This window comes from Paraburkholderia sp. SIMBA_030, assembly GCF_046535245.1.
In the GTDB taxonomy this organism is placed as follows: Bacteria; Pseudomonadota; Gammaproteobacteria; order Burkholderiales; family Burkholderiaceae; genus Paraburkholderia.
Map to the genome: position 1 here is coordinate 57,672 of NZ_JAWRXB010000019.1, position 57,671 is coordinate 115,342.

Sequence of the window (57,671 nt, forward strand, 5' to 3'; positions counted from 1 at the left end):
CCCCATCTTGAGAAGCGGTTGCGTCAGCAACCAGGACAGTCGCCGGGCATGTTCACACCAGACCTGTCTGCTACGTACTGCCTGGCTAAAAGATACCTCCTTCCTGCCAAACCTTGGGCTTATGTGGACTTCAGCTGTGCCCCGTCGGGGATCACGCCGTCCTTCAGATAGCGCCACAGCGCGATCGCGAGACGTCGCGCCACCGCGACGATCGCGATGCGTCGGGCGCGACGGTTCGGTCCCGTGCCCTGGGTGCGCTGGTTGAACCCCACTGTGTCAGTGCGCTGCCGGGCTGGTAACGCAGCCAGGTCCACGCCATCTCGACCAGCAGCGCGCACACCCGTCGGTTACCCTGCCTGCTGATGCCCTGATCGACCTGGCTCTCGCCGCTGTCGTACGGCTGTGGCACCAGTCCGACGCAGGCGCCCACCTGGCGCCGGTTGCTGAACTCCCTCCAGAACAGCTCGAGCGCGAGGCGCGACGCGCCCACTTCGCCGATCCCCTTCGGGCGCGCCAAGTCATTGCTTCGCTGGCGCGCGGGGGCCGGCACGCTCACCTGGCGCGTCTTCTCCAGCGCGGCGAACTGCTGCTGCGCCAGCGCGAGCCGTTCGCACTCGCGCAGCAGCCGCTCCCGCAACTCGCGCGGCAGCGGCGCGCCGTCGTGGCACCGCACCTCATCGCGGGCGAGCCGGCCGGCGAAGGCCTTGTGGTCGACCTCCTCCCAGCAGCCAAGCGTGGCCAGCAGCTTACGCATCCGGTCGCGATGCTGCAGCACTCACTATCCGTCTAACGGCGCTGAACCTTCGCCTTATCCGACTGCGCCAGCGTCTGCGCCGGCTTCACTTCGAGTTCATGCTCGACGCCGTCGGCACCCACCGGCGCGCGATGCAGCACCAGCGTGCGCTCGCGCTGCTGCATCGGCACATTGGGCGACTCCTGCCAGTCCGGCTCGGGAATCTCGCCGAACACCTGACGCAGCCGCTCGCCCCACGTGCGGTGAATCATCTCGAAGTACGCGTTGTCGTGATCGATCGAGACGAACCGCGTGACGCGCAGCGAATCCTTCTGGTACACCAGCAGATCGAGCGGCAAACCGACCGACAGATTCGAGCGCAGCGTCGAATCCATTGAAATCAGCGCGCACTTGGCGGCTTCGTCGAGCGGCGTGGACGGCGTCAGCACGCGATCGATGATCGGCTTGCCGTACTTGGCCTCGCCGATCTGGAAATACGGATTCACGGCCGACGCTTCGATGAAATTACCCGCCGAGTAGATCATGAACAGGTGCGGCCGGTTGCCCGCGATCTGGCCGCCCAGAATGAAGCTGCAATTGAAGTCGACGCCGAATTCCTGCAACGCCTCAGCCTCACGCTGGTGCACGCAACGCACCGCGCGCCCGATCACGCGCGCCGCGTCGGCCATGGTCGGCGCCGTCCAGAGCGTTGGCTGGGCAGCATCGGCCGGCTCGGTGAGTTCGTGCAGCACGGCTTGCGTCAGCGACAGATTGCCGGCGCCGAGCAGTACGAGCATGCGTTCGCCCGGCATCTCGAACACCGACATCTTGCGCGCCGTGCTGATGTGATCGACGCCCGCGTTGGTGCGGGTGTCCGAGAGGAACACGAGCCCTTCGTCGACGGACATCGCGACACAGTAGGTCATAAGAAAAAGTACCCGCGAAAAACGACAGAACGCCGCTATTGTAATGCGGCGCGTATGCGCCTTTATCACGTATTAGGGTCTTTGCGGGCCTTTTCTGTATGTCTGTGCGGGCTGACGCGCATTCGCGCCGCCCCTCCCAGACCTCCCGAGCCGCTCCTGGCCGCTACTGCGACTGCTGCGCGCTGACCGTCACGGACACCTTCAACTCCTCTTCCAGCCCGCCGATACGCCGGCCGCGCACCGGCGCGGCGGCTTCGTAATCGCGCGCGACGGCGAGCCGGCAGTAGCTTTCGCTGGCAAACGCGGCGTGCGTCACGTCGATGGAAATCCAGCCACGGCCGTCGAGCCACACGTCGACCCATGCATGGCTCGCCGCGTGCGGCACGTCGCCTGGTTCGATGTAGCCGCTCACGTAGCGCGCTGGAATGCCGCGCGCCCGGCAGCAGGCCAGCATCAGATGCGCGTGGTCCTGACACACGCCGTTGCCGAGCGCGAGCGCCTGCGCAGCAGTGCTGGTCACCTCGGTGATGCCCGAGCGGTATTTCACGCGCTGCATGATCTGTTCGGACAGTTCGATCAGGCCGCTCGAAGTCGTCAGGACCGGCACCGATTCGGCCAGTTCGCGGACTGCAGCGTCGGCCTCGGTGAGGCGCGTCGCGCAGGTGAAGTGTTCGAGCGGAATCGGCCCGACGCTGTCGGGCAGGTGACCGTCGATGAGCGCAATCGTGTCCACTTCTCCAGCCACATGCAGACGGATCTCGTTATGCGGCTTGTTGATGACCAGCGTGTGCAGCACGTTGCCGTAAGCGTCCAAGGTAGCGTCGAGCTTGCCGGGCGCATCGATGCTCCAGCGCCGCACCACCTGCGAGGCGCCGCTTGCCGGCGTCAGACGCAGTTGCTGGATCGAATAATGGACCGTCGCTTCGTAGCGATAGGCGGTGTCGTGGCGGATCGTCAGGTACATATAAAAAACTCCGTCAGGCGACTGGCAGCATCAGATAGGTGCGGGCGACCAGATTGCCGAGTTCGAACACGCGTGCAAGGAACTGCGTGAGATAAGCGTGCAGGCCGGTTTCGAAAATCTGCCGGATGTCGGAGTACACCAGTTCGGCGCGCAGCTTGCCGGCGAAGCGTTCGCACTGGTTCGAGCCCTGTGTGCGCAGCATCGCCAGATTCGCGCAGACGCCTTCGAGCGACGCCAGCAGCGAGCGCGGCATCTGCTGGTTCAGGATCATCAGTTCGACCACCCGCGCCGGCGTCACGACATCGCGATACACCTTCCGATAGATTTCGAGCGCCGACACCGAGCTGAGAATCGAGGTCCAATAGTAAAAATCTTCGAGCTGGCGCGCGGCGTCGCGTGAATTCGGTTCGACGTCGGCAAAGCGCACGTCGAGAATCCGCGCGGTGTTGTCGGCCCGTTCAAGGAAGGTGCCGAGCTGCGTGAAGAAGAACGCGTCGTCTTGCAACGCGGTGCCGATCGTCACGCCACGCGACAGATGCGAGCGGAATTTCACCCACTCGAACAGCGCGCCCGGGTTGCCCGCGGCCTGACCGGACGCGGTGCGCTCGTTGAATTCCAGCCAGGTGTCGTTGATGGTTTCCCACCATTCGGTCGTCAACGTGCCGCGCACCGCGCGGGCGTTTTCGCGCGCGGCCTGCAAACACGAATGAATGCTCGACGGATTGGTCGAATCGGCCACCATGAAATCGAGCACGTTTTCGCGGGTCGGTTCGTCGTAGCGCTGCGCGAATGCGGTTTCGAGCTCGGAGATGCGCAGCACCGAGCGTTGCGCGCGCGCTTCCTGCTCGGGCGTCTGCGGCAACAACTGCGCCTTCAGGTTGATGTCGAGCATGCGGGCGGTGTTCTCCGCGCGCTCCATGTAGCGGGCCATCCAGAAGAGGTGATCGGCGGTGCGGCTTAGCATGACGGCGTTCCGTATCTGATGACGCGAAGCCTTTGAAAAAGGCCCGCGCTGGTTATCCGTGTGCGCAGGCGGCGCATAGGGTGCGTCGCCGGCTTGTTGAGTCGCGGATGTGCTCGCATGAGCGAGCGCATCCGCAGGCCCGTCAGTCGACCATCCAGGTGTCCTTGGTGCCGCCCCCTTGCGACGAATTGACGACTAGCGAGCCTTCCTGCAACGCCACGCGCGTCAGCCCGCCCGCCACCATCGTGACGGTCTTGCCGGACAGCACGAAGGGCCGCAAGTCGATATGGCGCGGCGCGATGCCTGCTTCGACGAACGTCGGACACGCGGACAACGCCAGCGTCGGCTGCGCGATATAGCCAGCCGGGCGCGCGATCAGGCGCTCGCGGAACGATTCGATTTCGGCTTTCGTCGAGGCCGGTCCCACCAGCATCCCGTAGCCGCCGGCACCGTGCACTTCCTTCACGACGAGTTCGGGCAGATGCGCCAGCGTGTACGCGAGATCGTCGGGCTTGCGGCACTGATAGGTCGGCACGTTGTTGAGGATCGGCTTTTCGCCGAGGTAGAACTCGATCATCTCCGGCACGTACGGGTAGATCGATTTGTCGTCGGCGATGCCGGTGCCCATCGCATTCGCGAGCGCGACGCGCCCGGCGCGATACGCGGTCAACAGACCCGGCACGCCGAGCGCCGAATCGTTACGGAATGCGAGCGGATCGAGGAAGTCGTCATCGACGCGGCGGTAGATCACATCGACGCGCTTCGGACCCTGCGTGGTGCGCATGAACACGTAGTTGTCGTCGACGAACAGATCCTTGCCTTCCACCAGTTCGACGCCCATCTGCTGCGCGAGGAACGTGTGCTCGAAATACGCGGAGTTGTACATGCCCGGCGTGAGCACCACGACAACCGGATCGTCGACGCCTTCGGGCGCCACCGAACGCAGCGTGTCGAGCAGCAGATCGGGATAGTGCGCGACCGGCGCAATGCGGTTCTGCACGAACAGTTCCGGGAACAGCCGCATCATCATCTTGCGGTTTTCCAGCATGTAGGACACACCGGACGGCACCCGCAGGTTGTCTTCGAGCACGTAGAACGCGCCCTCGTCGCCGGCGCGCACCACGTCGACGCCGGCGATATGCGCGTAAACACCGAGCGGCACATTCACGCCCTGCATTTCGGGCCGGTACTGCGCGTTGGTATAGACCTGCTCGGCCGGCACGATCCCGGCGCGCACGATATTGCGCCCGTGATAAACGTCGTGGATGAACAGGTTGAGCGCCTGCACGCGCTGTCGCAAACCCGCTTCCAGCGTCTGCCATTCGCTGCGCGGAATGATGCGCGGAATCAGGTCGAAGGGAATCAACCGCTCGGTACCCGACAAATCGCCGTTTACCGCGAAGGTGATGCCGACCCGGCGGAATAGCAGGTCCGCTTCGGCGCGTTTGCGCGCGATCGCTTCATTACCCTGCTTCACCAGCCATCGTTCGAAGCGTGCGTAGTGTGGCCGCACGGCATCGTCGTGATGGCGCATCTCGTCATAGCATCGCATGTCACGCCCCGCTCTTGTTGTCGGATAGAAGGCGAATGCGCTGCGCATTCGGTGTTCGACAACCGTTGAAGCAAGCGCTATGCCATTGGGCTTTTTCGCGTGTAAAACGCCCCACATGCACACGAACAGCGCATCCCGGCCAGCATGGCCCCCGCCGCCATCGTACTGCGGCGGCCCATGATGCGCTAGTACGGTGCATGCCCGGCACCGCGGCGGCCACCTCGGAATCAGGCCTGAACCTGCGCCGCCTCGCCACCGAACTCGCACCGAACTCGCACCGAACTCGCACCAGGTTCGCGGCACGTTGACGGCGCGTGTCCAGGCAACTCGCAAAACCACCGGGCGCGCGCATAAAAAAATCCCCGCGGATTCGCACCCGCGGGGATTCAGACAACCTGCATTGCCGGTCGGCTCACGCGTTCGCCGCAGTTAAAAAAACCGCGGCAACGCATGAAGCGCGATCAGCCTGCTGCTGCGTCTTTCAGCTTCTTCAGCGGGCGTGCCTTGATGCGCACGCTAGCCGGCTTGGCCGGGAACCAACGCTCTTCGCCCGTGAACGGGTCTTTGCCGAAGCGCTTCTTCTTCGCCGGCACGGTTTGCGCGACGATCTTCAGAAGACCCGACAGCGTGAATTCGCCAGCGCCCTTCTTGTGCACGGCGCCGAGGATCGTGTCTTCGAGCGCGGCCAGCACGGCCTTGGCAGCCTTCAGTTCCACAGCGGCGCGTTCAGCGACGTGTGCAGCCAGCGAGGCCTTCGTGAAGGTGTCCTTGATCGGCGACGGTGCGCTGGACGCCTTCACGGCGACCTTCTTAGCTGCGACGGCCTTCTTCGCAGGAACTTTCTTTGCAGCAACCTTCTTGGTCGGTACCGGGGCAGCAGCCTTCTTGGCCACCTTTTTTGCGGAAGTCGGCATGTTTCTCCTACCTGTTGTGGTCAGTGAATTGCACGAAGCGCACACGGTATGTGCACGCTTCAACGCCGGATTCTACAAGCGCTAATACGATTTGCGCGACTCTTTTGTGCATAACGGCCAAGGTTTGTTGCGCGGCGCAGACTGCGCAACACATTTTGATGCTTGTTTTAGCGGGTATTTCGCGGGTAAGCGCGCTTCGAAGCGCGCTGCAATACCAACACGTAACGCACGTTACAGCGCGTTTCGATGCGTGGAAACAGGTACTTTCGTATCCATCGGCAGCGCGATCGCAGTCCGTGGCAGCCAATAGCCGATACCGTATTTAGCCGGCGAGGCGCGGCAACATGCCGGCAAGCGTGGTGAGTGCCGCGTCGATATGCTCGACGGCAATGCCGCCGTAGCCGAAGATCAAGCCGGGCTGCGGCTTCGCGCGCAGATGGAACGGCGCGAGTCCGTATAGACCGATCGATGCTTCACGCGCGGCGCTCACAATCGCTGCTTCGGTCAAAGGCGCTTTCAGACGCGCGGCCATATGGATGCCCGCGGTCGGCACGATCGGCTCGAACCACGGCGCGAGGTCGCCGTGCAAGTGGTCCAGCAGCATCGCGCGGCGCGCCGCGTAGATCTTGTGCATGCGCCGCAGATGCCTGGCGAAGTCGCCGTTGAGCATGAAGGTCGCGAGCGCGGTTTGCGTGAGCGTGCAGCCGTGCCAGTCGGCGATCTGGCGGGCCTTGAAAAGCGGCACGAAGAGCGACGCCGGCGGCACCGCATAGCCGACCCGCAGCTCCGGAAATATCGTCTTCGAGAAGGTGCCCACGTACGCAACCAGCCCGGCGCGGTCGAGACTCTTCAACGGCTCCATCGACCGGCCTTCGAAGCGGTACTCGCAGTCGTAATCGTCCTCGATGATCACGGCACCGCGTTTCTGCGCCCATTCGAGCAACTCGACGCGCCGCTCGAGACTCATCGGCATGCCGAGCGGAAACTGATGCGACGGCGTGACGTAGACGAGCCGCGCCTTGTCCGGCAGCTTACGCACGATCAGGCCTTCGCTATCCACCGGCACCGGCACGACGCGCGCGCCGGTGGCCGTGAAGCATGCATGGGCCGGCGGATAGCCGGGGTCCTCGATCGCCGCGACATCGCCTGGCCGCAGCGTGATGCGCGCCAGCAGATCGAGCGCGTGTTGCGCACCTTGCGTGACGATCACGTCTTCCCAATTGCTCGCCACCGCGCGGTTGAACGCGAGGTAGCGCGAGATCGCGAGGCGCAATTCCTGTTCGCCGGCCGCATCGTGATAAACGCCTTGGCCACGCGTTTGCACGCGCAATGCATGGTTCACGCAGCGGCGCCAGACGTCGAAGGGGAACAGCGATTTGTCGGTCGTGCCGCCGACAAAGTCTTGCGGTGACGGCACCGTGGGCCGCGGCAACGGCAAGGCGTCGGGCATCTGCTCCCATAGCGGCTGGGCGCGAGCGCGGGCGTTGCCTTTGGCTTTGGCTCTCGCCTGCTCGCGCGCGGAGACCGCTGCGCGCGCGTGCGACGAGCGCTCCACCGGCAAGCGCTCCAGGCCGTCGGCGACGAAGGTGCCTGAACCGGCGCGAGCGTTCAGATAGCCTTCGGCGAGGAGCCGCTCGAATACGTCGAGCGTGGTCTTGCGCGACACGCCCAGTTGCGTGGCGAGATCGCGCGTGGACGGCAGCCGCGTGCCGCCGGCGAGGCGCCCTTCGAGAATCCCGGCGCGCAGTTGCCGGTAGATCTGTCCGGATAGATCGTGACGCCCTTCGACCGCGATATGGATGTCCATCCGAGTGGTTACCTCAAATAATCCAGAAATGATCACTTCGAACGACCAATACCGATTGTAAGCTTACCTCCGTCGCCCGCTTGAAGCGGACACTTTCGATAAGGAGCAGGTCATGCAATCACATGATTGCGATCAACGATTTACTCCGTCACCGCGCCCAGCACAGCCGTTTGCCGCGCGTTCTCACGCGCTTCGTCGCCGCAACGCTGATGCTCGCGCGAAAGCTTGCGCATCAGCGGCAACAGCAGCACGGCGATCAGCGCGCCCACCGCCGCGAGCCAGCCCAAGCCGTTAAATAACCTGGTGTACAGCGGCAACGATTCGAGCGGATCCAGATTGGCCGCCGGCATCTGCGCAAAATTCGCGACCACGCTGCCGAGATACTGCGACACGCCGGTCGCGACAAAGTGAGCGCCCATCATGAAGCCGCTCATGCGCGCCGGCACGTAGCGCGCGATCATCGCGAGGCCCAGCCCGCTGACCAGCAACTCGCCCAGCGAGTACAAACCGTAGCCGCCCACCATGAACCACGACGACACGCGGCCATTCACCGCGTAGTTGCCGCTGGCCGCATACACGAAGAAGCCGGCCGCCACCGCCGCGAAGCCGATCGCGTACTTCACCGCCACCGGCACGTCCTTGCCGCGCTTCGCGAGCTTCGTATATAGCAGCGCGAGCACCGGGCTCAGCAGCATGATCCAGATCGGATTGAGCGCCTGGAATTGCGCGGCGCTCCACGTGAACAGCGTCACGCCGAACAGCGAAAAGTGCGGATCGACGTTGCGCAGCGCGAACAGCGTCAACGACGTCGACATTTGCACGTAGAACACGAAGAACAGAATCACCTGCGCGGTCAGAATCAGCGCGGCAAGCAGACCCGAGCGCTCCGAGCGTTCGCACTTGACCAGCATGTAGGCGAAGATCGCCAGAATCGCGACGCCCGCCGTGTACACGCAGGCCACCGCGATCGCCTTGTGTTGCAGCACGAACATTGTCGCCGTACCGAGCACGACGCCGCCCAGCGCGACCGCGCCGACGCGTTTCCAGCGGATCGGTCCGGCGTCCGGCGCGGAGCCGATATGCGCGAGGGTGCGGAACATGATGAAGTAGTTCAGCACAGCGACAGGGCCGGCGTGCGATGTGAACACGTGCGCCCTCCGCCAAGCGGGGGAGATTCTGTAAATAGAAGCATTCTTCGTCACTCAGGGAATTCACTGATCCCGCTCGATTACCTTCCCTTACATGCCATCCGGCGTTCGTTTCTCGATCTCGCCGTCGCGAAAAATAGCCTTTGGCGTCATGCCTTTAATGGCCTCTGATACTCAATCTGCATAGCAGAATGCGCGCTGCGCATATATTGAGCTACGGCCCGAATACCTTTCGAATTCCCATCACGCGCCAGCCAAATCGGCGGGCGCCCTTCTCGCTTCTGGCAACATAGAGCGTTGTCTCGAAAATGCGGCCCCTTGCTCGACCGGGCACTGAACGGCCCGCCACCCCGGCCTGGCGCGCAATCAAACCATATTTACTTATATCAAACAAATTTTGACGGGCTAATTTCCTCCTGCTATGGTCACGACAATTCAAAAGAACAATCCGGCTCTCGAACTCGGCAGCAAGATCCGCGCGTTGCGGCAACGGCTAAAGCGCACGCTCGACGACACAGCAACTGCGGCTGGTATTTCAAAGCCGTTTTTGTCGCAAGTCGAACGCGGCCTGGCGTCACCGTCCATCACTTCGCTGGCCGGGATTGCCAGCGCGCTCGGGGTGACGGTGCAGTATTTCGTCGACACACCCAGCGAAGAACGCTGCGTGAGTCGCGGCGATCAGTTGAAGTTTTTCGGTTTTGCGGATTCGGCCAATCTGTTTGCACGGCTGACCAACCTGACGGGCGGCCGTCAGCTCGAAGCGATCCTCGTGAGGATGCCGCCCGGGCAGAAGCGCTCCGAAGTGACCACGCACGCCGGTGAAGAGTTTGTTTATGTGATCGACGGCGAAGTGTCGTTGACGCTGGAAGGCAAGACGTTCGTGTTGCACGCGGGAGACAGCGCGCATTACGAATCGACGGTGCCCCATAGCTGGGTGAATACCGCTCGCGTGGAGTCAGTGGTCGTCTGGGTCGGCACACCGAGACTGTTTTAAGAAGCAGGCACCTTTTCCGGTTGGTCCGGCCAGGGATTGCCTGCATTACGAAATGTAAGGAATCCTGCATGTCGGACAAGCAACAAGGGCCGCCCCGGCCCGAGCAGCGCAGATAACCGGGCGCCCTGGCGTCAGCGCGTTCCTCTTTCGACCTTTCCTTGCGATCTCAATCGATGAAAACCCCGTTCGTCTACGCGACGGCGCTGACCGCGCTCGTCCTTACGCTTCAGCCTTCCGCCTTCGCCGTCACGGTGCCTGCTGGCGTCACGCTTGCCGCCAGCCAGGAGCTCACCCGCCAGGTGCCGTCCGAAACCGAATCGCTCGACCCGGCACACATCGAATCGTGGACCGGCGACACGATCGCGCTCGACCTGTTCGAAGGCCTGACGCGCATCGACGCAGCCGGCGCGATCGTGCCTGGCGTCGCGCAATCGTGGACGCGCACGGGGCCGGATACGTGGGTCTTCAAGCTGCGCCACGATGCGCGCTGGAGCAACGGCCAGCCCGTCACGGCCGCCGACTTCGTGTACGCGTGGCAACGCGTGCTCGATCCGAAGACGGGTTCGAAATACACCGTGCTGGTCGAGTTCGTGAAGAACGCCAAGGCGATCATCGCCGGCAAGGCGCCGCTGACGAGTCTCGCCGCGCGCGCCGTCGATCCGTACACGCTCGAGGTCACCACCGAGGTGCCCGCCGCCTTCTTCCCGCAACTGACTGCCATGCCCGCCATGGTGCCGGTCAATCGCGCGACCGTGACGAAGTTCGGCGGCGACTGGACCCGTCCGGGCAATTTCGTCGGCAACGGCCCGTATGCGCTGACCGATTGGCAGCCGGGCAACCGGCTGGTGGGCACTAAAAGCAGCACATACTGGAACGCCGGCAAGGTCGTGATCACGAAGGTCACGTATCTGCCGATCGAAAACGACGAAACGGCAATGCGCATGTATCAGGCCGGCCAGTTCGACTACACGTATTCGATTCCGTCGGGCATCTATTCGCAGGTGAGCAAGCAGTTCGGCGCCGAACTGAAAACCGGGGTGCAGATCGCCACCTACTATTACAGCCTGAACAACGAAGACCCCGCATTCAAGGACAAACGCGTGCGCCAGGCACTGTCGATGGTGCTGGACCGCGACCTGCTGACCTCGCGCCTGACCGAGGACGGCGAGTTGCCGATGTACGGCCTGATCTCCAAGGGCACGCAAGGCGCGGCCGTATTCAAGCCTGACTGGGCCAGCTGGCCGATGCCGAAGCGTGTCGAGTACGCGCGCAATCTGCTGAAGGAAGCCGGCTACTCCGACGCGAAGCCGCTCACTTTCACGCTCACTTACAACACCAACGATCTGCACAAGAAAGTCGCGCTCTTCGCGGTTTCGGAATGGCGCACCAAGCTCGGCGTGAGCGCCAGGCTGGAAAACGTCGAATACAAAGTGCTGCTCAAGCAGCGTCACGACGGCAAGGTGCAGGCATCGCGCGACGGCTGGTTCGTCGACTACAACGACGCCAACTCGTATTTCGATCTGATACGCTGCAACAGCGTGCAGAACGATCAACACTACTGCAATCCGCAAGTGGACAAACTGGTCGATGAAGGCAACCAGCAACTCGACGACGCCAGACGCACCGCCCTGCTCACGCAAGCGCACGATCTGGCGATGAACGACTACCCGATCGTGCCGCTCTTCCAGTACTCGGCGGACCGGCTGGTCAAACCGTACGTGGGCGGCTACACGTCGACCAATTACGTCGACCAGCGCGCCACGCAAGACATGTATCTGATCAAGCACTGAGCGCGGGAGCCCTGTCATGCTGGCCTATACGCTGCGCCGCACGCTCTGGGCGATCCCGACGATTCTCGCCGTGATCACCGCGTGCTATCTGCTGCTGCACCTCACCCCGGGCGGGCCGTTCGACACCGAGAAGCATCTGTCGGCGGCCGTGCTCGCGAACCTCAACGCCAAGTACCACCTCGACGAACCGTTGTGGCTGCAGTACCTCCATTACCTGGGCGCGTTGCTGCACGGCGACCTCGGTCCGTCGTTCCGCTACGCCGACTGGTCGGTCAACGATCTGGTGTGGAAGGCGTTGCCGGTGAGTCTCGGCGTGGGCGGCGTATCGGTGCCGATCGCGGTCGTGATCGGCGTCACGCTCGGCACGCTGGCTGCCGTGCGGCGCGACCGTTTCATCGATCACCTGGTGATGGTGCTCGGCAATATCGGCAACGTGGTGCCGCCGTTCGTGCTGGGCCCGGTGCTGGTGTGGATCTTCGCGATCCTGCTGAAGACCTCCGAAGGCCACGGCTGGCTGCCGGCCGGCGGCTGGGGCGAAGGCGAGTGGCGCTATCGCGTGCTGCCGATCGTGCTGCTCACCATCATCAACGTCGCCGCGATCGCTCGCGTGATGCGCGGCAGCATGATCGAAGTGCTGACGGGCAATTTCATCCGCACCGCCCGCGCCAAAGGGCTGCCGGGCCGCACGATCGTGTTGCGCCATGCGTTGAAGCCCGCGCTGATGCCGGTGGTGTCGCTGCTCGGCTCGATCTGCATCTCGTCGATCACCGCGGCGGTGGTCACCGAATCGGTGTTCGCGCTGCCCGGCCTCGGCCAACTGGTCGTCAACGGCGCGATCAACCGCGACTACACCCTCGTGCTCGGCCTCGTCGTGCTGACGACCGCCGTGGCCGTGCTGTTCAATCTGCTGGTCGATCTGGCGTACGCCTGGCTCGATCCGCGCATCCGGTACTGATCCATGCCCCGCTCAATTCAATCGACTGCCGCGGCGCTCGATCCGCTCGCGGCCATCGCGAAGGCGCCGCGTTCGCGCGGCCCGCTCGCCACCGCCGCCATGCGCTTCGTGCGCAATCGCGCGGCGTTTGCCGGGTTCGTCGTGTTGCTGCTGATCGTGATCGCTTGCGGCGCGGGTCCGTGGCTGTTGCCGAATAATCCGATCGACAGCGACTGGAGCGCGATCAGTCTGCCGCCGACATTGCTGAACATGCACTGGTTCGGCACCGACGAACTCGGCCGCGACCTGCTCGCGCGCACGCTGCAAGGCGGGCGCGTGTCGCTGGAAGTCGGTCTGCTCGGCACGCTGGTGTCGGGGCTGATCGGCGTCGCGTATGGCGCGAGCGCCGGTTATCTGGGCGGGCGCGTCGACGCGGTGATGATGCGCATCGTCGACATGATGTATGCGATCCCCTACATGCTGATCGCGATCCTGATGATGACGATGTTCGGCCGCGCGTTCTATCTGGTCGTGCTGACCATCAGCGCATTCTCGTGGCTCGACATGGCGCGCGTGGTGCGCGGCCAGACGCTGTCGCTGCGTTCGCGCGAATTCATCGACGCCGCCCGCGCGATCGGAGTGAGTTCACGCTCGATCATCGCGCGCCACATCGTGCCGAATCTGTTCGGCGTGGTGGTCGTGTACGCGAGCGTGACGGTGCCGAACATCGTGCTGACGGAATCGGTGCTGTCGTTTCTCGGCCTCGGCGTGCAGGAACCGATGACGAGCTGGGGCGTGCTGATTCAGGACGGCGCGCAGAAGCTCGAATCGATGCCGTGGCTGCTGCTGTGTCCGGCCGTGATGTTGTGCGTGACGCTGTATTGCGTGAATTTCGTCGGCGACGGTCTGCGCGACGCATTCGATCCGAAGGACCGCTGACATGCCGCTACTCGAAGTCAAAGACCTGAGCGTGCGCTTCACGCGCCGCGAAGGCGCGCCCGTCGACGCGGTGCAAGGCGTGTCGTTTTCGCTGGAAGCCGGCCGCACGCTCGGCATCGTCGGCGAATCGGGATCGGGCAAGAGCCAGACGGTGATGGCGTTGCTGGGCCTGCTGGCCGGCAACGGCAAGGTGTCAGGCGTTGCGCGCTATCGCGGCGAGAACCTGCTGACGATGAACGAAGCCGCGCTGAACGGGATTCGCGGCGACCGCATCGGCATGATCTTCCAGGACCCGATGACCTCGCTCAATCCGTTCCTGACGATCGAACGGCAGATGACCGAAACGCTGCAACTGCATCGCAAGATGTCGCGCCGCGAAGCGCGCCGCCGCGCGATCGAAACGCTCGATACGGTGCGCATTCCCGACGCCGCGCGGCGCATCGACATGTATCCGCACGAGTTTTCCGGCGGCATGCGCCAGCGCGTGATGATCGCGATGGCGCTGCTCTCCGAGCCGGAAATCCTGATCGCCGACGAGCCGACCACCGCGCTCGACGTGACCGTGCAGGCGCAAATCATCGAGTTGCTGCGCGAGCTGAATCGCGAACGCGGCACCGCGATCATTCTGATCACGCACGACATGGGCGTGGTAGCCGGTTTATGCGACGACGTGATGGTGATGTACGCCGGCCAGACCGTCGAGCAGGCGAGCGCCGCCGCGCTGTTCGCCGCACCGACCCATCCGTACACGATCGGCCTGCTGAACGCCCTGCCGCGCCTGACCGACGACGACGACCGCCCGCTGCAAACCATTCCCGGCAATCCGCCGCTGCCCGGCGAAGTCGGCGCGGGTTGCGCGTTCGCACCGCGCTGCGCGTATTGCAGCGACCGGTGCCGCGAATCGCGCCCGGCGCTCACGGCATCGCAGACAGACGCCGGCGCGCTACGCGCGTGCCATCGGCCCGCGCTGGAAATCATTGAGGCACAACACGCATGAGCGCCACATCAACTGCAAGCCAGGATCCGGCAACGTTGCTGTCGGTCGACACTCTCAAGGTGCAATTCGGCGTGCCGCGCGGCGGCTTTCCGTGGTCCGGCAAAGCGACGCTGCGCGCGGTGGACGGCGTGTCGTTCAACGTGCGGCGCGGCGAAACCGTGGGCCTCGTCGGCGAATCGGGTTGCGGCAAGTCCACGCTGGCGCGCGCGATCATCGGACTCGCGCCGGTGGCGAGCGGCAGCGTGCGCTGGCTCGGTAACGAAACCGTCCTGCCGGATGCGTGCCGCGACACCTCGCGTTTGCGCCGCGACGTACAGATGATTTTCCAGGACCCGCTCGCCTCGCTCGATCCGCGCATGACGATCGAACAGATCGTCGCCGAGCCGCTCACCACGTACGGGCAGGACGTCTCCCGCACCGACGTGCAGCGGCGCGTGCTGACGATGCTCGAACGTGTCGGCCTCAACGCGCAGCATCTGCGCCGCTATCCGCATGAATTTTCCGGTGGCCAGTGTCAGCGCGTCGGCATTGCGCGCGCGTTGATCGGCGAGCCGCAACTGGTGATCTGCGACGAGCCGGTGTCGGCGCTCGACGTGTCGATTCAGGCGCAGATCGTCAACCTGCTGCGCGATCTGCAACGCGAGTTGTCGCTGTCGCTGCTGTTCGTCGCGCACGATCTCGCGGTCGTCAAGGCAATCAGCCATCGCGTGCTGGTCATGTATCTGGGACGTGTGATGGAGTTCGGCGACAAGCGCGAGGTGTACGGCACGCCGCGCCATCCGTATACGCGCGCGTTGTTGTCGGCGGTGCCGGTGCCCGATCCGGCCGTCGAACGTGCGCGCCGTCATCTGCTGCTGCGCGGCGAGATTGCGTCGCCGCTCAGCCCGCCCTCCGGTTGCGCGTTTCGCACGCGTTGCCCGGATGCGATCGAGGCCTGCGCGCAGGAGATTCCGCAGCCTGTCACGCACGCAGCGAGCGCGACGCGCGTCGCGTGCATTCGCGTGGGGGACGCCCGGGAGGAAGCACCCTTGGGGGGCCGCTAGCTTGCCAGAATCGGCTCGCTTCCACGGGTTCCGACCGCCCTTTCAGAGTAGGTCGACCGCGCTGGGCCGAAGCACATCCTCTAGCGTCGATCTCAAACTATCGACGCGCACGGGCTTCATCAGGTAGTGACGGAAACTCTCAGCATCTGAGAGCGTAGTCGTCTCCCGTGGCATAGCGCTGATCCACACGATCGGTGTGTGCTGATTGGGACCCGGCGTCGTTTGAAGTTTACGTGCAAGCTCGGGGCCGTCCATGCCGGGCATCTGGATATCAAACAGAAGAACGTCCTGGCGGATAGTCGCAAGATTGATCATTGCCTCGAAACCATCGGAGGCAACAGTGCATTCGTAATTCAGCGCTACCAGCAAATCACGAATGGCTTCACGCGCGAATTCCTGATCGTCGACGACCAAGGCGCGGCGCGGCTTTCCTGTTGCACTCATCGGGCGCATGCGAACTGGCGTAGTAGCGGCTTGGTGCTCGACATGCGCGACTGGGAGCGATGCGGTAAATACGGTTCCGCGCCCGAATTCGCTGGTCACGCTGATCTCTCCACCCATCAGGTCAATGAGACCCTTGACGATGGTGAGACCCATGCCTACACCGTCCTGACGGGCGGCGCCTTCAGGCCTGATCTGTGTAAAGGCTTTGAATACGTCATCAATGCGATCAGCTGGGATGCCTACACCGCTATCGCTCACACTGACATGCAGGACGGAGTGGTCCCGTTTAGAACTCGATGTCATAGCAACATCGACTGTTCCTTCGTGTGTGTATTTGATTGCGTTCGAAATGAGATTAACAATGATCTGACGCAGGCGCGCCGCATCCGCCATGTACTCGTCCGCCTCTACGTCGACACCGACTGTGAGTTCCAGACCCTTGCCCGTAGCCAGCGGCAACATATCGTCACAGACACTGTAGAGAACCTCGGCCGCATCGAAACGCGCCGGACGGAGCGTCAGTTTTCCCGAATCAAGCCGAGCGTAGTCGGTCAGATCACGCATCTGTGATTCCAGCTGTCTCGCAGCGCGGTCAAGACGGCTCATTACCCGTGCATTCGCCTCATCGGGGTTGCTGGCGACCAGCAACTCGATGGATGACGTGATGGACTGGAGCGGAGTCCGCAACTCATGCCCTACCGCGCCGAGAAAAGCGTTCTTTGCGCTGATGGCTTCGGCTGCCGCATGGTTCGCTCGCTGCTCCGCCGCAAGAGCCGCGGATTGCTGTGCGACAAACGCGCGGCGTCTCCTGTCATAGACGAAGGCGAGCACGCCCATTATCGATGCCAGCACGGCAACACCAACGCTGGCGATAAAGATGTTTTTGCGTTTGCGGACGAAGTCTTCGTAGACGCTATCGCGGTGCGCGACTTCGAGATCGCCGATTTCGTATGCCAGCTGCCCACTATCCGCCTTCAGTTTTTCGAACAACGGTATCAGCTCATCTGCCGGGCGGCGATCGGTATGCAACTGCTGCAGAAGTGGCTCCATCTGTCTCAACGCGGTGCCGAGTCGTTCCATGGTCGGTCGGAACGAAGGCAGCCCGGCGAGCATATCTGCGGCTTCGGAGCGATGCGCCATTAGCGCATAGCGGGAGCGCAGTACATTGAATTTCGCTGTGACCGCATCGAAGTCCGGTGCGGTGCCCCGCTCGTAAAGGAGCACCTGCTGTTCGCTGTTGAGTGCCGCGATCTGGAACCGTGCAACCGTCCAGTAATGATTCTCCTGCGGGCCTAGCGTAGAGATGATGCTGCCAGGCGAGAGCAACAGGTCGTACAACGCGTATGTCCATCCAGCAGCCGCGACCAGAACGCAAGGCAACAGCAACGCGAGGACACGATTGGCCCTTCGAACACCGGGCGCCGCGTTCATTTGACGGTTATCCGGGTGACTTGCCAGACGAAGCGTGCATCGTAGGTTGCAGTGTTGAGTTCGCCAGGGTATTTGTCGCGAGGATAGATGAGCCAAGCCGGTCCAAAGGTCGAAAGAGGCAGCGGCTTGCCATCCGCGGTCAGCGCGAGGATAACCCCGTATTTCTCGGCATCTGCTACGGGCACATCGTGACAGTAATCGTCAGCCGCACATACCGACAACGTTGAACCTGCCGCCCCGACGCGCTTCAAAAGCGCGGAGAGCAGAGGGCCGGAAAATGATTCCCTCTTCGTCCAGTTTGTCGAAGTAACGATGGTCGCGGAAGCCGTCGACATCAATTCCGCTTGCGAAAAGCGGTAGCCGTGCGTTGCCGGATCGTTGATGTTGGAAACTTTGCCGTTAATGATCAGCGGCATGAATTGATCCGCTTGCACGGCGCCCACAGACAGGAGGCTGCAGGTGAGGACGATCGAGAAATACTTCATAAGGGAGTGTTCAGCGTGAGCCTGCCGCTGGTAGCGGTTATTGAATGTTCTGATCGGATCATAGCAAAGCTGGCGCTTGCCTGTATGTCAACTGTTAGATGCCTGCAGAAGACGGCATCTATGTGGTCCGGAAAGTTCGGGGCTTTCCAGGATTGGATCAGAATATCCCTATAATCGGGTGGGCGCCTTTTCAAGTGTTGCTGAAAATGAAGGCGTTGCCAGACTACTATTCACACAACTGCTAGTAAAGCCTGTACGCAATGCAGTTCTGCACGACGCATTATTGCAGGCCTTCGCGCATCAGTCGTACAAGACTGAAGGACCCAGCAATGACGTATCTTGACCCACTCTCCGCGCTCGCAAACGCGGGCTCGCTCCTATCGGCGAATGATGAAATCGTCGCTTCATACGATCTCGAGGTTGAAGGGGCGTCCGTCGACGGCTATCGAAGTCTTGCCACTGTGTCAGCGATCAGAAATGCAAATGTCGAGGCGTTCGAAATCGATTACTCTCGTGTCTCCCGCCTGCATGTGATTAACGGAATGGGCGTGACGCTAGGGGATTCCATCATCGGAATCTCAGCGCTCGCCGCTATCAGGCGTGCGAACCCGGGAATTTCCATCTGCATCTACCGGCCGCGTAGGGACCCGGAGTATGTAAGACAATTGTACAAACTGGCAGAACCGGTCGTCGGTGAGATTATCGACTTGCCGGTGCATGTCGGATCGATGTCTCGCGACGACTTACTGCTCGATATCGGCAATCACCTGTTCTGGCCAAATTTTGCGTCGATGCCGATGATCGACTTCTTCCTCTGGTCGCTGGGCGTTTCGCCCGATGCGGTGACTGCTACTGACAAGGCCAATGAGTGGTTGAGGCAGGTCAAGCTACCGGCATTCAACCGGGATCCATTACCGGAGAAATACGTTCTCTTCTGTCCCGTTGCGAGTACGCCGGTTCGCAGTATTCCGGAGCCTTTTCGCGTTGAACTCGTTGAACGCATGTGGCAGAAATTCAACCTTCCCGTTTTGGGATTCGGCAAGATTGACCATGCCCACTACACGGACATCACTAACCGTTCCCTCGATACTGCCGCGTTCCTGTCCTGGGTGAAGGGCGCGCGGTTTATCCTGACCTCGGATACAGCCGCTGTTCACATCGCAGCGGGGTTTGACGTACCCACGGTCGCATTCTTCACGACAATCGCTGCTGAATTGCGTGTGCGAGACTATCCTGACTGCACTGCCGTGGATCTGCCGCTTCCAGACCTCGCCGGTATCCAGGCCAGCGGCCGGGCAGCGGATCTTCAGCTTGTTGAGCGTGCATATCGCTGGTTGCTCGATGGCCACTGGACGCTCTAGCTGAAAACGTGAAGCATTGGGCCGGCAAGCAAAGCGCCTACCCCGTGATCCGCTCGGCGGTCATGGCGCGCGACAAACCGTGCATCGGCCGGCGCAATGCGACGTCGAACGGATTGGTTTGCGGGCCGATCGCCTCCGCCTGGCGCCGCAGCAATTCGACCACCATCGGCAGACGATCGTCGCCCAGACGCGCGGCGAGCGTGCCGACGCTCAGCGCCGCCACCGCGACGCCGGTGCGGTCCAGAATCGGTACCGCCACGCCCGCCATGCCGTCGAGCACGCCGCTATTGCGCCCCGCGTAACCCAGCTGGCGCACGCGTTCGATCTCGGTGCGCAAATACACTTCGTCGAGCACGCCGTAGCCGCGAATACGCGGCACGTTGAAACGAATGATCTCTTCGCGCTCCGCTTCCGGCAGGAACGCGAGAATCGCCAGACTCCCCTGCCCGACACCCAACGCCACGCGCCCACCGATATCGCCGGTGAACGAGCGAATCGGAAACGGCCCTTCGCAGATGTCGAGACACACCGCGTCGAAACTGCTTTTCACCAACAGGAAAATCGTGTCGCCCAGGCTCGCGCAGAGCCGCAGCAAGGCGGGACGGCACAGCGTGCGCATGCCGCTCGGATTGCCGGCCTGCGCGGCGAGCGCGAAGAAATCGACACTTAGCCGATAGAGCTTCGAGCTTTCGTCCTGTTCGACGATGCCTTCGGCGATCAACGCGTGAAGGATGCGATGCACGGTGCCTTGCGTGAGACCCACCGCTTTCGCCAGACGCGTGACGCGGCCGCCGTCGGGCTGCGCTTCGGATAACGCGCGGATGACCGCGAACGCGCGCTCCAGCATGCCGGGGCCGGGCGCGCCGCTAGTTTGAGCCGACGCGGCATCCGCATCTCGCGCGATTCGCGCATCCCGTTTAGCGGCAGGATCCATCTCAATTGCTCCAATTTATTTCATTGACCGGAACACTATAGAGAGTTTTATCTTTGAATGGAATATTCGCCGCGCCCCTTAACCGCTGCGCGCCTTGCATTCCTCATAGGGATTTTCCGGACATCATGCAGCGGAACAGATAACACGCATCATAGCGATTACATTCCGTTCATTGGAATTTTTTCAAATTTTATACCACCAAACGGAATTTGAAATTGACGCGATGTAATTTGGCTAGCTAGAGTCGGCTCAATCGGAACAGTTGTCGATTCAACCAGTGTCGAACCATCGAAAGGCCAGATCATGTCGTTCCTCACGCTCACGGACGTAGCGAAATCGTTCGGCGATTTGCAGGCAGTCGCCGACGTGAACCTGTCGGTGGAAAAAGGCGAGTTCGTGTCGCTGCTCGGGCCCTCCGGCTGCGGCAAGACCACCACGCTGCAGATGATCGCGGGCTTCGTCGAGACGACGCGCGGCCGGATCACGCTCGACGGCCGCGATATCACGCACATGAAGCCGAACAGGCGCGGCCTGGGCATCGTGTTCCAGAGCTACGCGCTGTTTCCGCACATGAGCGTCGCCGATAACGTCGGCTTCGGCCTGGAGATGCGCAACATCGACAAGGCCGAGCGCAAGGAACGCGTGCGCGAGGCACTGGCGCTGGTGCGGCTCGACACGCTCGCGCATCGCTTTCCGCGCGAACTGTCCGGCGGCCAGCGGCAGCGCGTGGCGATTGCCCGCGCAATCGTGATCGCCCCGCCGGTGCTGCTGCTCGACGAGCCGATGTCGAATCTCGACGCCAAGCTGCGCGAAGACATGCAGTTCGAACTGCGCTCGATTCAACGCAAGATCGGCACCACCACCATCATGGTCACGCACGACCAGTCGGAAGCGCTGTCGATCAGCGATCGTGTCGTGGTGATGGAAGCTGGCCGCATCACGCAGATCGACACGCCGTACGAGGCCTACGAGCGTCCCGAGAACAAGTTCGTTTCGCAGTTCATCGGCAAGGCCAATATGTTGCCGGGCACGGTGGTGGCGCGCGACGGCGACGCGATCCGCATCGACCTGGGACACGACCTCGCCGAGACCGGCCACACCGCGCAACTGCCGGTCCGCGAGCGCGTCGTCGATGTTGGCGACGCGGTGATGTTGTGTATCCGCCCGGAAAAGCTGCGGCTATGCGCGCCGAACGCGGGACGCATGCCGGCCACCGTGACGAGCCGCTTCTTCCTCGGCAGCCAGTGGCTGTATCGCGTGGATAGCCGGCTCGGCGAAGTGCTGGTGTGCTGCCAGAACGAAGGCAACGATCCGCTGCCGGAAGGCGCGGCGGTCGGCGTCGACTGGAACAGCGAGGCGATCCGCTTCATTCAACGGGACGCGCATCATGGCTAGTACGTTGCCCGCTTCGAACAACAGCAGCGCGAAGCCCGGCAACGCGCGCCGCGCGCCGTGGCAAGCTTTTCTGCCGTTGTGGCTGATGTGCGCGCCCGCTTTCCTGCTGTTCGCGGCACTCGTGTTGGTGCCGCTCGTGATGACGCTGGTATTGACCTTCTACCGCTTCGATCCGGCCAGCGGCCCGCTTGCGGCGTTCCAGTTCGGCAATTACGCGGAAGTGCTGAGCTCGCCGTATTTCCACACGATCTTCGCGCGCACCTTCGGCATCGCCTTCCTGACCACCTTGTTGTGCGTCGTGATCGGCACGCCCGAAGCGTACGTGCTGTCGCGCATGCGCGATCCGTATCGCTCGACGTTTCTGCTGGTGATTCTCGCCCCGCTGCTGGTGTCGGTCGTGGTGCGCGCGTTCGGCTGGAGCATGTTGCTCAATACTAACGGCCTCGTGAATCAGGCGTTCGGTCTCGTCGGACTCGGGCCGTATAAGCTCGAGTACACCACCTTCGCGATCGTCATCGCACTGGTGCACGTAATGCTGCCGTTCATGGTGATTCCGGTGTGGACGGCATTGCAGAAGCTCGATCCGCAAACCGAAAACGCTGCGCTTTCGTTAATGGCCTCGCCCGCCACCACCTTGCGCCGCATCGTGCTGCCGCAACTCACGCCGGGCATTCTGTCGGGCAGCTTGATGGTATTCGGCCTGTCGGCGAGCGCATTCGCCATCCCCGGCCTGCTCGGCGGACGACGTCTGAAAGTTGCCGCCACCGCCGTCTACGACGAATTCCTCGGCTCGCTGAACTGGCCGCTCGGCGCGACCATCGCGCTCCTGTTGCTGGTCGCGAATCTGATCGTGATGCTCACTTACTACCGGGTTCTGGAACGCAGGTACGCCAGAAGCATGGGATAACCCCGCGAGATCATCATGAGAAAAAATGGCCCTATCGCGCTGATTTTCCACACGCTCGTCATTGCGTTCGTGCTCGCGCCGCTCGTGATCGTCGTGCTGGTCGCTTTCACGCCCGACGAAACACTCACGCTACCCACGCACGGTGTATCGCTGCGCTGGTTTCGCGCGATCCTCGATTACCCCGATTTCATCTCGGCGTTCTTCAACAGTTTGAAGCTGGCGTTCGCATCGGCGACGCTGTCGCTGATCGTCGCGTTGCCCGCGGCGCTTGCGATCGGACGCGCGCGCTTTCCGGGCCGCGCTTTCCTGAACGGCCTGCTGCTGTCGCCGCTGGTGATTCCCGGCCTCGTGCTCGGCATCGCACTGCTGCGCTTCTTTGCGCTGATCGGCGCAACCGGTTCGTTTGCATGGCTGGTGCTCGCGCACATGATCATCATCACGCCGTTCGTGATGCGGCTGGTGCTGGCCTCGGTCGGCGGTCTGGACCGCAGCGTCGAACATGCGGCGCACTCGCTCGGCGCCGATGCATGGACCACGTTTCGCCGCGTCACGTTCCCGATGATTCTGCCGGGCATTACCGGCGGCTGGCTGCTCGCGTTCATCAACAGCTTCGACGAACTGACGATGTCGATCTTCGTCACGTCGCCGCAAACCGTCACGCTGCCGGTCCGCATGTACATGTACGCGACCGAATCGATCGATCCGATGATGGCCTCGGTGTCCGCGCTAGTGATCTTCATCACCGCCGGCGCGATGCTGCTGCTCGATCGCGTGTATGGACTCAACCGGATTCTGATCGGCCAGCACTGATGTCTTCTACCGCCCTCTCTCTCATGCCGTCGAACTTGCCGTTTCCCGATGCCGCCGCGCCTAGGCGCGATGCGCAATTCGTTCGCCTCGCCGAGACGCAGCGTGAACCGCTGAGCTTCTTTATCGACGGCCACGAAGTCACCGCGCTGCAAGGCGATACGGTGCTGACCGCCGTGTTGATGCAACAACGGCGCGTACGCGAAAGCGAATTCAGCGGCGCGCCGCGCGCGGGTTTCTGCCTGATCGGCGCGTGCCAGGACTGCTGGATGCGCAGCGAAGACGGCACGCGTTTGCGCGCCTGCTCCACGCTGGTTAGCGCGGGCATGCGCGTCGTCACGCGGCTTGCCGAGATTGCCACGGCCGTTGCCACCACACCTACCGCCGCAAACGGAGAGCCGCAATGAGCGATGAACGCCGCGTGGTGATCGTCGGCGCGGGACCGGCAGGCGTGCGCGCCGCCGAAACGCTCGTTGCGGCCGGCGTGAAGCCGATCGTGCTCGACGAAAACGCGCGCTGGGGCGGACAGATCTATCGCCAACCGCCATTGCACGGCGGCTTCAAGCGTTCGAAGAAAACCCTCTACGGTTTCGAAGCGCACAAAGCCGACGCATTGCACACGACGATGGCCGCGCTATTGCCGCATCTCGACTATCGCCCCGACACGCTGGCCTGGGCGTGCGAACCGGGCCGCCTGGATACATTGCACGCGGGACGCGAGGTCAGTGTGCCGTTCTCGCATCTGATCATCGCGAGCGGCGCGACCGATCGCGTGTTGCCGGTGCCGGGCTGGACGCTGCCCGGCGTCTACACGCTCGGCGCGGCGCAGGTCGCGTTGAAGACACAGGGCTGTGCGATCGGTCAGCGCGTCGTGCTCGCGGGCACGGGCCCGCTGTTGTATCTGGTGGCGTGTCAGTACGTGAAAGCGAGCGCGCAGGTGGAGGCCGTGCTCGATACGAGCCCGCTGTCGCAGCAGATCGCCGTGGCGCCGAAACTCGTGCGGCAACCGTCGACGTTCGCCAAAGGCCTGTATTACGTCGGCTGGCTGACCATGCGCGGCGTGCGGATCGAACGCGATGTGGCGTTGGTGGGCATTCACGGCGAGCAAGGCGTGAGCGCGATCGAATGGCGCTCGACAGGTGGTCGCGCAAAAACCGAAACCATCGCGTGCGACGCGGTCGGCATCAGCTTCGGCCTGAAGCCTGAAACGCAGCTCGCCGACCTGGCCGGTTGCCGCTTCCGCTTCGACGCGCAGAACCGTTGCTGGCTGCCCGACCTCGACGCTGCCGGCCGCAGTTCCGTGCGCGGCATCTATCTCGCCGGCGACGGCGCGGGTATTGCGGGCGCCGACGCCGCCGAACTCGCCGGCCGCCGTACCGCGCTGGCTTTGCTCGACGACCTCGGCATCGCGCATCCACGCGGCCTTGGCATGCGAGATGCAGCGTCGCTCGATCGCGGCCTGCAACGCATCGCCGTGTTTCGCACGGGCATCGAAGCCGCGTTCGCGCCGCCCGCGGATTGCGCCTCGCAATGGCCGGACGACATGACCGTGTGCCGCTGCGAAGAAGTCGATGCGGGCACGTTGCGGCGCTGCATCCGCGCTGGCGATGCGAATGAGATCAACCGGCTCAAAGCGCTCACGCGCGTCGGCATGGGCCGCTGCCAGGGACGCATGTGCGGTGAAGCGGCGTTGACGCTTCTGAGCGATGAAACCGGCCGCCCGCTCGACGCCGTCGGCCGCTTGCGCAGCCAGCCGCCGGTCAAACCGATTCCGCTGTCGCCCGCGCTGTATGCCGATGACGTCGCCGAGATTCCCGAGGAGGCGCGCGATGAGTGACGCCCTGCATTACGACGTCGCGATTGCGGGCGGCGGTCTGGTCGGCGCATCGGCGGCACTGACGCTGGCGCGGCGCGGGTTGCGCGTCGGCCTGTTCGAGCGGCGCTATTGCGGCGCGCAAGCGAGCGGGGTGAACTACGGCGGCGTGCGCTGCCAGGGACGTCCGGTCGAGCAGATGCCGCTCGCGATGCGTGCGCGGCGCGTCTGGGACCGCTTGCCGGAACTGATCGGCATCGACGGCGAATTTGTCGTGTCGGGACATTTGCGGCTCGCACGCAGCGAGTCCGATCTTGCCGCGCTCGAAGCGTGGGCCGACATGGCACGCGATCACGGACTGCAAGCGCAGTTGATCGGCGGCGCGGCGTTCCGCCAACGCTATCCGTGGCTGGGCGCAGCAGCGATCGGTGGCTCGTTATGTGCAAGCGACGGCCATGCGAATCCGCGTCTCGTGTCGCCCGCATTTGCGCGTGCCGCACGAGCTGCGGGCACCGATGTGCGCGAGCAAACCGAGTTGACCGACATCCAGCACGACGGCACGCGCTTTCAATTGCGCGCCGGCGATGCGCGCATCAGCGCCGACTGGCTGATCAACTCGGCCGGCGCATGGGCCAACACGGTGGCGGGTTACTTCGGCGAAACAGTGCCGATGAGACCGATCTATCCGAACATGTGGGTCACCGAGCCGTTGCCGCTCTTCATCACGCACAACCTCGGCGTGTATGGCGGCGGTGTCTACGCACGGCAAGTGGCGCGCGGCAATTGCGTGATCGGCGGCGGACGCGGACATGGCGACGGCGAATACGGCCAGCCGTCGACGGAAACGACCCGCGCCGTGATGCGCGACGCGTGCGCATTGCTGCCCGCACTGCGCGATGCGCTGCTGATCCGCACGTGGAGCGGTGTCGAAGGCAATACGCCCGACAGTCATCCGATCATCGGCGCGAGCCGCACGGTGCCGCGTCTGTTGCATGCGTTCGGATTTTCGGGCGGCGGCTTTCTGCTCGCGCCGGGCGTCGGCGAAATACTCGCCGATCTCGTCATCGACGGTTCGACCGCCACCCCGCTCGACGCGTTCTCGATCGACCGCTTTGCTGCTGTTTCTACCTCATCTGCCGCTTAGTCATCCTTTAGTGAAACTCAGGAGCCCCACCATGAAACTGTTCAGAACGATCGCGGCGCTAGCCGCATTGTGCGCGTTCGGCGCGGCCGCGCCGGCGTGGTCGGAGACCAAAACGATTTACATCGGCATGAATGGCGGCCTGATGGAAAAGGCTTACACAAGCCAGGTGCTGCCCGACTTCGAGAAAGCCAACAACGTGAAAGTGGTCGTGGTGCCGGGCACTTCATCGGACATTCTCGCCAAGCTGCTCGCCAATAAAGCCAATCCGCAGATTCACGTGGTGTTTCTCGACGACGGCGTGATGGCGCGCGCGGTCAGCATGGGCGTATGCAAGAAGCTCGACGATTCGCCGGTGCTCAAAGAACTTTATCCGTTCGCGCGCATGAAGGACGACATGGGCGCGGGCGTGCAACTCGGCATGACCGGCATCGCGTACAACAAGAAACTGTTCGCTGAAAAAGGCTGGGCGCCGCCGACCTCGTGGATGGATTTTGCCGATCCGAAGTACAAGGGGAAAGTGGTGTTTCAGTCCGCGTCGAGCAGCACCTTCGGCCTGCATGGCTTTCTCGCGATCAACCGCCTGATGGGGGGCAGCGAGCAGAACGTCGAGCCCGGCTTCACGAAATGGGCGAGCACGGTCGGCCCGAACGTCGTCGAGTACGTGCCGAATTCGGCGAAGATTTCCGAAATGGTTCAGACCGGCGAAGCCGGCCTCTTCCCGCTGACGCCGACCGCCGTCGGCGATTTGCAGGACAAGGGCATTCCGGTCGGGTATGTGAATCCGAAGGAAGGTCCGGTGTTATTGCTGGTCGACCTGTGCGTGGTGAACAACAACCCGGACCCGCAACTGGCGCAAAAGCTCGCGCAGTTCCTGCTCTCCGCGCCGGCTCAGACAAAAGCCGCCGAGGCGGGCAGGCAGATTCCGACCAACCGTCTCGCGAAGATGACGCCGCCGATGCAGCAAAGCCTCGGCAACGTCGAGGATCTGGTGCACAAGGTGACCGTGGTGGATTGGGACACGATCAATGCGCATCGCGCGCAGTGGGATACGCGCTGGAACCGGCAGATCGAGCACTAAGCCCTTCTACGACGTGTGAGTCTGGCGCGCCTCATAAGTCTTTAGATGGCTATACGCGATGCGCAACAGCGACAACCCGTGCTCGCCCTTTTGCGCATCGCCGCCGCGCGCGATCAGATCGCCGAGAATATGATCCGCCTCGGTATGCGAATGGTTTTCGACGTCGCGCAGCATCGAAGCCGTCAGCGACGAAGGCGTGAAGAGCGTCTGGGTCGCACGCCCGTCGAAGTCCGGCCCCATCGTGAAGCCGTTCTGTTCGGCGACTGCCCGGCACTCGCCGAGCAGATTTTCGATGATGCGCTTGCCGTCCGGCGCGGCCAGAATATCGCCGACCGAGCCGCGCATCAGGCACGTGCCGGCCGCCAGGGTCGCGAGGAACACCCACTTTTCCCACATGCGCAGCAGGATGTTATCGCTGACCGACACATCGAAATTCGCATCGGCCATCGCGTCGACGATCTCCTGTACGCGAGCCGACACGCCGCCTTCCAGTTCGCCCAAGGTAACTGCGTGCATCTCGTTCAGATGCACGACCTGCTGCTCGGCGTTGAGCGTGGCGGCAATCACGCATTGACCGCCCAGCACCTGCGACGCGTCGAATTTTTCCGTGAGCACGTCGATATGGCGCATGCCGTTGAGCATCGGCAAAATCAGTGTCGACTCGCCGACCAGCGGCGCGAATGAATCGATCGCGTCGTCGAGACTGTACGCTTTGCAGCTCAGCAGAACCAGATCGAACGGCTCCGCGCTGACGCCGGCGAGGATCGTTTTGGGCTCGCGCAGCGTGAGATCGCCGCGCGGGCTATGGATGACGAGACCGTCACGCTGGAGTTTTTCCGCACGGCCGGGACGCACCAGGAAGGTCACGTCCTGCCCGGCTGCGGCGAGCCGTCCGCCGAAGTAGCCGCCCACGGCGCCCGCGCCCACTACTAGAATTCGCATCTTTCGCCTCTCGATGGATTGGGTCACACGTCCTGCGCCGATAGGCGCGCCTCGCGCGCCGCGTACGCAATACGTGTGCAGAATGTAGCAAAGTTTGCCGATCCGCACCGGCGCGCATGCATGACCGGCGCGCGGCCATGCATCGAGCCCTACTTCGGATCAATTCCGGCGCCCGTGCGATGTCTCGCCTTACGCAAAGAACGATCCAGGCGCCGGCTGTGCAGAACTCGCATTGGGCGTGCCGCAGACAGTGTCTTCGTAAAGCGCAAGCATTCCGGGCACGTCCACGGCCACACAGACCTTGCACGCGGGCCGGCTGTCCCAGGCGGGCGCGGCCACCGGCATCGTCGACGGCTTCTGGATGGTTTGGCCCACCGCGATGCCGTCCGTCAGCACGCGCACGGGACCGCTGCGTGTCGTATAAAGATGCGGCGCAAGCACATAGGCGACGGCCGACGAATCGTGCACGTAACTACCCGCGAGTTGCGCGCTTTGCTCGTGAAAGGCCTCGTAGTGCCGCGACACATCCCACACGAAACGCCCCGCCTCGCCACCGCGATCGCGGATCGACGCGAGATAGTCGTGGCTCATGATGGTCCGCTGCGTGACGTCGAGCCCGACGATCGCAACCGGCCATGGCGCACCGAACACGATGTCGGCGGCGTCGGGGTCGCCGAGAATATTCGCCTCCGCTGCGGGCGTCACGTTGCCGAGTACACCGTCCGTGCCGAACGCGCCGCCCATGATGACCACCTGCTTGACGAGCGGCGCGATTTGCGGATCGTCGCCGAGCGCCAGAGCGAGGTTCGTCAGCGGGCCGACCGCAATCAGCGTGACTTCGCCGGGATGCGCGCGCACCGTGTCGATGATGAAACGGTGCGCGGGGCGCGCATCGACAGCGGCCAGCTCAGGCGTGTCGAGCGCGATGTTGCCGAGCCCGTTGTCGCCGTGAATCCAGGCCAGCGGCTCGGGCGCCGCTCGCTTGAGCGGCGCCGCGGCGCCCTGCGCGACCGGCACGTGCGGCGCAAAACGCGCGGTCAGAAACCGCGCATTGCGCGTCGTGGTCTCGATCGTGGCGTTGCCGAATACGCTCGTGAGACCTAGCAGTTCGATGTCCGGATGCAGCGCCTGAAACACCAGCGCCATCGCGTCGTCCACACCGGGATCGGTGTCGTAGATAACCTTGTGCTTGCTCATAGCTCGCTCATAGATAGAACGCGTCCGGCAGTTGTTCGCGCGCAGTGGTGTCGCGCATCGCGCCGTGCAGATTGCCGAGCCGGATCGGCAATTCGGGGCCGCCCAGTTCGATGATCACCTGGCGGCACGCGCCGCAAGGTGCGATGGGTCCATCCGTATCGCCGATTACCGCGAGCGCGGCGAACTGGTCGCGCTGATAGCCCGCGGCGATGGCGCTGAAAAACGCCGTGCGTTCCGCGCAATTGCACAGTCCGTACGATGCATTCTCGACGTTGCAGCCGTCGAATACGCGGCCGTCTTTGGTCAGGAGCGCCGCGCCGACCCTGAATTTCGAATACGGCGCGTAGGCCTTTTCTCGCGCGACACCCGCGCGTTCCAGCAATTGTTCCATGTTCATGCAGCGGTCCCCGATTCAATTGAGCGTCACGAACATGCCCGCAATCGTGGCGCTCATCAGATTCGAGAGCGTCGCGGCGAGCACCACACGCAGGCCGTAGCGCGCGACTTCCGAACGGCGCTCCGGCGCGACGGCGCTAAAGCCGCCCGTCAGCACCGCGATCGACGCGAAGTTCGCAAAGCCGCACAACGCAAACAACAGAATTGCAATGGTACGCGGATCGAGCGCCTGGAGGCCGGCTGCGCTCACGCTCGCGGCGTCTTTCAGATACGGCGACAGCGACGCATAGGCGACGAACTCATTGAGAATGATCTTCTGGCCGAGAAAATTGCCCGCCAGTGCGGCCTCGTTCCATGGCACGCCGATCAGATAGGCGAGCGGCGCGAACACGGTGCCGAGAACCGATTGCGTCGACAGGTGCGGGTGGCCGAACCAGCCGCCGACCCCGCTCACGATGCCGTTCAGCAAGGCGATCAGCCCCACGAATGCGATCAGCATCGCGCCGACCATCACCGCGATTTTCAGACCGACCGTCGCGCCGGAACTCGCCGCTTCGATGACATTGGCGGGACGCTTCTCGTCGAAGTTGAGGTTCTCGAGTTGCACGCGGCTCGGTTCGGTCGACGGGTGGATGATCTTGGCGAACAGCAATCCGCCCGGCACGGCCATGAACGACGCGGCAAGCAGATAGTCGACGCGCACGCCGAGGCCGGCATAGCCCGCGAGCACCGAACCGGCAATGGCCGCCATGCCGCTCGACATCACGGCGAACAATTCGGCGCCGGTCATGTCGCGCGTGAACGGCTTGACCACCGCGGGCATTTCGCTTTGGCCAAGAAAGATCGTGGTGACCGCCGAGAACGATTCGAGCTTCGACACGCCGAGCAACTTCTGGAACAGCGTGCCGAGCACGATCACGATCCAGCGCATCACGCCGATGTAGTACAGCACGGAGATCAGCGCAGTCACGAAGATGATGGCCGGCAACACGCGCACGGCAAACACGAATCCGCCGTCGCCGAACACCTGGAACATTTTCGATTGCACCAGGCCGCCGAACAGGAATTCGATGCCCGCATTGCCGTATCCGAGCACGTGATTGACGCCCGACGAAGAGGGCGGCGGATACGTGCTACAGTCCGCGCGCCGCCCGACAAAGCCTGTAGGGCGGCGACGAAGACGACGCCCGCGCTGGGGGCCGGAAATACCGGCGCATCCATAGCGCGAACCGACAGCCGGAAAGACGACATGAAAACCGACCTCGCAAGGGTCGGTTTTTTCGTTGATCCACGCGGGCCGACAGACCAGTCTTTTGCCCCCCAAAAAAAGCGGCGAATATCCCAAAAACATAGGCGTCCACCAATCTGGTAGGTTTACGCCATCGCAATCAACAACCTGCGAAATCAAAACAGGAAGATTTTTTCGTACTTATGCCGGTCTCTGACGAAGTGCTTTGGCAACGCTGCAAAATGGTTATTTCTGCGATTATCGGGATTGGTTTCCTTGTATGCGCAATCATTTCGGTTTCATCCACGATAGATTTTCTACGATCCTCCATCGTCGTCCAGGGGCATGTAGTCGGACTTAATTTTGGTGGACATCATGCGCAAATCGAGTTTGTTACTCAAAAAGGTGAGCACATTTCTACGCCGAAATCGGCGTTCACCGCCGTTGGTGCTGGTGATCAAGTGCCCGTGCGCTATAGGCCTGATGCGCCGTTACAAACGGCGAGGCTTGATGTTTTTAGCTCCATTTGGGGTGATGCGGTAGTTTTATCTTTGACGGGGCTGGCCTTAATGGTTGGCTCATTGTTGAAATTTTCCTCTGCAAAAAAATTTTCAATGAGAAGGTAAGGACGAATGCTATCAATAAGGGAGAGTAAATGGAATTACAACACAAGCGCAACTGCGGGTCTTGGCGTCGAATTATTATCCATGTCAGGCGGAAGAATCGTCATTGACGACCCCGAAAAACAGGCGCAGGGCTTTTCGTATTCTGGGTTTCGATTTGGGCTTGTAAATATTCCAATTCCAAAAATTCATCTCCCGCCACTACCCGCATTAAACAGGGAGATATCTGGAACCGGATCGGTTGAGGATTTTTATAGTAATGGTTATCTATATATGACGGATTCATTTCATGGGAAAGAGCTAACTAAATCAGATATCCAGAGTGGCACAGTCTATCTTGATGCTGGCACTGGGTTTCTGGCCGGCTATGGGCTTTCGGTTATGCTGCTAGGTATTAATGCGGCTTTGCTAATGCCGTGGCTTGTCAATCCTGGACTTTTCTCGAATCTCGCATCAAATGCCATTAAGAGCGCTCCAGCGCTCCTGTTTATGCATGGTGAATCGGAGGGATTGATTGCGAGCATTGGTGGCGTCAGTGCGATGATCGGATACCTTCACTAGCAAATTAAAAGGCTGCGCAATTTTTATGGCACAGGATATTTTCCTCAAGATAAATGGCATCGACGGTGAATCTCAAGACGCCACGCATTTGAATGAAATTGATGTAATGTCGTGGACATGGCAGGTTTCCCAAAATTCAACCATGATGTCCGGCTCCGGCGGCGGTGCGGGTAAGGCGACAGTATCAGACCTTGCATTTGTTCATGCATTTGACCGGGCCAGTCCGAACTTGGCCAAATATTGTTTTAGCGGCAAGCATATTGATAATGTAGTACTGACGATGCGCAAGGCTGGTGGCATACCTCACGAATTCTCACGAATTCTCACGAATCACAATGTATGACGTTGTGATTACGCACGTTTCCCCGCACGCTAACGGCGTGCTCTGTCAAGAAAATGTACGACTATCCTTTGCGTCCATGAAGAATGAATACATTCTTCAGAATACTCTTGGCGGTAGCGCTGGAGTCGTAACGGCGATGATGTACATCAAAGAAAACAGCACTGTCAAATAGGCTGTTGGCTGGTGGCGAGAGCCAGACGCGTTCATTTGGCTCAAGGCGCCGTGACCGAAGCGAAAAACGGCCCGCAACATTGTGTGGGCCGTTTTCGCATTTGGCCGTCAGGGTGCGCAAATGTGCATTGCCCATGCTTCCATGAGTGACCGCCGCTGTTCCAGTAAATCGGTACGGTGATAGGCCGCTTCGACCTTGTTGGCGACGGTATGCGCGAGCGCACGGCCTGAGTGCCTTAGCCTGTTTGTCTGTCAGTGCCAATTTTCAGCCCATCATTCGGCCCATCGGCGGATGCCGGATAGCGCCGGAATATTTCAGACTGACGCGGACTGAATTTGCGCGTAAGACATTGATATTAAATGACATGAGAGGATGCCGCGGGATTGGGGTGGATTGATATTTGGCGGACTCCGCGCAAGACGAGGCGACGCGACGCGCGCCGCCAGATTCAGATCAGTTCTAACGCCAGCGCAATCCCCTGCCCCCCGCCGATACACAACGTGACGATGCCGCGTTTCAGGCCGTCGCGACGCATCGAATGCAGCAGCCGGGTCGTCAGTACCGCACCGGTCGCGCCGATCGGATGACCGTGCGCGATCGCGCCGCCTTGTACGTTGACCAGTTCCTCGGCGATACCGAGTTTGCGCACCACAGCAATCGGCACGGCGGCGAAGGCTTCGTTGATCTCGAAGCGCTCGACATCCTGCAACTGCCAGCCGGCGCGCGCCAGCGCCATCTGCACCGCCGGCACGGGACCGAGGCCGAACATGCCCGGCTCGACTGCCGCCACGCCATATGCCACCAGCCGCGCGAACGGTTCGATGCCGCGCGCTTCGGCGAAGCCGCGCTCGGCGACCAGCATCGCCGCCGCACCGCTATTCACCCCCGGTGCATTGCCCGCGGTGATCGTGCCATCGGGACGAAATGCGGGACGCAGTTTGGCCAGCGTTTCGACGGTCGTGTCCGGGCGCGGTTGTTCGTCGCTTGTAAAACGCTGAGGGCCTTTGCGTCCCTGCGTTTCCACCGCGACCAGTTCGGCATCGAAATCGCCGCGCGCCTGCGCCGCGGCAAAGCGCTGTTGCGAGCGCGCGGCCCAGCGATCCTGTGCTTCGCGCGTGAGGTCGAATTGCGTGACGAGGTCTTCGGTATGCCAGCCGGAATGTTCGCCGGAAAACGCGTCGTTCAGACCGTCGCGCAGCAGGCTGTCATGGATTTGCGCATTGCCCATCCGGTAGCCCCAGCGGCTGCCGTCGAGCAGATACGGCGCGCGATCCATGTTCTCCATGCCGCCGGCCACGGCCGCTTCGCCGAAGCCTAGCCAGATTTCCTGTGCAGCCGATGCGATCGCCTGCGCGCCCGAGCCGCACACGCGGTTGACCGTCAGTGCCGGCACGGCCACCGGCACGCCGCCGCCGATCGACGCCTGGCGCGCCGGATTCATTTTATTGCCGGCCTGAATCACGTTGCCCAGCACGACCGACGCCAATGCAGCCGCATCGAGACCGCTGCGATGCAGCGTCTCGCGCACCGCGATCGCGCCGAGTTCGGTTGCAGGCACATCCTTCAGCGATCCGCCGAACGCGCCGATCGGCGTTCTCACCGGATTGCAGATCACCACTTCTCGCGTACTCATCGTTTCTCTCCAGTTGGACTACGACAGCATTTGCCACATCCGCGCATCAGTTCGCCGATGCGGCCGTGACCGTGTCAGGCACATCCCAGCCGCCACCCAGCGACCGGTACAACGCGACCGCCGCAAGTGCATGCTCGCGTTTGGCCTGATTCAGCGATTCCGCGTCGCGCAGATACGCTTCCTGCGCGTCCAGCACATCGAGGAAACTCGACGCACCGCCCTTGTACAGTTCGCTCGACAGCCGCAGCGCATGATCCGATGCATCGAGCGCGCCGCCCAGGCGTTCCACCTGCACCGCCCCATTCACCAGATCGCTGCGGTTGTCTTCGATCTCCTTGAGCGCTTGCAGCATGGTTTGCTGCAAGCCGAGTTGCGATTCGCGCATCCGGCTCTCACTCGCGTCGATGTTCGCGGTGATGCGGCCGGCGTTGAAGATCGGGCTCGTCGCGCTCAATGCGGCGCTGAACAGGTTGTCGGTGAGCGTCGGCAAGCCCAGATACGACGACGCCAGCAAGCCGTCTGCGAGATTGAGCTTGAACTGCGGATAGCGCTGCGCTTTCGACACGCCCACTTCCGCCGCACGCTGTTCGACCGTCGCATACGCATTGCGGACGTCGGGACGCTGAAGCAGCGCTACGGACGGCAGCGTCTGCGGCACGCTTTGCGCGGGCACCGGAATCTCGCGTGCGTTGTGTGCATCAGCCAGCAGCAAGCCGTCGACGCTTTCGGGCGTGCGCCCCGAATACACCGCGATCAAACTCAGCTGATGCTGCACGATCGACTGCATGCGCGGAATCTGCGCCTGCAAATCCTGCAACTGGTTCTGCGCGCGGGCGACGTCGAGTTGCGTCGACAACCCGTAATGCAGACGCTCCTGCGTGAGTTTCAACGCGCGGGCGCGGATCTGCTCGTTGTCGCTGAGAATCTGCAATTGCGACTGAGCCCAGCGCAGATCGATATAAGCCGCCGCGGTGTTCGCCGCGAGCGCGAGACGCAGTTGATTCAATGCCGCCTGACGTCCCGACACTTGCGCCTGCGCCGCGAGCACCGCGAGACGTTCGCCGCCGAATGCGTCGGGCGTCCAGCTCGCAGTCAAGCCGACGCCCGCCTGACGCACATAACCGAGCGGCGGCGGCGTGTTCTGACGCGAGTCGGACACATTCGCGCCGGCGTTCAGTTCCGGCAGCAGTGCGGCGCGATTTTGCGTCACCAGATCTTGTGCCTGCTTGACGCGCTCCGCCGCGGCCTGCACGTCGAGGTTGCCGGTCAGCACCGATTCGACCAGTTGATGCATGACTGGGTCGCCGAATTGCGTCCACCATGTGTCGGCGTTCACGCTGTCTTGCGGCGCGTCGACATTCCACGCAGCCGGCGCGATGGTCTTGACGGTCTGCGGCAAATCGGCGTGAGTAGCCGGCTGCACCGCGCACGCCGCGAGCATCAGCAGCGCCGCGCTCGCCAGTACTTTGATAACGATCGGTTTCATGCTGAACTCCTCAATGGGCATCGGGCGGCGGAGCGGTATTGCCGAACGGGCGCGAGAACAGCACGCTCAGCAAACCGACCACGAAACAGAGTGACAAGGCGAAAAACGTGTCGGAGAACGTGAGTACGAGTGCTTCGCGCATCAGCAGCGCGTGCAGTTCACCGAGCCCGGCGTTGGCCGCGTTCAGCATGTTGCCGCCCACTGCCGCGAAATGCGCGCTTTGCTGCTGCAGGATCGATTCGACCACCGGACGTCCTGTGTTCAGGTGTTCATCGAGCCGCTCGTAGTGCAGGTTCAAGCGGTCGTTGAGCATCGTGCTGCTCACCGCAATGCCGATGGCGCCGCCGAGGTTGCGCATCAGGTTGAAGAGGCCGCTTGCGGAACGAAGCCTCGACATCGGCAACGAGCCGAGCGCCATCGTGACGATGGGCGGAATGCAGAACTGCTGGCCGATGCCGCGCAACGCCTGCGGGATCAGCAACTCCTGCCAGCCCCATTGATTAGTCAGCGGCACATACAGATAACAGCCGATGCCGAACAGCACCAGGCCGAACACCAGCAGCACCCGCATGTCGACAAAACGCGCGACCACCGAATACACAACCATCGCGACCAATTGAAAACACCCGACCGACAGCAACGCCACGCCGATCTGCAGCGAATCAAAGCCCCGCACACGCGATAAAAACACCGGCGTCAGGAACACCGCGCAGAAAATCCCGATCCCGGTGATGAACGACAGCAGGCTGCCAATACCGAAGTTGCGGATCGCCAGTGCTCGCAAATCGACGATCGGCTCTTTCGCGGTGAACGCGTGCACGACGAACAGGAATCCGCAGATCGCCGCCACCCACGTGCACGTCAGGATCACGTCGTCGCCGAACCAGTTCTTGCGTGGCCCTTCCTCCAGCACGTATTCGAGGCATCCGAGAAAACCGGACATCAGAAGGATGCCCAGGTAATCGCCCTTTTTCAGCAGCGACAGATCGACGTTGTCGAAGTGCACGTACTTCGGCACCATCAGCGTGACGGCCAGACCCGGCACCAGGTTCAGATAGAACAGCCAGTGCCACGACCATTGCGACGTAATCCAGCCGCCGATCACCGGACCGACCGTCGGTGCGAGCGTGGCGAGCGCGCTGATGGTGGTGGACGCAATCAGGCGCTGCTTGCCGGGGAACAGCACGAATGCCGTCGTGAACACGGTCGGAATCATCGCGGCACCGAGCGCGCCCTGCAAACCACGGAACAGGATCATCGAATTGATGTCCCACGCGAGACCGCACAACATGCTGGTGACCGTGAATCCGAGGGCGGAAAACGCGAACACCCAGCGGGTCGAGAACACGCGGGTAAGCCAGCCGGACATCGGGATCACGAGAATCTCCGCGATCAGATACGAGGTCTGCACCCACGAGAGCTCGTCCTGACTCGCGGACAAGCCGCCGCCGATATCCTTGAGTGAAGACGCCACGATCTGGATATCGAGCGTCGCCATGAAAAAACCGACGCACATCAGCACGAACGCGAAAACTTTGGTTCGCGTCGGCAGGTCGGCAGGGTTGGCGAGAACTTGGGTCATGATCGTCCTTAACCGTGAGCAGCGTCGACATGGACCTTCACCGTCGCCGACAAGCCGGGACGCAGCACGCCTTGCATGTCCTTCGGTACCTCGAGACGCACCCGCACCGGCACGCGCTGCACGATCTTCGTGAAGTTGCCGGTGGCGTTTTCCGCCGGCAGCACGCTGAAGGTCGCGCCGGTCGCGGGCGCGAGACTCTCGACCACACCGTGGATCCGTTTGCTCGATGCATCGAGATCGACGTCGACACCGTCGCCGACACGCATCTTCTTCAACTGGTCTTCCTTGAAGTTGGCGTCGATCCACAATCCGTTCGACGGCACCACGGTGAGCAGCGAAACACCGGTATTCGCCAGCAGGCCGACGCGCGCGGTGCGATTGCCGACATAGCCGTCGATCGGCGAGCGGATCGTCGTGTACTCGACGTTCAATGCCGCGACCCGCTGCGCCGCTTGCGCGGTTGCGATGCGCGCCTCGGCGTCGCCGATCTGCGCGTCGAGCACGGCGATCTGGCGTTGCGCCGCGCTCAGCGCCGCGCTGCTGCGGTCGACCGCGGCGTGCGCCTTGCTCAGATCGGCCTCGGCGCGTTCGACGACCTGGTTCGATACCGCATCGTCCTTCACCAGTTCGCGATAGCGCGTCTGATCGGCCGCGCTGCGCGTCAACTCGGCGCTCGAGGCGCGGACCTCGGCGGCCTGCTCGTTGATGGTCGCGAGCTGCAAGGATTTCTTCGCCTGCAATTCGGTGACCGCGGCCTGCGCGCTCTGCACTTCGGCGGTGGCCTGCGCGAGGCGGGCGTCGTAATCGCGCGCGTCGAGCCGGATCAGCACCTGGTTCGCATGCACGAGCTGGTTGTCGCGCACCAGCACGTCGGTCACGAAACCGTTCACCTTCGGCGCCATCACAGTGACGTCGCCGCCGACATACGCATCGTCGGTCGTTTCCACAAAGCGGCCGGCGATAAACCAGTACGAGGCGGCGATCGCCAGCACGACAAGAACCGAGATAATCGCGAGCAGCATCCACGGAATCCGCCGTGCGGCTTTGGCGGCGTTCGTTGCGCTGGGCGGTGCAAGAGTCGAAGGTGTAGTGGACATGGTTAAATGTGCGTATGCACTGGTTGGACTGAAAAAAAAGCGCGTTTTCACTGCGCCGGCCTTGCTCCGCTGGCAGCGGGCTTCAGATGGAATCTCGCGTCATCGCGAACAGTTCGCCGCGCAATGCCGCCGCGCGTTGTTCGCCGAAACGGTGCTCGAATTCGGCTTGTGCCGCGTGCCAATGCTCACGCCCTGCCTTGAGCCGCTCGTCACCGGCAGCGGTCAGTGCGATCGACAAAACCCGCGGGTCCGCGCCGAGCGCCTCGCTCGACACCAGCCCGTCGCGACGCAGTGGCTGGATCGTGCGGACCAGCGTGGTGCGCTGCATGCGCATGGCTTCGGCCAGTTGCTTCATCGTCATCGGGCCCACGCGCCTTAAGCGCCCCATTAGAGAAAACTGCGTGATGGTGAGGCCGACATGCGCCAGATGGCGGTCGTAAAGCTGCGATACGTAGCGCGCGGCCTGGCGGATCGCAAAGCAGTCGTCGTCGAGTAGTCCTTCCATCGCTGCGCCTCCTTTCCTGTAAGTGCGTATGCACACAATCAGACGTACTGAAGCCCGCCGGAACGGGCTTGTGCTGTGCGCCTGCTAGTCTGTGATGCCGAACAACTCGGCGCGCAGCGCTTTCGCGCGCGCGTGACCGAACTTTTCTTCGAACTCGTCCTGCGCGGCCCGCCAGGCGATGGCGGCCTGGTCGAAGGTCGTTTCGCCCTTTGCCGTGAGACTGAACAGATACGTGCGGCCATCATGCTCAGACGATTCCGCGCTCACCAGGCCGTCGCGCTGCAAGGGTTTCATCGCGCGAACCAGCGTGGTGCGTTCCATCACCATCGCGTCGGCGAGGTCCGCCATCGGCGTATTGGGCGTGCGCGCCAGCTTGGCGAGGATCGTGAACTGCGCGGCGGTCAGGCCGACCTGGCCGAGATGGCGTTCGTAAATCTGCGTGACGTGCCGCGCCGCCTGGCGCAGCGCGAAACAGTTGCATTCGTCGTAAGAGAGAGGGCGGTTCATGCTGCGCAGTCTATATGTGCATACGCACACTGTCAAGTTTTTGTGGATTCGGGCGTATTGGTGACGAAGTGTTGAAAGGTCGCCGGTCGGCGGATCGGAACACGCGCCTGCTGGAGGATCAAAGCGCCAACACCGTGACCCCCACCTCCACCCGATGTGCCCCACCCCCGAGAATCGTCCCGCGCAGCAACGACACATCGCTGTAATCGCGCCCGATCGCGAGCGTCACGTGATCCATATCGGCGAGCACGTCATTGGTCGGATCGAGATCGATCCAGCCGCTGCCCGGGCAATACACCGACACCCACGCATGCGACGCATCCGCGCCGATCAGACGCGGATGCCCCGGCGGCGGATCGTTACGCAGATAACCGCTCACATAACGCGCCGGCAAACCCAGCGAGCGCAAGCAGCCGATCATCACTTGCGCGAAGTCCTGGCACACGCCGCTCTTCAACTCGAACGCGCGTTCGGCGGGCGTATCGAACATCGTCGCGGACGGTTTGTACTCGAAGTCTTCGTGAATCCGGTGCATCAGATCGATCGCGCCCGCCGCGATCGGCGTGCCCGGTGGAAAGCTGGGCAATGCATAGTCGCGCAGCGACGGCCGCGGCACGATATTCGGCGACGCGAAACAGAATTCGGCCTCGCGCCGGAACTGGCCGCCGACGCGAAAACGCAGCGCGTGGGCCACCTCCTCCCATTCGGGCGTCGCGTCGTGGTCGAGATCGGTCCAGCGCGGCGTGAGCGCCACCGTCGTTTCGCTGATCATTTGCAGGCGCTCGTGCGGTGCGTCCAACGCGAAGTACAGCACGTCGTTGCCGAATGCATCGATACGGCTATGCAGATACGACGGTTCCGGCTCGATACGCTCGCTATGCGATACCACGCGTTGCCACGAGCACACGATCGGCCGGATCGTCGCGAGATGCTGCGCGGTCTCGACGTACGTCGAGTAGTGATAGGTGGTGCGATGCGATACGGACAACACGGTTTGCGGACTCTTCATGACCATACCTGCGATGCAACCGTACTCGCGTGACTGAAATAGCGCGCGCTGATCTCGTGCGCCGCCGCGCCGACGAAGCCGCCAATCTGATCGCATACCGCAATCAGCTCGACGTAGGCGCCGTCTTCATCGGTCGCGCACAGGCGTTCGAGCGTCGGCAACGACGCAGCGGGCGGCATCAACTCCGCGAACGGACGATGCCGCATGCTGCCCGCCGCCGCGGCAATCTCGTCGAGCTTATTGCGCAGCCGCTCATAGACGCCATACAGGCCGCGCGGATTGGTCGGCTCGATGACCAGCAGATCGAGCAAGGCAGGTACTTCGAAGCGGCCCGGATAGAGCGAGCGATACGTCAGCGTGCTGTCGAACAGTTGCAGCAGCAGATCGAAGCCGGCGGGCGTCGCAAGCTGGCCCTTGTCGGCGACCACGCGCAAAATCGAGGTCATCGCCGACACACGTTCGATATGCCGCCCCACGAACAACAGACGCCAGGCTTCGTCGCGCGTCATGCGGTCGCCTTGCGCGCCGCTGATCGCCGACAACTGCACCGACAGGTGTTCAAGCGCGTCCATCAGCGTCACGCGGTCATAACGATCGATGCGTTCGATGCGCTCACCGCGGCCGTTGCCTTGCGATGCCCCGCCGTTCGAGCCGACAGCCGGCATCAGCGTTTGCAACGCATCGCGGAAATCGTTACGCGCCGCGAGAATCGTGCGCCAATGATCGTTCGACAAACGCCCACGCACTTCACCGTTCGAACGCGCCTGGCTGGTGAGGTTCTGGCCGATGCTCGCCGCGCCGGTGGTCTCGCTCAGATTCGCGACCAGCGCGCGCTCGAACGCTTGCGGCGAATGCGGCGAAAACATGTCGCCGGCCTGCACGAGACCGCAGTGCACGGCGAGCTCGACGAGCGTGGGAAACATCGCGTCGGCATCGTTGCCTTCGAGCGAGTCGAGAATCAGCCGCAACAGCCGCACGTTGTTTTCCGAGCGTTCGCCGTAGCGTCCGGCCCAGTAGAGATTTTCCGCCGCGCGGCTCGACACGGTCCGATGCTTGCGCGCGAGGTCGGCGGGTTGCATCGGCGAAGGCAGCAGCGTGAAGGTCGAAGTCGGCTGGCTCGACAGCACCCACGTATCGACGCTGCTGCCGCCGAACTGCATCGAGACGGTCGACTGGCGTTCAGCGGCCATCCGCGTGAAGCCGCCTGGCATCACATGCCAGCCGCCGTTGAAATCCGCAATCGCATAGACGCGCAGCACCGAGGGGCGGCGGCCAAGCGTGCCGTCTTCGTAACGCGGCGTGCACGAATAACGCAGCGGCTGCTGGATCGTGAAGGTGTCGGGCATGGCTTCGATGCGTTCGCGCCATGATGCGAGCCGCTGCCTGCCCTGCTGGATGCCGGGTGGCGCGTCACGCGGCGCGACCGGCCACGTCGGCACGATGAACGCTTCGTCCAGACGCCTGAAGGCGTGCGCGCGCGCCGCCTCTTCGCCGCACCACCAGGTCGGCACGCTCGGCAACATGAGATCTTCGTCGAGCAGGACTTCGGCGATGCCCGGCAGAAAACCGTGCAATGCCGGCGACTCGACGAAACCCGAACCCGGCACGTTCGAAACGATCACGTTGCCCGCGCGCATCACCTGCAACAGACCGGGCACGCCGATGGTCGAGTCGGCGCGCAGTTCGACCGGATCGCAGAATGCATCGTCCAGACGGCGCAGCACGACGTGCACGCGCTCGAGACCGGCAAGCGTCTTCAGATACAGCATGTCGTCGCGCACCGTCAGGTCTTTGCCTTCGACCAGCGTGACGCCCAGATAACGCGCGAGAAACACGTGCTCGAAGTAGGTTTCGCTAAACGGTCCGGGTGTGAGCAACGCGATGTGCGGCGAGTGGTCTGCTGCGGCCGCGTCGTGGCGCATGGTTGCCTGCGCCGCTTGCACGAGCGTCGCGATCAGCTGCGAATAGGTCGGCGCGAGCCGGCTCACGCGCATCGTGCGAAACGGATCGGCAAACAGGCTCGACACGATCAGCCGGTTTTCCAACGCGTAGCCGAGGCCGGACGGCGCCTCGGTGCGGTGCGCCATCACGGTCCAATCGCCGCTCGGCGGGCGCGCCAGATCGAGCGCGACCACTTGCAGATACTGGCCGCCCGGCGGCGTGAAGCCCCTCACCGAGCGCAGATAACCCGGATGCCCGTACACCAGCGCGGGCGGTAACTGCCCGCGCTGAAGCAGGGTCTGCGGGCCGTAGATATCGGCGACGATCGCATTGAGCAGATGCGCGCGCTGCGTCACGCCCCGCTCGATATGCGCCCACTCGGCCTCGCTGATCAGGAACGGCAGCAGGTCGAGCGCCCATGGCCGCGGCTCGCCGTTGTCCGCGTAGACGTTGTAGCTGATGTCGTTATCGCGGATCTGCTGCGCAACCGACTCGCAGTTGTGCTCCAGCCGCGCAATGCCGTCTTCGCCGAGCCGCTCGAAGAATTGCCGCCATGGTTCGCGCAGTGCGCCCGACGCGTCGCGCAACTCGTCCCAATGTCCTTCGTAGGCCGGCAACAGCCGCAGCAGGGAAGAAGCGTCCGCGCGAGCCGCGGACGTTTCGAAGGGAAAAGTCGATTGAAAGGCCAAGGTCGTGTCGTTTTAAAGATGTGCTGCGTTTTACCAGTAGCGCAGGTCCAGCGTGAACGGAAACTCCAGACTACGCTGCGGCGCATCCACCGCGAGCGGCCCCGGCGTATGCCCGGACGCGAAGAAGCGCGCGCGCCGCCGGCTTTCCGCCTCGTAGGCGTTGACCGGGAAGGTGTCGTAACTGCGTCCACCCGGATGAGCGACATGATACTGGCATCCGCCCACCGAGCGGCCACTCCATGTATCGACCAGGTCGAAAGTGAGCGGCGCGTCCACGCCGATGGTCGGATGCAGCGCCGATGGCTGCGACCACGCGCGAAAACGCACGCCGGCCACATATTCGCTGACGCGGCCGGTCGGCTGCAACGGCACTGGCACGCCGTTGACGGTCAGCACATGACGGTTGCCGTTCAAGCCGAGCACGTGCACTTCGAGCCTTTCCACCGACGAATCCACGTACCGCACCGTGCCGCCCGGCGAACCCTCTTCGCCCATCACGTGCCACGGTTCGAGCGCGTTGCGGATGGTCAGCGAGACGCCGTTCACCGTGGCCTCGCCGACCAGCGGGAAGCGGAACTCGAAGTGCGGCGCGAACCAGTTGCTGTCGAACGCAAAACCTGCCTCGTTCAGTTCGCCCAGCACGTCGTCGAAATCCATCTTCACGAAAGTGCCGAGCATGAAGCGGTCGTGCAGTTCGGTGCCCCAGCGCGTGAGCCGCTGCGTGTACGGCGTGTGCCAGAAACGCGCCACCAGCGCGCGCAGCAACAACTGCTGCACCAGGCTCATGCGCGCGTGCGGCGGCATTTCGAAGCCGCGCAATTCCAGCAGGCCGAGCCGGCCGGTCGGGCCATCGGGTGAATAGAGTTTGTCGATGCAGAACTCGGCGCGGTGCGTGTTGCCGGTCACATCGATCAGGATGTTGCGCAGCGACCGGTCGATCATCCACGCCGGCAACGCCGCGCTCTCACGTCCGCCGAGCAGGTCGATCTGCCGCTGCAATTCGCGGAACGCCACCTCCAGTTCATACACCTGATCGTTGCGCGCTTCATCGACGCGCGGCGCCTGGCTGGTCGGCCCGATAAAGAGCCCGGAGAACAGATAAGACAGCGACGGATGGTTGTGCCAGTACGCGATCAAACTGGCCAGCAGATCGGGACGGCGCAGGAACGGACTGTCGGCGGGTGTCGCGCCGCCGAGCACGAAGTGATTGCCGCCGCCAGTGCCGGTATGCCGGCCATCGGTCATGAACTTCTCGGTGCTCAGATAGGTTTCGTGCGCCGATTGATACAGATACTCGGTGTGACTGACCAACTGGTCCCAGTTCGACGCCGGGTGAATGTTCACCTCGATCACGCCCGGGTCCGGCGTCACCTGCAACATTTTCAGGCGGGCGTCGCGCGGCGGCGGATAGCCTTCGACGACCACCTTCACCTGCAACTCGGCGGCCGTCGCTTCGACCGCGGCAAGCAGGTCGAGAAAGTCGTCGAGCTCCGTGAGCGGCGGCATGAACACATGCAACAGCTTGTGGCCGCTGCCGAACGCCTCGGTCTCGGCCTTCGGACCGGCCGCGCGCTTCGGGTCGCGCGCTTCGACGCAAATCGCCGTGCGGATCGTTTCCTTCGACGATTCGCCGCGCGCGGGCGCCCGTTGCTGGTCTGGCGCATAGGCCAATGCGCCGCTGCCCGGCATGCCGCTCAGCAAATCCGCCGCCGACGAAGACAACGCCGCCACGCTGCGCGCATCGCCGGCGGTCATGTTGCGGGACTCGCCTTCGTACTGCATCCGCAATTGCGCGGCCGGGCGCAATGGCACCGGCGGCGCAAACGGATCGTGGGCGTGCTGATACGGATAGTCGGTCTTCGACACCCACGGCAGCGAGTCGAGCGGCAAGCGATAACCCATCGGCGAGTCGCCGGGGATCAGGTACATGCGTTCGTCGCGCAGGAACCAGCGGCCCGTGACCCACGCCGGCGGCTGATGCGGCACGTCACGTTCGCGCGCGAGCGGCAGCACGTAGCCGGTGGCGGCAACCAGGCCTGCGTCGAACACGCGCCGCAGACGCACGCGCTCCAGTTCGTCGTCGAGGCGCGCATCGAATGGATCCACGTTGACCGGCAGACGGCGCTCGCGCCACAGGTAGTACCAGACGTCCTCGAAACCGGCGTGGATGCATTCCTTGTCGACCGACAGCTTGCCCGCCAGATGCGCGAGGAAACGCTGCGCGTCCTCGGCGGTGTAGCTGCCCGGCTCCCGTTCGTCGGCAAACAGCGCCGGGTCTTGCCAGCACGGCTCGCCGTCGGCGCGCCAGTAAAGCGACATGGCCCAGCGCGGCAACTGCTCGCCCGGATACCACTTGCCCTGGCCGATATGCAAAAAGCCGTTCGCGCCGTAACGCGCGCGCAGCTTGGCCATCAGCGCGACCGCATAGCCGCGCTTGGTGGGTCCGAGCGCGTCGGTGTTCCATTCGGCGGCGTCGCGATCGCGCACCGACACGAAGGTCGGCTCGCCGCCCATGGTCAGGCGCACGTCCATGTCGGTCAGGCGCTCGTCGACCTGCGCGCCCATCTGCAGCACGTCGCTCCACACGGCTTCGCTGTATGGCTTGGTGACGCGCGGTGTTTCCAGCACGCGTTCAATCGACATCGTGTGCTCGAACTCGACTTCGGATTCGTCGACCGCGCCGGAGATCGGTGCCGCGCTGCCGGGTTCCGGCGTGCAGGCAACCGGAATGTGTCCCTCGCCCGCGAACAGGCCGGAGGTCGGATCGAGGCCGATCCAGCCGGCGCCCGGCAAGTACACTTCGCACCAGGCGTGCAGATCGGTGAAGTCGACTTCGGTGCCGCTCGGGCCGTCGATGGACTTGGTATCGGGCGCGAGCTGCAACAGATAACCGGACACGAAACGCGCCGCCAGACCCAGTTGCCGCAAAGTCTCGACCAGCAGCCAGCCCGAATCGCGGCACGAACCCGACGCATTGGTCAGCGTTTCCTCGGGCGTCTGCACGCCCGGCTCCATGCGGATCAGATAGCGGATGTCATGCTGCAGGCGTTGATTCAGTTCGACGAGAAAGTCGGCGGTGCGTTTGGGCGTCCGGTCGATGCTCGCGACAAATTCGGCGAAGCGCGGCGTCGGCGCGCGTTTGACGAGATACGGCGCGAGTTCCTGCGCGAGGCCCGGTGCATACTCGAAGGGAAATGCCTCGGCGGACGGTTCGAGAAAGAAATCGAACGGGTTATAGACGGCCATCTCGGCGACCAGATCCACGGTCACCTTGAATTCGCGCGTCTTCTCGGGGAACACCAGACGCGCCTGATAGTTGGCGAACGCGTCCTGCTGCCAGTTGATGAAATGCCCAGCCGGCTCGACCCGCATCGAATACGACAGAATCGGGGTCCGGCAGTGAGGTGCCGGCCTGAGACGCACGACCTGAGGCGACAGTTCAACCAGCCTGTCGTAGCGATAATGTGTGACATGATTCAACGCGACGCGTATGGACACACTGGACTCCTGGACAAGGGATGGCAGCCCGCCAAAAAGCAAGCTTCATGCCGTGGATCGAAAAACCGCGTGAATTGTCTGTACTGCCCGGATCACAGCCTGCTTCGAAGTCTGCCGCGTCTGCCGACCGTCCGGTCGATCGAACAGCGCGTCTTTCCACTGCCTTTTCTGACCCGGCGCACCAAAGCGGCGCAGCGCCGATGCACGATCATGCACGTAATGTGCGTTAAACCAGTGACGTCTGGCAAATACGGCATAAAGATTGCGGAGTCTACGATCGATGAAAACCTTCTACTGCAATCGCTGCTCGCACCTCGTGTTCTATGAGAACGTTCGTTGCGAACGTTGCGAAGCGTCGCTCGGCTATGTGCCGGAACTGGCAGAAATCAGTGCCTTCGAAGAAGCTGGCGAAGCGCGCTGGCGCAGCCTGCATCCGCGTGCCGGGGGCGCGCTGTTCCGGCAGTGCCACAACTATGCCGTCGAAAACGTCTGCAACTGGATGATCCCCGCCGAGTCGCCCGACACGCTGTGCCGCGCCTGCCAGCTGACCCGCACGATTCCGAATCTGGGCGCGCCGGACAACCGGCTCTACTGGTACCGGCTGGAAGTGGCGAAACGGCGCCTGCTGTACACGCTGGCCGCCCTCGGCCTCGAGGCTCAATCGCGCCATGACGACCCGGAGCATGGCCTTGTCTTCGAATTCCTCGAAGACGGCAACGACGGCGAACCGGTGATGACCGGCCACGACAACGGCCTGATTACGCTGAACATCGCCGAAGCCGACGACGCCTACCGCGAACGGGTCCGCACCGCGATGGGCGAGCCGTATCGCACCCTGCTCGGCCACTTCCGCCATGAGACGGGCCACTACTACTTCAGCCAGCTGGTCGCGCACAACCCGCGCTGGCTCAAACCGTTTCGCAAGCTGTTCGGCAACGAACGCGCCGACTACGGCAAGGCGCTGACGGCCTACTATCGCGACGGCGCGCCAGCCGACTGGCAAGCGTCCTTCATCAGCGCCTATGCCACGATGCATCCCTGGGAAGATTGGGCCGAGACGTGGGCGCACTATCTGCTGATCGTCGACGTACTGGATACGGCGACCTCGTACGGCGTCGCGCTGTTGCCCGACGACCCGGGCGCGCCAACGCTGACCGACCGCACGCCGGTCGAAGACGCCAGCTTCGAGAATCTGATGAAGCGCTGGTTTCCGCTTACGTACGCGCTGAACAGTTTGAACCGCAGCCTCGGGATGCCCGATGGCTATCCGTTCACGCTGGCCTCGCCGGTGGTGGACAAGCTGCACTTCGTGCATCGGGTGATTACGGCGGCAGGCGATAAGTCGCAGACGCGGGAAGTGGAAGCGCCGGCGGCCGCCGGCACTGGTGCAGTGAAAAAGGTCAGGCGGACCGCGCGGGCAGTCGCGCCGCCGGTGGCGCCGTTACAAGCCGAACCCATCGCAGCGACGGCGCCGCACAAGCGCGCTGCGCGGCGCCGATAGCGCTCAATACGCGACGTAAGGACCGGTGCCGCCCGGCGTCGTCTGCTGCTCGACGGCGGCGTACACGGAATCGGATTGGCCACCTGCAGCGCTTCGACCAGCGCAATCCCCGTGCACGCCGAGCCGTTACAGCCGTAGTAAGTGGCGGGCACCGCCTGCAGCACACAGTTCGCGCTGCAGTCGTGCTTGAACACGCCGATGCCGAGCACGCCGTTGGCCTGCAAGGCAGCCGGCGTATTGCGCGGCGAGCCGACGCCCGAGCAGTCGCCCGGCACCGAAGCGTAGCTCGGGTCGATCACCTGGATCGGCAACGAGGCCGCTTTTTCGCCGGCGATCTGCAAGTCGGCAAGTTTCACCGGCCCCCACGTGTAGCCGTCGAAGAACTGCATGCATTCGGCGACCAGCTTGCCCGAGCCGTCCTTCTGCTGCGGCAGTGTCATCGATGCAGGCAATTGCGCCGCGAACACGCGCAAGCCCCACGAGCCGGTATCCACCAGCACGTGATCGATGGTTTGGCACTGGCTGGTGCCGGGCGCACAAATCGTCACGCTGACGAACGGCATGTTCGGCACGCCGCTCACGCCGGAATCGACACTGACCTGCACCGCGTTGGCCGCCACCACTTGCGGCGAAGGCGACGTATTGGCGGCCGGGCCAGCCGACGTGCTGGTCGAGGTGGAGGAACCGGCCTGTTTGAACCCGCGTGACTTAGACAAAAAAATGCCGCGGATGACCCGATGGTCGACCCGCGGCATCGATACTTCGTCAGGCCACGTCGTGCTCACATCGAACCATGCGATGCGTCCTTACTTCTTCTGTTGCTGCAAAAGCGATTTAAGCTCCTGCACGTTTTCTTCCACACGTTTTGCGATCACCGCATACGACTCGGCTTGCGTCTGATACGCGGCCTGCGCAAGCTGCTGCATATCGGCAAGCGACTTATGCAAACTTTGCTGGATCAGTTCGGCGGTTTTCGCTGAAGGCGCAGCGCCGCCGCTCGATAACTGCCCCGTCAGCGATTGCAATTCGCCTAGCGTCGAGCGCAGCATCTCCGCCTGCTTCTGCGCGAGCGACTGCATGCCTTGAAAAGCGGTTTGATTGGCTTGAACCAGCGCTTCGACGTCCTTGCGTCGCGCTTCCATGATGGCGGGCACGTCGAAGCCGGGGAGCTTGAACTGTTCCAGCATTTTGGTGAAATCGCCAAACGGATTGGCGGCGTCAGGTCGGTCCATGCGAAATCCTCCTTAACGTATTGGATACACGCCGACCGGACATCGCCGCGCTGCACTTCTCTCGACATATGACCGGTGGCCTCGCGTGTGCCGCGCGTCCCGCGAACGCTTGCTGCTTGTGGGGTCGGACGGCACATCGTCCCAATCATGCGCTATCCGGCGTTATTGCGCCAGCGGGCACACCCTGGCGACGGCTGTGCCGTGCCGGTCTCGTTTGACCGGTTCGGCCAGGCGGCCTGCAAGGCTTGGTAAGTTACAACGCAGCGTCAGTAACCCTGCGAAACGCCGTGTCGACTATTGTTGCTGATGCGCCGGCGCACTGTAGCGCCGGTGTTGTCTCAATGGGAGCGACATCATGAATAAAGGATGGGTGAGCGCGGCGTTGGCCGCCGTATTGACCGTTGCCGCGAGCGCCGCGCTTGCGCAGGAAGCGCCACCGCCGCCCGCAGCGGACCATGGGCGCGGCGAGCCGCATCGCGGCGACGCGCTGCCGCCTCACGGGCCGATGGGTCCGGGCTTCGCGGTGGTCAACGATCTGGAGCAGTTGCGCCGTCTGTATGCGATGACCGGACGCGAAGGCGACATCGTCGCGGTCTATCACGAGGTGTTGAACAAGACACAGGACCCGATGCTGCGCCATTACGTGTACGACTCGCTCGCGCGTGAGCAGTTGAAGCCGGCCAACCCGGACCAGGCGATCGCGACGCTGCGCACCAGTCTCACGGAAGACCTGGCCACGGCGAACAAGCTGCCGCGCGGCGGCGCGCCGGCGGGCATGCAGCCGCCTGCCGTGTCGCAGTAACAGTCGCGCAGTGACAGTCGCGGTAACGGTGGCCGTCACGCCCCTGGCGCGGCGCGTAAGTTGCGCGCTTGCGGGTTGCAATACAGGTACAAAGACGCATTGCAACCCGGCGCAACGCCTGCGCGGCTGGAAGCGTTCCCGCACAAAAACAGCCGTTTAAGCCGGCTCGTTACGTTGGCCTTCGCACATTGCCGCCCATTGCCCGCTTTTCATCTTCCGTCAGTTGATTAGGATGAAAGCTCTGCAACACTAGCGTCGGGTGAATCATGCGCTACCCGCTGAACGTGGCAGTCGCGGCTGCCCTTCTCGTCTTCGTTCTTTGCTGCGGCATGCAACTCGTCGTGAGATGACGTTCATGTCAGGCGTTGCGCAGGCGGCATCCGACGACTTCCAGCCACCCGCTGTCGAAGTCGATTTTCTGCCACCCGTCGTCTGCTGTTAAGTCCAATTCCCTACTCTGCGCATCGAGTAGATCGCGCGAGAACCGACGCGCTCGTTGCGGCCTTGGGGCGGCAAGTTCAACAAAAAGGGCGCCTTTTGAGCGCCCTTCCCTTTACAAATCGAGGAACATTTTTACCGCATATCTGGCGGCTTCCATCTCCTCATCCGTCGCTCGTTCGTCCCTCGATTGAAACTCTCTGGCCTTGAAGGAAAGAGTCGTAATCTGGTCCACGAGCGCCACACCTGGCCGAGCAAGACTGGAGAGCGGAATCTCCGTCTCCCACCCTCTCACTGTGGAAGTGATGGGCAGCCCCGTAAAGCGTCCGGTCAGTTCGTTAATATCGACGGGAGTAAGCACCAAAACCGCTCGATACCCGTCTTGTTCGTTACCTTTGCTCGGCCCGATGTAGAGCCGAATGATGTCGCCTGCTTCCGGTATTCCGTTCTGCATTGTTGTTTACCATTTGTCGAATCGCGCCGGGTCATCGGGTCCACCGATTTCCGAGCCTTGCGGTTCGCCAAAGTCGACGCTCTCATGCGGTTCCAACGTTCGCTCGCGGAGCTGCTGCAAATACCGTTCGCGAGAAAAACGCCGGATCGCCGTGTGCGGACGCACCAATACCTGTCCGTCCTGCACCTGGACGTCTACCTCCTGTCCTTCCGTAAATGCCGCCTCTGCTGCGACACTCGCCGGAATTCGAACCGCAAGACTATTCCCCCAGCGCTTAAGAGTTTGAATAGTCATCATCTTTGTCCTTTCGAACTCGCTCCCCTAAAAAACCGTGCGCGAGCCCGTTCCCTTCGTTGTGGTTTAGTGCCTATGATCAACCAACTGTTTATACAGCGTTGATACAACAACATCATATGCTTCAATTTCAGGCGTGTCAACAACGTATAAACATTGCCAAAGCAGCGGCGTTTCTGTCCCGGACAGCGTGCTGTTGAATCCCCCGTCCTCTACACGCCCGCCTTGCTCGACTCGTGTGCGCGCCGAAGTCGTTCACGACTGTTGCTCAGGTGCATCCGCATGGCGGCACGCGCGTCGTCTGGGTCCTGACGCTCGATTGCCCGATAGATCATCTGATGCTCGCTCAGCACGTTGCGCAGGTGCTCGATATGGTCGAGCTCCGCAATCTCGGCGGAGCCGAGCCGCGTGCGCGGGCTCACCGCGCGGCCGAGCTGGCTGAGAACGTCGAAGAAGTAGCGATTCCCGCTGGCTCGCGCGATCTGCAGATGAAACTCGATGTCGTGCGCCAGCACGTCGGTATTCTTTCGCTCCAGTTCGGACTCGAAACGCTCTAACGCGCTGCGAATCTGCTTGAGATTCTGCTCGGTGCGCCTCGCCGCCGCCAGAGCGGCCGAGGCGGCCTCGACGTCGATACGGAACTCGATGATGGCCATCACGTCGAGCATGTTGGAAAGGTCGGCGGCAGGCAGCTGCATGGCGTCTTCCGCGGCCGGTGCCAATACAAATGTGCCGATGCCATGACGCGTCTCGACAACTTTCGCCGCCTGCAGGCGCGAAATCGCCTCGCGAACCACGGAGCGGCTCACCGACAGCTGCTTCATCATCTCGACCTCGGTCGGAATCCGGTCTCCCGGCCTCAGGGTGCCGCGGCGGATTTCGTCGGAAAGGGTGGCCACCACCTTCTCAGTCAGGCTGCTCATTTTGTGGCTTGTGGACTCATCAACTGGAAAAGCACACGGTGCGTGTGCAAGTAACGTCGTCTGACGTCTCGACAGGGGCATCATAGCGCAGTCCAAATCGACGACAGGCAAAATCGATGTCATCGGACGTCTTATTTTATCCCCGCGAGATTCAGCGCCGGAACCGTACATCACACCCTACCGGTGACGTACAAGGTGCCTAGTAACAGGGTAAACACTCCGTTGGAAAGTTCGAGCCAAAAAAGTAGACTGTCGTCTGACAACATATCTCGCGTTTCGTGGCGAGATATGTCCCGCTGCTGCCGGATGCGGCGCGCGGCGTTCGATCAGGCCGTCGAAGCGGCCGACACTGGAGACAACCTTGACATCTGCTCTCGCCATCGCGGCCGGCCCGCTCGAATCCGCGGTTTCCAAGGTCAAGCGGCACGTGCTGCCGCTCTTCCTGATCATGTTTATCGCGAACTACATCGACCGCGTGAACATCGGTTTCGTCAATTCGCATATGCAGGCGGATCTTGGCATCGGCGCCGCCGCGTACGGACTCGGAAGCGGTTTGTTCTTCATCGGCTATGCGCTGTTCGAAGTGCCATCGAACGTTCTGATGCAGAAGTACGGCGCCCGCGCCTGGCTCACGCGCATCATGGGTACGTGGGGTCTCGTGGCCGCAGCCATGGCGTTCGTCTGGAACGACACGTCGTTTTACGTGCTGCGCTTCCTGCTGGGCGTCGCCGAGGCCGGTTTCTTCCCCGGCGTCGTTTTCTACTTCACGCAATGGCTGCCGCAGAAAGAGCGCGGCAAGGCCGTCGCGGTTTTCCTCGCCGGCTCGGCGCTGGCGTCGGTGCTTTCCGGGCCGATTACGGGTGCCCTTCTTTCGATCCGCGGTTTGGGTCTGCACGGCTGGCAGTGGATGTTTCTCGTCGAAGGCGGTTTTTCGGTCGTCCTGTGCGCCGTGAGCTGGAGGTTGCTGAAGTCGCGTATTCGCGACGCCACGTGGCTGACGGCCGACGAACAGGCGATTCTCGCCACGACCATCGCCGCTGAGCAGGCCGAGCGCGACGCGCTCGGCGCTGCGCGCCTGCCGACGGCGAAACTGCTGAAGGACCCGCAAATCCTGCTGTTCTGTTTCCTCTACTTCGCGATTCAACTGACGATCTACGCAGCCACCTTCTGGCTACCGACGATTATCAGAAAGATGGGCGGACTCTCGGACTTCGAAGTCGGCATGTTCAACGCCATTCCGTGGCTCATTGCCATGGTTGCGATGTACTGTTTTGCGGTGTTGTCGGCGAAGTGGCGCTTCCAGCAGGCATGGCTCGCGGCAGCGCTCGTCATCGCGGCTTGCGGGCTGTTTGCTTCGACGTCCGGCAATCCTGTTCTGTCGTTCGTGGCGATTTGCTTCGCCGCGATCGGGTTCAAGGCTGCCTCATCGCTTTTCTGGCCGATTCCGCAGGGTTATCTGGACGCACGCGTCGCAGCCGGCGTGATTGCGTTGATCAACTCGGTCGGCAACCTCGGCGGGTTCTTCGCGCCGGCCGCTTTCGGCTATCTGCAGCAGCACACCGGCTCGATTTCCGGCGGCCTGTACGGGCTGGGCGTGGCATCGCTCATCGCTGCGGCAGCCGGCTTCCTCACCCGCAATCGTTTCGCGACGCGTGACGCGCTGGCGGACACCGTGCATAGCGAAGCCCACTGACTGCACGAAATAGCACATCATGAGCCACGCGCTTCCAACTTTCTTTTCGATGCCTGTACCGGCACTTGTGTTTACGCCTGGCGCCGCAATCCAGGACCACGCCTGCCGGTCGGATTCCTAACTTACCTGGTCCAACTCTCATGTCCACACCTACTTCTCAATCGAACGCCACGCCGACGGTCACCGAATTGCGCGTCGTTCCAGTCGCCGGTCGAGACAGCATGTTGATGAACCTGAGCGGCGCACATGGCCCGTTCTTCACGCGCAACATCGTGATTCTGCGCGACAGCGCCGGCAACACCGGTGTCGGTGAGGTCCCCGGCGGCGAGAGCATTCGCAAGACCGTCGACGATGCGCGTCCGCTCGTCGTGGGTCAGTCGATCGGCAACCTTCAGGCCGTGCTCAACAAAGCGCGCACGCAGTTCGCCGACCGCGACGCCGGCGGACGCGGCTTGCAGACTTTCGACCTGCGCACGACCATCCATGCAGTGACCGCGCTCGAAGCGGCGTTGCTCGATTTGCTCGGGCAACATCTGGGCGTACCGGTTGCCGCACTCCTCGGCGAAGGCCAGCAGCGCGACGAAGTCGAAATGCTCGGCTATCTGTTCTACATCGGCGACCGGAACAAAACCGATCTGCCGTACGCAAACGGGGCAGACGGCCGCGACGATTGGGAGCGCCTTCGCACCGAACAAGCCATGACGCCCGAAGCGGTGGTGCGCCTCGCCGAAGCCGCTCAAGCGCGTTATGGCTTCAACGACTTCAAGCTCAAAGGCGGCGTGCTGTCCGGCGATGCCGAAATCGAAGCGGTGACGGCACTTGCCGAACGATTCCCGAAGGCGCGCGTGACGCTTGACCCGAATGGCGCGTGGTCGCTTGCCGAAGCAGTTCGTCTGTGCCGCGACAAACACCACGTACTGGCCTACGCGGAAGATCCGTGCGGCGCCGAGAACGGTTATTCCGGCCGCGAAGTGATGGCTGAATTCCGCCGCGCCACCGGCTTGCCGACCGCCACCAACATGATCGCGACTGACTGGCGCCAGATGGGCCACGCCATCCAGTTGCAAGCGGTGGACATCCCGCTCGCCGACCCGCACTTCTGGACGATGCAAGGCTCCGTCCGGGTCGCGCAGATGTGCAATGAGTGGGGTTTGACGTGGGGCTCGCATTCGAACAACCACTTCGATATTTCACTCGCGATGTTCACCCAGGTTGCCGCCGCCGCGCCCGGCCAGATCACCGCCATCGATACCCACTGGATCTGGCAGGACGGTCAGCGCCTGACCCGCAATCCGTTGCAGATCGTGGGCGGCAAAGTGAAAGTGCCGGAAAAGGCGGGCCTTGGCGTCGAGCTCGATCTGGACGAGCTGGACAAGGCCCACGCGCTGTACCAACAACATGGCCTTGGCGCCCGCGACGACGGCATCGCCATGCAGTTCCTGATTCCGAACTGGAAGTTCGATAACAAGCGTCCGTGCCTCGTACGCTAAGTCAAAACATGCTTTCGGCAGCGGTCCTGATGGCCGCTACCTCTTATAGAAAAACATCGCTACGCCATAAAGATTCCTCAAGAACTCAAAACCATCATCTCCGAAGGCGCGCTGTCCTTCCCCCGTCACCGACTTCGACGAAATTCGTGGCTCGACAGGTGTGGCCGACGTTACCGTTCTTCGCCGCCGAGCTTTTCAGAAGAAGCCCTCACATTCGCGGGCTGAGTCCATATTGGAGAAGAGGCAGATGGCGGAATCTATGCGTTGCTCGGACCTTACGCCATCGCCAATCTTGAAAAGGAATGTCGGTTGCAGTCGTCGATGGTGGTCGATCCGCCTGTGCCGCGCTTCATTGCGCTGGCTATGTCTCCCCACGGCGAACTGACGCTGGCGTGCCGCACGGTGATGCAGCTCACCAAGGAGATCGCGCGTTCGCGGAAAAACCTGCCCTCGGATCTACGGCTGGGCGTGTCCGCAGCCTTCCTGCGATCCATTTAAAGAGCTGTATCGGCGCGCAGAATTCGTTGCTGCTGAATCCGGCCACATGTGTTGGACAACCTCGCAAAACTGGGTCGAGATAAGCAAACTCGCGCAAACTCAAGACTCCGCGATGATGCGTTTTTTATTGCCGTTTCAAACTTCCAAACTGAAGATCTTTGTAAAGATATTGCACAGAACCGCTTCGGACGAAGCGTTCGGCAGTTCGTTGGGCATGGTCAAGTTGAAGTAGAGCATGCCGTCCATCAATGCGATGGCGGCGAGCGCGTAGTCGGTGCAAGGACCTGGCGACTGCATGTTGACGCGTTTGCGGAAATGTTCGATGAAGGACGCGACCATATCGCGCTTTTCCAGACACAGGGCGTTCATGCGTTGCCGGAATTTCGCGTCACGCATGGCGTGCAGACGCGCTTCTGCCCAGATGATGTAGTTGCCCTCGTCACGATAACGCTGTGCGTATAACGAGGTGAGCTGCTTTTGCAGCCCCTCGCTGAGCGGGTCTGCATCCAGCAGCTTCCGCAAGTTTTCCTGGACGTTCTGATGATCGCGACGGAGCAGTTCGAGGAACAGGTCGTTCTTGCTGTTGAAGTTCGAATAGAACGCGCCGCGGGTATAGCCGGCGCAGGCGGCGATGTCCTCCACGCTGGTCGCAGCCAGCCCTTTCCTTGCAATGCGCAGGGCCGCTGCGTCGAGCAGGCGCAGGCGAGTCTGTTCGCGGGCTTCATCCCGGCTTAATCGTTTACGTGGCATGCACACAGGTGTCTCGCTGTGTTATCAGCAGGGACCGTTCGACAGACGCCGTTCCCATGCACGGGCGAAACGGCGTCCCCAGCAACGGCCATCGAACAACGAAGATGGCGAAATTCCATGCTCCCTCCTGGACACTATCGGCGCATGCGGTCACTACCTGATTGCGATTGCTTCCGATTCGCCGGGTTGCCACCCACCCCCGAGTGCCTTGAAGGCAGCGACCGCGGCACGTGCTGATTCGGTTTGCGCCTGCGCGCGCTCATCAGAGGCACGTAGCAGGTTTTCGTCGGCCTGCAGGACTTCGATGAGACTGACGACACCTTTCTGATAGGCTGCAAACGAGGCCGCTCGCGCGCGGCCAAGCGAGTCCACTCCCTGGCTGAGCACGGCAGCCTGTTCTTCGCGCTTGACCAGGGCCGAGAAAGCGTTCTCCACGTCCTCAGTTGCATGGAGTGCGGCAAGCCGATACGCAGCCAGCATCTCGGCCTCCTGGCCCTTGGCCTGACTGATCTGCGCATTGATGCGGCCGAAGTCGAACAGACGCCAGCGCAGCCCCAGCACGCCGGCTGCCTGATTGGCGCCGCTCGAAAACAGATTGCCGCTGGCCATTGATGTCGCGCTGCCGATCAGTCCACTGAGAGAGAGCTTCGGGTAGTACTCGGCGATGGCGACACCAATGCGTG

At 62.6% G+C, this 57,671-nt stretch carries 48 protein-coding genes and 5 pseudogenes (1 of these 53 only partly in view); 22 read left to right on the plus strand and 31 right to left on the minus strand.

The window, feature by feature from the left end; translation table 11 throughout:
* Positions 1-119: 119 nt before the first annotated feature.
* The 8 genes and pseudogenes from SB772_RS28675 to SB772_RS28710 all read right to left on the minus strand — a co-directional run.
* Positions 120-775 (minus strand): annotated as a pseudogene (locus tag SB772_RS28675) (transposase); the annotation flags it as partial.
* Between the two features lie 11 nt (positions 776-786).
* Positions 787-1,659: a peptidase gene (locus tag SB772_RS28680; RefSeq protein WP_410836542.1), complete on the minus strand. Its 873-nt coding sequence runs from the start codon at positions 1,657-1,659 to the stop codon at positions 787-789.
* 163 nt (positions 1,660-1,822) lie between these two features.
* Complete coding sequence (locus SB772_RS28685; RefSeq protein WP_410836543.1) at positions 1,823-2,623, minus strand: transglutaminase family protein; 801 nt, start codon at positions 2,621-2,623, stop codon at positions 1,823-1,825.
* Between the two features lie 13 nt (positions 2,624-2,636).
* Positions 2,637-3,587, minus strand: coding sequence for an alpha-E domain-containing protein (locus tag SB772_RS28690; protein WP_341318248.1), 951 nt, complete (start codon positions 3,585-3,587; stop codon positions 2,637-2,639).
* Between the two features lie 142 nt (positions 3,588-3,729).
* Positions 3,730-5,139, minus strand: a complete 1,410-nt coding sequence (locus tag SB772_RS28695; protein WP_410836544.1) for a circularly permuted type 2 ATP-grasp protein — start codon at positions 5,137-5,139, stop codon at positions 3,730-3,732.
* Positions 5,140-5,600: 461 nt separating this feature from the next.
* Complete coding sequence (locus tag SB772_RS28700; RefSeq protein ID WP_410836545.1) at positions 5,601-6,053, minus strand: HU family DNA-binding protein; 453 nt, start codon at positions 6,051-6,053, stop codon at positions 5,601-5,603.
* A gap of 322 nt (positions 6,054-6,375) precedes the next feature.
* The gene (locus SB772_RS28705; RefSeq protein ID WP_410836546.1) at positions 6,376-7,860 is read right to left on the minus strand and encodes a PLP-dependent aminotransferase family protein; all 1,485 of its coding nucleotides are present in this window, start codon (positions 7,858-7,860) and stop codon (positions 6,376-6,378) included.
* Positions 7,861-8,000: 140 nt separating this feature from the next.
* Positions 8,001-8,981: pseudogene (locus SB772_RS28710) on the minus strand (peptide MFS transporter); the annotation flags it as partial.
* A gap of 448 nt (positions 8,982-9,429) precedes the next feature.
* On the opposite strand from SB772_RS28710, the gene SB772_RS28715 reads away from it, so the two are divergent.
* The 6 genes from SB772_RS28715 (at position 9,430) to SB772_RS28740 (ending at position 15,705) form a co-directional block, all read left to right on the plus strand.
* On the plus strand, positions 9,430-10,002 hold the full coding sequence (locus SB772_RS28715) for a cupin domain-containing protein (protein WP_410836547.1): 573 nt from the start codon (positions 9,430-9,432) through the stop codon (positions 10,000-10,002).
* Positions 10,003-10,175: 173 nt separating this feature from the next.
* Complete coding sequence (locus SB772_RS28720; protein ID WP_410836548.1) at positions 10,176-11,792, plus strand: peptide ABC transporter substrate-binding protein; 1,617 nt, start codon at positions 10,176-10,178, stop codon at positions 11,790-11,792.
* 16 nt (positions 11,793-11,808) lie between these two features.
* The gene (locus SB772_RS28725; protein WP_410836549.1) at positions 11,809-12,747 is read left to right on the plus strand and encodes an ABC transporter permease subunit; all 939 of its coding nucleotides are present in this window, start codon (positions 11,809-11,811) and stop codon (positions 12,745-12,747) included.
* 3 nt (positions 12,748-12,750) lie between these two features.
* Positions 12,751-13,665, plus strand: coding sequence for an ABC transporter permease (locus SB772_RS28730; protein WP_410836550.1), 915 nt, complete (start codon positions 12,751-12,753; stop codon positions 13,663-13,665).
* 1 nt (position 13,666) lies between these two features.
* Entirely contained in the window at positions 13,667-14,662 is a 996-nt protein-coding gene (locus tag SB772_RS28735) for an ABC transporter ATP-binding protein (protein WP_410836551.1), read from the plus strand.
* Positions 14,659-15,705, plus strand: coding sequence for an ABC transporter ATP-binding protein (locus SB772_RS28740; protein WP_410836552.1), 1,047 nt, complete (start codon positions 14,659-14,661; stop codon positions 15,703-15,705). Before SB772_RS28735 ends, SB772_RS28740 begins: the two co-directional genes overlap by 4 nt.
* Before the next feature lie 42 nt (positions 15,706-15,747).
* Here SB772_RS28740 and SB772_RS28745 read toward each other — a convergent pair whose 3' ends face one another.
* A complete protein-coding gene (locus SB772_RS28745; RefSeq protein ID WP_410836553.1) occupies positions 15,748-17,580 on the minus strand; it encodes a hybrid sensor histidine kinase/response regulator in 1,833 nt (610 codons plus the stop codon).
* Positions 17,577-18,065 carry a molybdopterin-dependent oxidoreductase gene (locus tag SB772_RS28750; protein ID WP_410836554.1) on the minus strand — a complete coding sequence of 163 codons (489 nt, stop codon included), beginning with the start codon at positions 18,063-18,065 and terminating at the stop codon, positions 17,577-17,579. The genes SB772_RS28745 and SB772_RS28750 overlap by 4 nt, the downstream gene beginning before the upstream one ends.
* Positions 18,066-18,394: 329 nt before the next feature.
* Here SB772_RS28750 and SB772_RS28755 point away from each other — a divergent pair, with 329 nt between their 5' ends.
* Positions 18,395-19,426: a glycosyltransferase family 9 protein gene (locus tag SB772_RS28755; protein WP_410836555.1), complete on the plus strand. Its 1,032-nt coding sequence runs from the start codon at positions 18,395-18,397 to the stop codon at positions 19,424-19,426.
* Between the two features lie 37 nt (positions 19,427-19,463).
* On the opposite strand, the gene SB772_RS28760 is transcribed toward SB772_RS28755, so the two are convergent.
* Positions 19,464-20,360 carry an IclR family transcriptional regulator gene (locus SB772_RS28760; protein WP_410836556.1) on the minus strand — a complete coding sequence of 299 codons (897 nt, stop codon included), beginning with the start codon at positions 20,358-20,360 and terminating at the stop codon, positions 19,464-19,466.
* 303 nt (positions 20,361-20,663) lie between these two features.
* On the opposite strand from SB772_RS28760, the gene SB772_RS28765 reads away from it, so the two are divergent.
* The 7 genes from SB772_RS28765 to SB772_RS28795 are packed head-to-tail and all read left to right on the plus strand — an operon-like array spanning position 20,664 to position 27,504.
* Positions 20,664-21,755 carry an ABC transporter ATP-binding protein gene (locus SB772_RS28765; RefSeq protein WP_410836557.1) on the plus strand — a complete coding sequence of 364 codons (1,092 nt, stop codon included), beginning with the start codon at positions 20,664-20,666 and terminating at the stop codon, positions 21,753-21,755.
* Positions 21,748-22,662, plus strand: a complete 915-nt coding sequence (locus SB772_RS28770; protein WP_410836558.1) for an ABC transporter permease — start codon at positions 21,748-21,750, stop codon at positions 22,660-22,662. Before SB772_RS28765 ends, SB772_RS28770 begins: the two co-directional genes overlap by 8 nt.
* 15 nt (positions 22,663-22,677) lie before the next feature.
* Positions 22,678-23,472: an ABC transporter permease gene (locus SB772_RS28775; RefSeq protein ID WP_410836559.1), complete on the plus strand. Its 795-nt coding sequence runs from the start codon at positions 22,678-22,680 to the stop codon at positions 23,470-23,472.
* Positions 23,473-23,495: 23 nt separating this feature from the next.
* Complete coding sequence (locus SB772_RS28780; protein WP_410836645.1) at positions 23,496-23,876, plus strand: (2Fe-2S)-binding protein; 381 nt, start codon at positions 23,496-23,498, stop codon at positions 23,874-23,876.
* Complete coding sequence (locus SB772_RS28785) at positions 23,873-25,306, plus strand: FAD-dependent oxidoreductase (protein ID WP_410836560.1); 1,434 nt, start codon at positions 23,873-23,875, stop codon at positions 25,304-25,306. Before SB772_RS28780 ends, SB772_RS28785 begins: the two co-directional genes overlap by 4 nt.
* Entirely contained in the window at positions 25,299-26,426 is a 1,128-nt protein-coding gene (locus tag SB772_RS28790; RefSeq protein ID WP_410836561.1) for an NAD(P)/FAD-dependent oxidoreductase, read from the plus strand. The genes SB772_RS28785 and SB772_RS28790 overlap by 8 nt, the downstream gene beginning before the upstream one ends.
* 31 nt (positions 26,427-26,457) lie before the next feature.
* Complete coding sequence (locus tag SB772_RS28795) at positions 26,458-27,504, plus strand: ABC transporter substrate-binding protein (protein ID WP_410836562.1); 1,047 nt, start codon at positions 26,458-26,460, stop codon at positions 27,502-27,504.
* 6 nt (positions 27,505-27,510) lie between these two features.
* On the opposite strand, the gene panE is transcribed toward SB772_RS28795, so the two are convergent.
* The 4 genes and pseudogenes from panE to SB772_RS28815 form a co-directional block, all read right to left on the minus strand.
* Positions 27,511-28,446, minus strand: coding sequence for a 2-dehydropantoate 2-reductase (gene panE, locus SB772_RS28800; RefSeq protein WP_410836563.1), 936 nt, complete (start codon positions 28,444-28,446; stop codon positions 27,511-27,513).
* Positions 28,447-28,635: 189 nt separating this feature from the next.
* Positions 28,636-29,643, minus strand: coding sequence for a nucleoside hydrolase (locus tag SB772_RS28805; RefSeq protein ID WP_410836564.1), 1,008 nt, complete (start codon positions 29,641-29,643; stop codon positions 28,636-28,638).
* Positions 29,644-29,650: 7 nt separating this feature from the next.
* The gene (locus SB772_RS28810; protein ID WP_410836565.1) at positions 29,651-30,040 is read right to left on the minus strand and encodes a cytidine deaminase; all 390 of its coding nucleotides are present in this window, start codon (positions 30,038-30,040) and stop codon (positions 29,651-29,653) included.
* 15 nt (positions 30,041-30,055) lie between these two features.
* Positions 30,056-31,156 (minus strand): annotated as a pseudogene (locus SB772_RS28815) (NupC/NupG family nucleoside CNT transporter); the annotation flags it as partial.
* 314 nt (positions 31,157-31,470) lie between these two features.
* On the opposite strand from SB772_RS28815, the gene SB772_RS28820 reads away from it, so the two are divergent.
* The 3 genes and pseudogenes from SB772_RS28820 to SB772_RS28830 all read left to right on the plus strand — a co-directional run bounded on the left by SB772_RS28820 (position 31,471) and on the right by SB772_RS28830 (position 32,966).
* On the plus strand, positions 31,471-31,893 hold the full coding sequence (locus SB772_RS28820; protein WP_410836566.1) for a DUF3592 domain-containing protein: 423 nt from the start codon (positions 31,471-31,473) through the stop codon (positions 31,891-31,893).
* Between the two features lie 6 nt (positions 31,894-31,899).
* Positions 31,900-32,451: a hypothetical protein gene (locus tag SB772_RS28825; protein ID WP_410836567.1), complete on the plus strand. Its 552-nt coding sequence runs from the start codon at positions 31,900-31,902 to the stop codon at positions 32,449-32,451.
* A 25-nt stretch (positions 32,452-32,476) separates the two neighbouring features.
* Positions 32,477-32,966, plus strand: a pseudogene (locus tag SB772_RS28830) (Hcp family type VI secretion system effector).
* A 448-nt stretch (positions 32,967-33,414) separates the two neighbouring features.
* On the opposite strand, the gene SB772_RS28835 reads toward SB772_RS28830, so the two are convergent.
* From SB772_RS28835 to SB772_RS28875, 9 genes are all read right to left on the minus strand, one after another.
* Positions 33,415-34,599, minus strand: a complete 1,185-nt coding sequence (locus SB772_RS28835) for a thiolase family protein (protein WP_410836568.1) — start codon at positions 34,597-34,599, stop codon at positions 33,415-33,417.
* Positions 34,600-34,645: 46 nt separating this feature from the next.
* On the minus strand, positions 34,646-36,085 hold the full coding sequence (locus tag SB772_RS28840; RefSeq protein ID WP_410836569.1) for an efflux transporter outer membrane subunit: 1,440 nt from the start codon (positions 36,083-36,085) through the stop codon (positions 34,646-34,648).
* 10 nt (positions 36,086-36,095) lie between these two features.
* A complete protein-coding gene (locus tag SB772_RS28845) occupies positions 36,096-37,667 on the minus strand; it encodes a DHA2 family efflux MFS transporter permease subunit (protein ID WP_410836570.1) in 1,572 nt (523 codons plus the stop codon).
* 8 nt (positions 37,668-37,675) lie between these two features.
* Entirely contained in the window at positions 37,676-38,764 is a 1,089-nt protein-coding gene (locus SB772_RS28850) for an HlyD family secretion protein (RefSeq protein WP_410836571.1), read from the minus strand.
* Positions 38,765-38,846: 82 nt separating this feature from the next.
* On the minus strand, positions 38,847-39,269 hold the full coding sequence (locus SB772_RS28855; protein WP_410836572.1) for a MarR family winged helix-turn-helix transcriptional regulator: 423 nt from the start codon (positions 39,267-39,269) through the stop codon (positions 38,847-38,849).
* Positions 39,270-39,353: 84 nt separating this feature from the next.
* Entirely contained in the window at positions 39,354-39,776 is a 423-nt protein-coding gene (locus SB772_RS28860) for a MarR family winged helix-turn-helix transcriptional regulator (protein ID WP_410836573.1), read from the minus strand.
* Positions 39,777-39,894: 118 nt separating this feature from the next.
* The gene (locus tag SB772_RS28865) at positions 39,895-40,785 is read right to left on the minus strand and encodes a transglutaminase family protein (RefSeq protein ID WP_410836574.1); all 891 of its coding nucleotides are present in this window, start codon (positions 40,783-40,785) and stop codon (positions 39,895-39,897) included.
* Positions 40,782-43,415: a circularly permuted type 2 ATP-grasp protein gene (locus SB772_RS28870; protein WP_410836575.1), complete on the minus strand. Its 2,634-nt coding sequence runs from the start codon at positions 43,413-43,415 to the stop codon at positions 40,782-40,784. Before SB772_RS28870 ends, SB772_RS28865 begins: the two co-directional genes overlap by 4 nt.
* A 30-nt stretch (positions 43,416-43,445) precedes the next feature.
* On the minus strand, positions 43,446-46,913 hold the full coding sequence (locus tag SB772_RS28875) for a DUF2126 domain-containing protein (RefSeq protein ID WP_410836576.1): 3,468 nt from the start codon (positions 46,911-46,913) through the stop codon (positions 43,446-43,448).
* Between the two features lie 280 nt (positions 46,914-47,193).
* On the opposite strand from SB772_RS28875, the gene SB772_RS28880 reads away from it, so the two are divergent.
* Positions 47,194-48,414, plus strand: coding sequence for a putative zinc-binding metallopeptidase (locus SB772_RS28880; protein ID WP_410836577.1), 1,221 nt, complete (start codon positions 47,194-47,196; stop codon positions 48,412-48,414).
* A gap of 64 nt (positions 48,415-48,478) precedes the next feature.
* Here the strand turns inward: SB772_RS28880 and SB772_RS28885 are convergent.
* Positions 48,479-49,199, minus strand: a pseudogene (locus SB772_RS28885) (DUF3443 family protein); the annotation flags it as partial.
* Positions 49,200-49,220: 21 nt separating this feature from the next.
* A complete protein-coding gene (locus SB772_RS28890; RefSeq protein WP_410836578.1) occupies positions 49,221-49,646 on the minus strand; it encodes a phasin family protein in 426 nt (141 codons plus the stop codon).
* Positions 49,647-50,001: 355 nt separating this feature from the next.
* Here SB772_RS28890 and SB772_RS28895 point away from each other — a divergent pair, with 355 nt between their 5' ends.
* Positions 50,002-50,448: a hypothetical protein gene (locus SB772_RS28895; RefSeq protein ID WP_410836579.1), complete on the plus strand. Its 447-nt coding sequence runs from the start codon at positions 50,002-50,004 to the stop codon at positions 50,446-50,448.
* Positions 50,449-51,001: 553 nt separating this feature from the next.
* Here the strand turns inward: SB772_RS28895 and SB772_RS28900 are convergent.
* From SB772_RS28900 to SB772_RS28910, 3 genes are all read right to left on the minus strand, one after another.
* Positions 51,002-51,340, minus strand: a complete 339-nt coding sequence (locus SB772_RS28900) for a type II toxin-antitoxin system PemK/MazF family toxin (RefSeq protein ID WP_410836580.1) — start codon at positions 51,338-51,340, stop codon at positions 51,002-51,004.
* Between the two features lie 6 nt (positions 51,341-51,346).
* Entirely contained in the window at positions 51,347-51,637 is a 291-nt protein-coding gene (locus tag SB772_RS28905) for an AbrB/MazE/SpoVT family DNA-binding domain-containing protein (RefSeq protein ID WP_410836581.1), read from the minus strand.
* 209 nt (positions 51,638-51,846) lie between these two features.
* Positions 51,847-52,557, minus strand: a complete 711-nt coding sequence (locus SB772_RS28910; protein ID WP_410836646.1) for a FadR/GntR family transcriptional regulator — start codon at positions 52,555-52,557, stop codon at positions 51,847-51,849.
* A 361-nt stretch (positions 52,558-52,918) separates the two neighbouring features.
* On the opposite strand from SB772_RS28910, the gene SB772_RS28915 reads away from it, so the two are divergent.
* The 3 genes from SB772_RS28915 (at position 52,919) to SB772_RS28925 (ending at position 56,238) form a co-directional block, all read left to right on the plus strand.
* A complete protein-coding gene (locus SB772_RS28915) occupies positions 52,919-54,250 on the plus strand; it encodes an MFS transporter (protein WP_410836582.1) in 1,332 nt (443 codons plus the stop codon).
* 140 nt (positions 54,251-54,390) lie between these two features.
* Complete coding sequence (gene gudD, locus SB772_RS28920) at positions 54,391-55,740, plus strand: glucarate dehydratase (RefSeq protein ID WP_410836583.1); 1,350 nt, start codon at positions 54,391-54,393, stop codon at positions 55,738-55,740.
* Positions 55,741-56,004: 264 nt separating this feature from the next.
* Positions 56,005-56,238: a hypothetical protein gene (locus SB772_RS28925; RefSeq protein WP_410836584.1), complete on the plus strand. Its 234-nt coding sequence runs from the start codon at positions 56,005-56,007 to the stop codon at positions 56,236-56,238.
* 135 nt (positions 56,239-56,373) lie between these two features.
* Here SB772_RS28925 and SB772_RS28930 read toward each other — a convergent pair whose 3' ends face one another.
* Both SB772_RS28930 and SB772_RS28935 read right to left on the minus strand, forming a co-directional pair.
* Entirely contained in the window at positions 56,374-56,988 is a 615-nt protein-coding gene (locus SB772_RS28930) for a TetR/AcrR family transcriptional regulator (RefSeq protein ID WP_410836585.1), read from the minus strand.
* 153 nt (positions 56,989-57,141) lie between these two features.
* On the minus strand, positions 57,142-57,671 hold the end of the coding sequence (locus tag SB772_RS28935; RefSeq protein ID WP_410836586.1) for an efflux transporter outer membrane subunit. Its footprint extends 931 nt past the window's final position; 530 of the gene's 1,461 nt are visible here — the last part of the coding sequence; its start codon lies off the right edge, out of view; the stop codon is at positions 57,142-57,144.

What these genes read in the sequence shown, in the direction of transcription:
- SB772_RS28680 (WP_410836542.1), bottom strand. Translation starts at nt 1,659, where the DNA reads ATGACCTACTGTGTCGCGATGTCCGTCGACGAAGGGCTCGTGTTCCTC.
- SB772_RS28745 (WP_410836553.1), bottom strand. Translation starts at nt 17,580, where the DNA reads ATGAACGCGGCGCCCGGTGTTCGAAGGGCCAATCGTGTCCTCGCGTTG.
- SB772_RS28720 (WP_410836548.1), top strand. Translation starts at nt 10,176, where the DNA reads ATGAAAACCCCGTTCGTCTACGCGACGGCGCTGACCGCGCTCGTCCTT.
- SB772_RS28735 (WP_410836551.1), top strand. Translation starts at nt 13,667, where the DNA reads ATGCCGCTACTCGAAGTCAAAGACCTGAGCGTGCGCTTCACGCGCCGC.
- SB772_RS28845 (WP_410836570.1), bottom strand. Translation starts at nt 37,667, where the DNA reads ATGACCCAAGTTCTCGCCAACCCTGCCGACCTGCCGACGCGAACCAAA.
- SB772_RS28730 (WP_410836550.1), top strand. Translation starts at nt 12,751, where the DNA reads ATGCCCCGCTCAATTCAATCGACTGCCGCGGCGCTCGATCCGCTCGCG.
- SB772_RS28900 (WP_410836580.1), bottom strand. Translation starts at nt 51,340, where the DNA reads ATGCAGAACGGAATACCGGAAGCAGGCGACATCATTCGGCTCTACATC.
- SB772_RS28725 (WP_410836549.1), top strand. Translation starts at nt 11,809, where the DNA reads ATGCTGGCCTATACGCTGCGCCGCACGCTCTGGGCGATCCCGACGATT.
- SB772_RS28810 (WP_410836565.1), bottom strand. Translation starts at nt 30,040, where the DNA reads ATGAACATGGAACAATTGCTGGAACGCGCGGGTGTCGCGCGAGAAAAG.
- SB772_RS28705 (WP_410836546.1), bottom strand. Translation starts at nt 7,860, where the DNA reads ATGGACATCCATATCGCGGTCGAAGGGCGTCACGATCTATCCGGACAG.
- SB772_RS28790 (WP_410836561.1), top strand. Translation starts at nt 25,299, where the DNA reads ATGAGTGACGCCCTGCATTACGACGTCGCGATTGCGGGCGGCGGTCTG.
- SB772_RS28795 (WP_410836562.1), top strand. Translation starts at nt 26,458, where the DNA reads ATGAAACTGTTCAGAACGATCGCGGCGCTAGCCGCATTGTGCGCGTTC.
- SB772_RS28780 (WP_410836645.1), top strand. Translation starts at nt 23,496, where the DNA reads ATGCCGTCGAACTTGCCGTTTCCCGATGCCGCCGCGCCTAGGCGCGAT.
- SB772_RS28690 (WP_341318248.1), bottom strand. Translation starts at nt 3,587, where the DNA reads ATGCTAAGCCGCACCGCCGATCACCTCTTCTGGATGGCCCGCTACATG.
- SB772_RS28740 (WP_410836552.1), top strand. Translation starts at nt 14,659, where the DNA reads ATGAGCGCCACATCAACTGCAAGCCAGGATCCGGCAACGTTGCTGTCG.
- SB772_RS28750 (WP_410836554.1), bottom strand. Translation starts at nt 18,065, where the DNA reads ATGAAGTATTTCTCGATCGTCCTCACCTGCAGCCTCCTGTCTGTGGGC.
- SB772_RS28765 (WP_410836557.1), top strand. Translation starts at nt 20,664, where the DNA reads ATGTCGTTCCTCACGCTCACGGACGTAGCGAAATCGTTCGGCGATTTG.
- SB772_RS28855 (WP_410836572.1), bottom strand. Translation starts at nt 39,269, where the DNA reads ATGGAAGGACTACTCGACGACGACTGCTTTGCGATCCGCCAGGCCGCG.
- SB772_RS28770 (WP_410836558.1), top strand. Translation starts at nt 21,748, where the DNA reads ATGGCTAGTACGTTGCCCGCTTCGAACAACAGCAGCGCGAAGCCCGGC.
- SB772_RS28910 (WP_410836646.1), bottom strand. Translation starts at nt 52,557, where the DNA reads ATGAGCAGCCTGACTGAGAAGGTGGTGGCCACCCTTTCCGACGAAATC.
- gudD (WP_410836583.1), top strand. Translation starts at nt 54,391, where the DNA reads ATGTCCACACCTACTTCTCAATCGAACGCCACGCCGACGGTCACCGAA.
- SB772_RS28930 (WP_410836585.1), bottom strand. Translation starts at nt 56,988, where the DNA reads ATGCCACGTAAACGATTAAGCCGGGATGAAGCCCGCGAACAGACTCGC.
- SB772_RS28715 (WP_410836547.1), top strand. Translation starts at nt 9,430, where the DNA reads ATGGTCACGACAATTCAAAAGAACAATCCGGCTCTCGAACTCGGCAGC.
- SB772_RS28755 (WP_410836555.1), top strand. Translation starts at nt 18,395, where the DNA reads ATGACGTATCTTGACCCACTCTCCGCGCTCGCAAACGCGGGCTCGCTC.
- SB772_RS28890 (WP_410836578.1), bottom strand. Translation starts at nt 49,646, where the DNA reads ATGGACCGACCTGACGCCGCCAATCCGTTTGGCGATTTCACCAAAATG.
- SB772_RS28850 (WP_410836571.1), bottom strand. Translation starts at nt 38,764, where the DNA reads ATGTCCACTACACCTTCGACTCTTGCACCGCCCAGCGCAACGAACGCC.
- SB772_RS28695 (WP_410836544.1), bottom strand. Translation starts at nt 5,139, where the DNA reads ATGCGATGCTATGACGAGATGCGCCATCACGACGATGCCGTGCGGCCA.
- SB772_RS28685 (WP_410836543.1), bottom strand. Translation starts at nt 2,623, where the DNA reads ATGTACCTGACGATCCGCCACGACACCGCCTATCGCTACGAAGCGACG.
- SB772_RS28820 (WP_410836566.1), top strand. Translation starts at nt 31,471, where the DNA reads ATGCCGGTCTCTGACGAAGTGCTTTGGCAACGCTGCAAAATGGTTATT.
- SB772_RS28865 (WP_410836574.1), bottom strand. Translation starts at nt 40,785, where the DNA reads ATGAAGAGTCCGCAAACCGTGTTGTCCGTATCGCATCGCACCACCTAT.
- SB772_RS28860 (WP_410836573.1), bottom strand. Translation starts at nt 39,776, where the DNA reads ATGAACCGCCCTCTCTCTTACGACGAATGCAACTGTTTCGCGCTGCGC.
- SB772_RS28880 (WP_410836577.1), top strand. Translation starts at nt 47,194, where the DNA reads ATGAAAACCTTCTACTGCAATCGCTGCTCGCACCTCGTGTTCTATGAG.
- panE (WP_410836563.1), bottom strand. Translation starts at nt 28,446, where the DNA reads ATGCGAATTCTAGTAGTGGGCGCGGGCGCCGTGGGCGGCTACTTCGGC.
- SB772_RS28805 (WP_410836564.1), bottom strand. Translation starts at nt 29,643, where the DNA reads ATGAGCAAGCACAAGGTTATCTACGACACCGATCCCGGTGTGGACGAC.
- SB772_RS28785 (WP_410836560.1), top strand. Translation starts at nt 23,873, where the DNA reads ATGAGCGATGAACGCCGCGTGGTGATCGTCGGCGCGGGACCGGCAGGC.
- SB772_RS28895 (WP_410836579.1), top strand. Translation starts at nt 50,002, where the DNA reads ATGAATAAAGGATGGGTGAGCGCGGCGTTGGCCGCCGTATTGACCGTT.
- SB772_RS28840 (WP_410836569.1), bottom strand. Translation starts at nt 36,085, where the DNA reads ATGAAACCGATCGTTATCAAAGTACTGGCGAGCGCGGCGCTGCTGATG.
- SB772_RS28825 (WP_410836567.1), top strand. Translation starts at nt 31,900, where the DNA reads ATGCTATCAATAAGGGAGAGTAAATGGAATTACAACACAAGCGCAACT.
- SB772_RS28835 (WP_410836568.1), bottom strand. Translation starts at nt 34,599, where the DNA reads ATGAGTACGCGAGAAGTGGTGATCTGCAATCCGGTGAGAACGCCGATC.
- SB772_RS28905 (WP_410836581.1), bottom strand. Translation starts at nt 51,637, where the DNA reads ATGATGACTATTCAAACTCTTAAGCGCTGGGGGAATAGTCTTGCGGTT.
- SB772_RS28775 (WP_410836559.1), top strand. Translation starts at nt 22,678, where the DNA reads ATGAGAAAAAATGGCCCTATCGCGCTGATTTTCCACACGCTCGTCATT.
- SB772_RS28760 (WP_410836556.1), bottom strand. Translation starts at nt 20,360, where the DNA reads ATGGATCCTGCCGCTAAACGGGATGCGCGAATCGCGCGAGATGCGGAT.
- SB772_RS28700 (WP_410836545.1), bottom strand. Translation starts at nt 6,053, where the DNA reads ATGCCGACTTCCGCAAAAAAGGTGGCCAAGAAGGCTGCTGCCCCGGTA.